The organism is Clostridium aromativorans (genome assembly GCF_020908015.1).
In the GTDB taxonomy this organism is placed as follows: Bacteria; Bacillota; Clostridia; order Clostridiales; family Clostridiaceae; genus Clostridium_B; species Clostridium_B aromativorans.
In genome coordinates, this window is sequence record NZ_JAJJPB010000019.1 from 1 (window position 1) to 57,671 (window position 57,671).

Sequence of the window (57,671 nt, forward strand, 5' to 3'; positions counted from 1 at the left end):
CAAAGTCAGAACCACCCTTAGCTCCACCTATTGGAAGGCCTGTAAGTGAATTTTTGAGTATTTGTTCGAATCCTAAAAATTTAATAATGCCTATATAAACAGATGAGTGAAATCTAAGTCCTCCTTTATATGGTCCTATGCAGCCATTAAATTGGACTCTAAATCCCCTGTTGACCTGTACCTTGCCATCGTCATCTACCCAGGGAACTCTAAAAACTATCTGTCTTTCAGGTTCACAGAATCTTTCCAAAAGATTTTGTTCCATATATTCAGGATGCTTCTCAAATACTGGTCCTATAGATCCTAAAACTTCTTCTACTGTTTGTAGGAATTCAGGCTCGTTTGAATTTCTTGCCTTTACTTTTTCAATTACTCCATTGACATAATTTTGTACTTTCTCATCAGTCATAAGTGGTAACACCCTCCTTGTGTGATTATTAATCACTTATTTATTAAATTACAGAATTAAGACATTTTTAATTTATCTTATATAAAAGTATTCTATATAAAATTCAAAATTCCTTCTTAAAATTACATAAAATCTTTTAATAATTTAATAAATTATTGCATATTATTCAATTTTCCTAATTTTAGCTAATTTTGATCTTTAAATGAGTAAACCTGGTATTCTTTCCAGATATCTTCCAAATCTGAAAATGTAGAGGATATTTTTTCTTTTTCTCGTAATCCTACAGCAATAATCAATGCGTTGATTACGCTTAAAGGTGCTACCAATGAATCTACAAACGAAGCCATATTGCTTTGAGCAATTAATGTATAATCAGATCTAGCTGCAAGAGGTGACAATAAGCTGTCAGTAATAGCTATTATTTTAGCATTTCTACTCTTAGCAAAGGCCAGTGCTTCAATAGTTCTCACCGCATATCTAGGAAATCCTATTCCTATGACTAAATCTCCTTCCTTTAAATTTATCATCTGCTCAAAGATATCACTTATTCCATATCCAACCACCTTCACATTATCTAATATTAAATTCAAATAAAAGCCTAAAAAATCTGCAATTGCAGTAGAACTTCTAAGGCCCAATATATATATTTTTTGAGCTTCAAATATACTGTCCACTACATCATCAAAAGTTTTATGATTTATTTTTTCCAGGGTAGCTCTTATATTTTCCATATCAGATTTTAAAACACTTTTTAAAGGGCTCTCCTGACTTACAAAATCATTTGACAATTCTATTCTCTGTACAGTGGTAAGTTTATTTTTTATAAGCTCCTGAAGGGATTTCTGCAATTTGGGATATCCTGAGAATCCCAGTTCATTTGCAAATCTAACTACCGTTGATTCACTTACACCTACATTTAAACCCAATTTTGCAGCAGTCATAAATGCTGCTTTGTCATAATGCTTTAAGATATACTCGGCTATTAATTTTTGACCTTTACTCAATCTTGGGAATTTAATTTGAATTGTCCTTATTAAATCTTGATTATTAACCTGTTCCATTTTCATTCATTCCTTTCTATCCACACTCAATCTATTTTGCAATATTTGTTTCATTTTACCATCTATTGATTAGATTATCAAGACATCTTTCAATTGTTTATCTATTTTATTTATAAGTATTTGTCATATTTGCATTTTTATTTTTTTATATAATTTATTTCTTCTTTATTCAAATATCTCCAACTTCCTTCTTTTAAATCTCCCAACTGTATATCTCCTATGGCTATTCTAGTTAATTTTAGTACAGGACAACCTATCTTGTCACACATCTTTCTTATCTGTCTGTTTTTACCTTCATGTATCTCTATTTTAACTTTCGACTCGTTTTTATTTTTATTTGCATTAATTACTTTAAAATTTGCGGCAGCAGTTATATATCCACCTATGTCCAATCCATTTTTAAATTTTTCTATGGCATCATTAGATGGTATGCCTCTTAATGTAGCAATGTATACCTTATTTCGTTCTCTCTTAGGGTGAGCTATATTATTATACACTTCTCCGTCATTAGTTAATATTATGAGCCCCGAGGTATTATAATCCAATCTGCCTATTGGATAAATCCTCTCTTTTACCTTTACAATATCCAGCAGCGTATTTCTTCCCCTATCGTCTTTAACTGTAGAAACATATCCTATTGGCTTATTTAACAATATATAAATTTTTTTCTCCCTCTTTTTTATTATCACATTATCTACAGAAATTACATCCATTTTATCATCAATCTTCACACCTAATTTATTTACAGTAATGCCGTTCACTTTTACTCTTCCCTGTAATATTATATTTTCACACTTCCTTCTTGAAGCTACACCACAATAGGACATGTATTTTTGTAATCTTTCTATCATAATTCATCACCCTTATTCTTAATCAATGCACAATTCACAGCTTTTAAATTTTTATTTAAATTAAAAAACAATCCTCAATGATATATCACCGAGGATTTTCTTCCTATTCCATTTCCTGTATGCTTATCTGTCTTATATGTTTAGTATGATCCCATTCCTTATTATTCTTGTCCAATATTCCCTGTATTGTTATCGGTATCCATGTTAAAGTGTATATTCCATAGAGCAAATACCATATAAACATCTTAAGAGGCTCTTTACCCCAGTTAAAAGATATAAAGGATACGAATATCAGCAGGTATACTATATTTCCAAGCAGCATTTCTAAAAAAGTAGGAGAACCAAAGATGTACGAAAGTACTATTATGTTTAGAGAATATAATGCAAATACAGAAAACATTTTCTTAGAAAGTTTACATTCTAAGGTCATTATAAAAGGTGTAATCAAAAATTGAAATATACTGAATATCTTCCATAAAGCCGGCAGAAACAGTGAATTTATGACAAATATATTTAAGCCACGTTCATTATTGTTCTGTAAAATAGTTATTAAAGCTGATAAACCAATCAACAATGTTATAAAAGGTTGTATAGTATATATCGCACAATCAAGAGATGTAAAACTTCTATCTCTTATAGATTTTTTTATAAGCTTAAAGAAAAATCTAGAGGAAACATCAGTGAAACCCTTCATCCATCTTTTTCTTTGATTCCAGGACTGTTTTAATGTCAAAGGCTTTTCATCATATACCACTGCATTATGAGCCCAGCCAACTTTGTGTCCATTTAAAACCAATTTACAGGTAAATTCCAAATCTTCAGTCAGGCAGGTTGCGCCCCATCCCAGTTCCCTGAGAATGTCTGTATCCATACAAAAACCAGTTCCACAAATCTGAGTTGACAATCCAAGATTTGATCTAGACAACTGGAAGAGCCTATTTGTAGTCCAAAATGAAATTGAATAAGAACCTGTTATCCATGAATCGTTTGGATTTTTACTGTCAACATAGCCCTGAACAACCTTGTATCCCTTGTTCAGTTTATAATTCATTTCCATTAGAAAATTTTTTGAAACCAAGTTATCAGCATCAAAAATAGCTATAGAATCATATTTTCTATCCATTTTAAATATCTTATTGAACATCCATTCAAGGGCATATCCCTTCCCCCTTTTATCGGGAACTTTTCTTTCATATACATTTACACCATATTTTCTTGCTATATCAGCAGTACTATCATCGCAATTATCCGCAATTACAAAAATATCATACATATCTTTAGGATAATCTATCTCCTTTAAGCTCTCTATTATCTTTGCAATAACCATCTCTTCATTATGAGCTGCCACTAACAATGCAAAAGTATGATTGGGCGCACAATTTTTGGCACCATCATCTCTTTTTTTATAGAGTCCAAATAAAGAAAGTACTAAATAGTATATTGTGATTGTAAAAACTGATATTTGAAAAATAAATGTAAAATTAAAAATAAACTCTTTCATCACAAAAATCCTTCCTCGATATATTATTCTATTGTCCTCTAACAAATATACATAAATATCGTATATCATGATAACACAAATTTTAAATTGTACTGTATAAGTTGAAATATTCTGAATAGTATGAATTAACATAAATATAATATTTTTTTATAGTTGTACAATTTAATATTGATAAAAAATATAATATATGTATTTACCCTATGCTATAATTTATTTGAGCAAATTTTAATTTCTAATAATATAAATTCTGAAAGGTGGTACGTTAATGGAACATATAATAGACTGCAAGGGTTTACAGTGTCCTCAACCGGTGATAAACACCAAAAAGTATTTTGATTCAATAAAAGAAGGAACTGCTACTGTCATTGTAGACAACGACGTTTCTAAAAGTAATCTGTTAAAATTCGCAAAGAGTAATGGTTTTGTCAGCGAGGCAAAACAAAAAGACAATCTATATTATATAACTATTACAAAGAATGCAGATAGCTGTCAACCAATGAATTTCGATGATAGAAAGCTAACTATAGTCATATCCAATGATAAACTGGGGCTTGGCGATGACAAACTTGGAGCAATTTTAATAAAGAGCTATTTGTATGCATTGACTGAAAGCAACAATTTACCAACTGATTTAATATTTTTAAATGGAGGAGTCAAATTGACCACAGAAGGTTCTGATTCCATAGATAATTTAAAAGTATTAGAAGAAAAAGGAGTACATATTTATAGTTGCGGAACTTGTCTTGACTTCTATGGCTTAAAGGAAAAACTTGTTGTAGGTGAAATAACTAATATGTACAGCATAGTTGAAAAAATGAATTCCTCGGACAACACCATAAAATTGTAATAACGCATCTTTATTTTAATATTTGATTGTAACGTCTTGATAAACTTTTCTGAGGTTCAGATGGATGAAATCATTTTTCATAATCAGACTCCATCTGAACCTAAAAATTTACAACAATACATTTCTGTATATATCTTTCCTTACATTTTTTAAAATAGGCAGAGAACTTCTAACCTTCTCTATATAATCTAAATTCAATTCTGATATTAGTATTCCCTCTTTTTCATCTAATATATTTATTATTTTTCCCCAGGGATCTGCTACAAGAGATTTTCCATAAGCAACATAGGAATAATTCATGTTTCTTGCTGGAGATATACCCACCATATAAAGTTGGTTGTCCATAGCTCTGCTTCTAAATAAAGTCTCCCAGTGATCAGGGCCTGTAGTCATATTAAAAACTGCAGGAACAAATATAATTTTTGCACCCTTAAGTGCCATAATCCTTACAAGTTCTGAAAATCTTATATCAAAGCAAATAATTACACCTATTTTCCCCCACCTTGTATCTATCACCGGCATTCTATTTCCTGGAGTTAAAATATCGGATTCCTTAAAATTTATCTTGCCCTGTATATTCACATCAAACAAGTGTATTTTTCTATACTTTTCAGCTAATTTCCCACTTTCATCGAAAATAAAGGAGGTATTATATAGATTATCTTTTTCATCAATTTCAGGTATAGATCCTCCTATTAAATATATTCCAAGTTCCCTTGCTGTAGAAGATAACATATTTAAAGTCTCACCATAATTACTGGAACTTTCTGCATATTCTCTAAAATATTTGAGATTATAATAGCAGTTAAAAATTTCGGGCAGAGCTACTATCTCAGCCCCTCTGTGCACTGCTTCATGAATCATATATTGAGCTCTTTTTAAATTATCCTTTTTACTTGACTTTGAAACCATCATCTGGCACAAGCCTATTTTCATTATCAAAGCACCTCCAATATTCCTGGGCTGTATTCAATTACATATAATTATAATTTATTGTCCTAAACTATTCAATGTTTGGTAAAAAATTAATAGTTAATACATAATTTTAGATTAAGTTCAATGTATATAATATAAAATCTATTGCTTAAAAGAATTTAAAACTATATAATTTTATATGGTATTAATCATCAACATTTTATAGTTAAGAGGAGATCTTTTAATGAAACAACATGCATTTTCAAGAACTGAACTGTTAATTGGTACAAAGGCTTTGCAAAAATTAAGAGAAAGTACCGTAGTAATATTTGGATTAGGTGGCGTAGGTGGGTTTACTCTTGAATCACTTGCCAGAAGTGGTATAGGTCACCTAGTACTCGTAGACGATGACACTGTCTGCCTAACCAATATAAACAGACAAATACAAGCCAACTTTCATACAATAGGTAAATATAAAGTAGATGTCTTAAAAGACAGAGTTTTAGACATAAATCCAAATTGCAGAGTAGAAACTTATCGTACATTTGTAAAAGATGACAATATAAATGAGATTATACCAGATAATACAGACTATGTAGTGGATACAGTTGATACAGTATCTTCTAAGATATCTTTAGTACTCTGGTGCAAGTCTCACAATATAAATGTAATAAGTTGTATGGGAGCTGGAAATAAAATGGATCCGACTCAATTTAAAATATCAGATATATACGATACAAAAATATGTCCTTTAGCCAAGGTAATGCGGCGTGAATTGAAAAAAAGAGGGGTAAGGGAATTAAAGGTCTTATATTCCGAGGAAGTTCCTCAAAAACCTAAAATTGATGAAGTGGTAACCTGCAAAGAAGGCTGTGTCTGTATAGGGGGCTCTAGAAAATGTCTTGCCAAGCGTCAAATACCTGCAAGCAATTCTTTCGTGCCTCCTGTAGCAGGAATGATAATAGGTGGAGAAGTAATTAAAGATATAATATATGGATACAATAATCATCAGTAAAAATAGAACTATTTATTAAATGTTATCTTGATCCTCTGAAGTAAAAGCATTTGTAGAAAAACATTTTTCTACCTCCTTTATTTCAGAAGGAAGTACCTTCCAATCCTTTGTTTTTATCTTATTTTTTCTTTTTAATTTAAATATCAATATGTTTTTTCTATTCTCCATCCATTTCCATTGAATAATATTTTCCCAGTAAGTAAAATTATAATATGCATTACTATAAAAACTCTTTTCACCTATTCCCTTCGAAGTGATTATTTTTATCTTGCTGAAATCATAAACACTAACCAATATATAGGCAACAATCAATACAGAAAGCATTGAAAAATAACCTGTCACCAATATGTAAATTATATATATCACAAGTCCTATAAAAATCAAAGATAGGGCTTTTCTTTTTTCAGAACTCCATTCCAGTATTACAATATTTTTTCCATAATCTTTTTTAAAGGATCTTCCTTTCACAAAAGATAAAAAAAACTGTGCTATTAAAGCCATAGATAACATTATTTTTAATACATTATCAAAATACAAACATTTCACCTAATTTCTTAAAATTTGATTATACCACTTTAGAATACAGGAAATTTGAAAAGCTTGCAATATCATTATTATTTAAAAATATTCCCTGTGCCTGGTAAGCATTTCCGCCGCCCTTTCCATTAAAACTTTTTATATTATCTTTAAACAGCTTTCCGCAGTTGATTTCATTTTTCAAATTATTTATAAACAATATTCTCTTATCTATATTTGAATACAAAATCAATATATATTTCTCCGACTCCTCATCTAAAATAACAGAAGCTATAAGTTTAATTTCCTCAAATTTCTTATCATCATATCCCTTTAAAATTATATTCGAAGTTTTATCTTTAATAATATTCTTTACCTCATACCTAGCTAGGGTTTTTTTCATATCCTTGTTTTCTGTTAGAAGTTCTTTAATTTCATTTTTTTCAAAATTCACCCTGTCTTCTATGTGAAAAATCTCTGTTGAAAAATCTTTGCTTAAATCCATAATTATTTTATGTTCTTTCTGAAAATCCGCTAATGCTCTATTGCCGCACTTAAAATATATTCTAGTCATCTTTTTATACTTTTCTGCCTTCAGTATTTTGAATATACCTATTTCACCAGTTCTTAATACATGAGTACCACAGCAAGCACAGCAATCCATATTGAGTGCTTGAACTATCCTCACATTTTCTACACCTTCCTTAACTTGCTTTCTTAAAGGAAATTTCAAACTTTCTTTCCTTGAAACCACATAAGTTTTTATAGTTCGATTTTTATAAATACATTCATTTACTAAATTCTCTATTCTGTTTATCATGTTCTCATCCATAGGTTCTATATCAATATCTACCGTTACATGATCTTCCCCCAGATGAAATCCTCTGTTGTTTCCATTGAATAAAGTAAATATAACTCCAGATAATAGGTGTTCTCCAGAATGCTGCTGCATATAATCAAATCTCTTTTTAAAATCAATTTTACAGGTTACACATTTATTTTTGGGTTTACCTTCAATACAGTGATATATAACTCCATTGTCCTCATATACATAATTTACCTTTAAGCCATCAATAGTACCTGTATCAGAAGGCTGTCCCCCACCTTCTGGATAAAATATGGTCTTATCTAAAACCACTTTTATTTTATCATCTTCTTCTAATATCCGTACTATTTTTGATCTACATTCTTTTAAATATGCGTCTTTATAAAATAATTTTTCGGTCAATTTTATCAGCTCCTTTTATGTTCTATTTTTATTATATACTTTATTTGGTTTACATTGTTTTTAATTTACATAATATTTATAATGTGAATTAAGCAGCTGTCATAATATTTTCATTGGTAAATATCTTATGTAAAATAAAAAATTTATCTCTGAACTTTTAAAAAAGCACAGATTTTGACTTGAAATCAAAACCTGTGCTTTTTAGATAATTTTAATTTAGTAAACTTTTATTTTATACTAGCTTTTATTTTTAAGAGTACGTTTTTCATCATTTAATATACTGTGCCTCATACCGTAGATGAAATACACCAATAATCCTGCTCCCGTCCATATTGCAAATCTAACCCAAGTAACACCTGGAAGACTTAGCATGAGATACAGACAAAATATTATTGTCAAAATTGGCGTAAATGGGACTGCTGGACATCTAAACTTTCTTTCCACATCAGGCATGGTTTTTCTCAGTATAATAACTCCTATAGACACAAATAAAAAAGCTGACAGTGTTCCAATATTACATAGGTCTATAATTACAGTTAAAGGGAAAAATCCACATATTATAGCAGTTATTATTCCAGTTATTATAGTACACGTACCCGGAGTCCTGTGTTTGTCATTCACTTTAGAAAATACTTCAGGAAGTAGTCCATCTCTTGCCATAACCATAAATATTCTAATTTGCCCATATAATATTACAAGAATAGTTGAAATCATTCCAACAACAGCTCCAACACCAACTAATGCAGATCCCCAGTTAATGCCCACTCTAGCAAGAGCTCCTGGAAGAGCATTATTTAAGTCAATGGATTTAAAAGGTACCATTCCTGTAAGTATAGTTGAAACAGCTATATACAATACTATGACCAATCCCAGACAAATAGCAAGCCCAATAGGGACATCTCTTTTGGGATTAGCCGTTTCTTCCGCTGCAGTAGATACTGAATCAAAACCTATAAAAGCAAAAAATATAATGGCGGCTCCAGACATTATACCCTTGAATCCATAAGGTGCAAAAGGATGATAATTTGCAGGGTTTATATGTGTTACACCGATAAATATGAATATAAATATCACTAACACTTTTATAACAACTATAATATTATTTACTTTAGAGCTCTGAGTGACTCCAATGTACAATACCCAAGTTATAATTGCCACAATTATAATAGAAGGCAAATCCACTATACCTCCTGCCAACGGAGAATTAGTCAGCTGATAGGGTAAATTAATACCACAGGCTTTCAGTACTCCAACAAAAGTTCCTGACCAACCAGAAGCGACTGCTGCTCCAGAAACAAGATATTCCAGCATTAGATTCCATCCGATAATCCATGCCACAATCTCACCAAAAGCTACATAACAATAAGAATAAGTGCTCCCTGCTACTGGAAACATTGTAGCAAGTTCTGAATAGGTAAGTGCACAAAGTGCACTTGTAATAGCTGCTATGGCAAATGAAATTGTAATAGCAGGACCTGCCAACTGTGCTCCTTGCCCCGTAGATACAAATATACCAGTTCCAACCACAGAACCAATTCCCAAAGCTGCAAGATCAAAATAATTCAATTTTTTTCTGAGCCCGCTTTTTTTCACGGAAACCCTAAAATCCTCCACAGTTTTTTTCCTCAATAGATTCACATACAATCCCCCTTATTTCTTAATATTATATTTCTACTTTTATTTTCTTTTCCACCAATTTTAAAAGCTCTCCACTGGTTATAAGCTCTTCACATTTATCCAGATCCTTATACATGATCTCATCCTTTTCTATGAAATTCACCCTATTTCTAACAGCTTTATATGCTTCTCGAGTACCCTTTCCCAATTTAAGTCCGTCTCTAAAATCTATGGCCTGACATGCAGCCATCAATTCCGTTGCCAATACTCTGGCTGTATTATTTACGATTTCCAGGCTTTTCCTTGCAGCAATAGTACCCATACTCACGTGATCTTCCTGATTTGCAGAAGAAGGTATAGAATCTACTGATGCCGGGTGGGCAAGTATCTTGTTCTCCGATACCAAAGCTGCTGCTGCATATTGCGTAATCATAAATCCAGAATTAAGTCCTCCGTTCTTCGAGAGAAAAGGCGGCAGATCATTAAGCTGATAATTTACCAGTCTCTCCAGCCTTCTTTCAGATATATTAGCTATTTCAGCCACTGCAATTCCAAGAAAATCAAAGCTCAAGGCCATAGGTTCGCCGTGGAAATTTCCTCCAGAAATCACATCTGAATTTTCAAATATAATAGGATTATCCGTAACAGAATTTATTTCTATTTCCACTTTTTCTTTAACATAATTTACAGCATCCTTGCTGGCTCCATGAACCTGTGGTACACATCTTAACGCGTAGGCATCTTGTGTTCTGAGCTCCCCCTGATTAGTTATGAAAGAACTATCCTGTATCAAAGCAAGTATATTTTTAGCCGTCTGTACCTGACCTTTATGAGGCCTCAATTTATGTGTCCTCAAGTCAAACGCATCTCTTATTCCTCTTAAAGCTTCCATGGTAAGAGCTGCTGTAATATCACTTACTTTCAAAAGGTTTATGGCCTTGTATAATGCCAGGGAGCCAACCGCAGTCATCACCTGAGTTCCATTTATAAGGGCCAATCCCTCTTTGGCTACTAATTCAACTATAGGTATGTCTGCTTTTTCCATAGCCTTTTTTCCCGGTAAAATTTCTCCATGAAATTCAGCTTCTCCCTCACCAATCATAGGCAATACCATATGTGCAAGAGGTGCTAAATCACCAGAAGACCCTAAAGAACCCTTCTCAGGAATAGATGGATGTACTCCCCTATTTAGCATATCAAGAAGTGTTTCAAAAACATTTAACCTTATTCCGGAATATCCCTTTGCCAGATTATTCGCCCTCAACAGCATTATCGTCCTTACTATCTCTTTGGGAAATTTTCGACCAAAGCCGCATGAATGGGACATTATTAAGTTCTTCTGAAGTGTTTTGCACTCTTCTCCCGTTATGATCACGTCAGAAAATTTGCCAAATCCCGTAGTAATTCCATATTTTATATCATTTCTGCTGACTATTCCGTCGATTACTCTTCTCGACCTGTTGATTTTTTCTTTAACTTCTTCAGTCACATCAACTTTATAATCATAATATGCAACATTTATAACCTCTTCCAGTGTAAGATTTTCACCCTTCAAAGTAACAATTTTCATATCTTTATTTCCCCCTTATGATCTCTGCCATTTGCCAATTGAGTGTTATTCTAATTTACTCTCTATAATTCTCATTATCTTTTCTTTTTCATCTCTGCTTTTTTTCAGTAAATTATCACACTTGTTTTTCAAATCCACTTTATGATCTTTATCCTCAATATTTTGAATATTTATTTTTATATTAAGAACAGCACCTTCTACTGCAGTTTCTACCAAAGAAGCTGCCACTCCAGCATCTGAAATTGCATTTTTGTTTCCATAATTTACAGCAATAAATATATATGGATACAGCCTATAGGCACTTTCAGCCACCTGAAGAGGAATTTCAAGAGAACTATCATTACCTTTCTTTATAGCATTTTTCCTTAATTCTATCTCCATATCCGTATTTTTTGGCATTTTATAAGCCTTCATCAATGACAGAAAAGCTTCTGTATCTTTCTCCACAAGATTTAAAAATTTTTTACTATATAAATTCACTTGATACAGCGAAGAGTCAATAGCATTCTTTACTGTATCCTCATATTTCAAGTAGTCCTTTTTCCCAATTGTCAAGTTAAATACCATACTAGCTAATGCACTGGCCAGAGAGGCCGAAAGGGCTGCAATACTTCCTCCTCCTGGAGCCGGCGAGCTTGATCCCAATTCCTCTACAAATTCTTTTAATCTAAGATCCTGTAACATCGATTACCTCTCCAATCAAAATCGGTTATATTATACTATATTAGTGTACACTAATTTTCCATTTTTTACTACAATTTCTCCGTTCTTAACTACAGTGTCAACCGCATTTACTCCAAAATGATATATAAGATAGTCTAGACTTTTAGCATTAAATACAGTTATATCCGCTTTTTTCCCAGCTTCAATACTGCCTATTTGACTTTCTCTTGAAATTGCAGCTGCTCCATTTATAGTCATGGCATTTATTATTTCTTCCGGAAGCATTTTAAGTCCAAAGCAGGCAAAAGTCATGGTTGCCTGAAGAGACTCCGTAGGCGAAGTACCTGGATTACAGTCTGTAGCCAGGGCTACTATAACCCCTTCTTCTATCATCTTTTTCGCTGGTGCAAACTTATTTAACATCAGATAAAATGATGTAGTAGGTAAAAGTACTGCAACTACCTTATTATCAGCCAGTGACTTGATACCTTCATCAGAAGCAGATACTAAATGTTCTGCAGATACTGCCCTTATTTCACCTGCTAATTCCGCTGCTGACGCAGATTCAACTTCATCCGCATGAATTTTAGCTTTAAGTCCAGCTTTTTTTCCTGCTTCTAAAATTTTTCTCGCCTCTCTTGCAGTGTATACACCTTTTTCACAAAAACAGTCGATAAATTCTGCCATATTATGTTCCCTTACATATGGTATCACCGAATTTATCATAAAATCTATATAGCCTTCTCTATTATCTTTAAATTCCTCCGGAATAGCATGGGCTCCCAAATAAGTGGAAACTATATCCATAGGGTGCTTTTTATTTAAATTTTTATTTACTTGAAGCATTTTCATTTCATTTTCAAAATCCAGTCCATAACCTGATTTACTTTCCACAGTAGTAGTTCCATGAAGAAGCATCCGATCCAATCTATCCTTTGTCTCATTTTCAATTTTTTCTATAGGGGTCTTTCTCACACTATTTACAGTGCTCAGTATTCCCCCTCCAGCTTTAAGTATATCAATATATTTTACATTTTTGAGCTTCAGGGAAAGCTCCTTTTCTCTTGAACCTACATATACAACATGTGTATGGCTGTCCACCAGACCAGGAGTCACTGTTTTGCCCCTGCCATCTATTACAAGCCTATTGCAATCTAGGTATTTTTTGTATCCATCCCCACTGCCAACTTCAACTATCTTATCCTTGTCTACAATTACATACCCATCATCAACTATACCTGCATCCTTTAAATTTTCTTTTATTTTCGGACAATTTCCTGCGCAAGTGACAAGACAGCTTATATTTTTAATTATCATAATAATTACCTCCATTTTTCAAGCTAATAGCAAGTATATATTTATTTAAAATATTTACCCACTGCTTTTTTTACAGCTTCTTCATCTGCCAGATATGGAAGAGTCACATGATCTGTTCCGACATTGTTTTCGTTAAACTCCATTACAGTTTTAATAGCATGCTCATTTCTGGCCCAGGAACGCCTTGAAACTCCACTCATAACATCCCAGTTCAATGCCGACTTAATAATTCCGTCTACCCTGAAGCTTCCATCAAGCACCAGTCCAAAGCCTCCATTTACAGCTTTTCCTATGCCTACTCCACCTCCATTATGCAGAGCTACAAGGCTCATTCCTCTGGCAGCATTCCCTGCATAACATTGAACTGCCATATCTGCCATCACATTGCTTCCATCTTTGATATTAGAAGTTTCCCTGAAAGGAGAATCCGTACCACTCACGTCATGATGATCCCTGCCCATCATGACAGGTCCTATTTCGCCCTTTCTAACCATCTCGTTAAATCTTAAAGCTATATCTATTCTTCCCTTTGCATCCTGATACAATATTCTGGCCTGAGTGCCAACCACCAGCTTATTTTTTTCAGCATCCCTTATCCAGTTGTAATTATCTCTGTCCTGATATCTTCTATCTGGATCTATACATTCCATAGCAGCTCTATCCGTTTTAACCAAATCTTCTTTCTTCCCACTTAGACAAACCCATCTGAAAGGTCCATAACCATAGTCAAAGAGCTGAGGTCCCATTATATCTTCTACATAGGACGGGAATATAAATCCATCTTTTTCATCTGTTCCATTTTTGGATATTTCTTTAACACCTGCATCGTATACAGCTTTCATAAAGGAATTTCCATAATCAAAGAAATAAGTTCCCCCGTCTACTAGAGATTTTATCAATTCAAAATGACGTCTTAAACTTTTATTTACCAAAGCATGAAATTTTTCTCTATCTTCTGCTAGAAGTCTTGTCCTTTCTTCAAAGCTAATTCCCTGGGGACAGTATCCACCTTCGTAGGCAGCATGGCAAGAAGTTTGATCCGACAGCAGATCAATTTTTATATTGTTTTTAACTGCATACTCCAGTAGATCTACTATATTTCCATAATAGGCAATGGATATGCTTTCTTTTCTCTTCAAGTAATCCTTTACAATTTTAAATATTTCACTTAAATCTGAAGAGCACCTTTTAATCCATCCCTGCTTAATCCTTGTATCTATTCTTGATTTATCCACTTCAGCTATTATTCCAACACCTTTTGCTATTTCTATAGCCTTAGGCTGGGCACCGCTCATCCCTCCAAGTCCAGAGCTCACAAATAAATGACCTCTTAAATCGCCATCATTTGGAATACCAAGTTTAAGTCTTCCCGCATTTAGTAGGGTATTAAAAGTACCATGCACTATTCCCTGAGGTCCTATATACATCCAACCTCCAGCAGTCATCTGTCCATAATTGGCAACTCCCATTTCCTCTGCAACTTCCCAATCCTTTTCATTATCAAACATGCCTACCATAAGTGCATTAGTTATTGTAACCCTAGGTGCCTCCGGCTTTGATTTAAATAGTCCAAGAGGATGACCTGACTCTACTACAAGTGTTTGATCTCGAGTCATAACTTCCAGATATTTTTTTATAAGTCTATACTGCATCCAGTTTTGACATACACTTCCTGTTTCGCCATAGGTAACAAGCTCATAAGGGTACAATCCAACTTCAAAATCCAAATTATTGTCTATCATAACTTGAAAAGCCTTGCCCTCCATGCAATTTCCCTTATACTCTTCAATTGGTTTCCCATAAATTCTTCCTTCAGGTCTAAATCTGTATCCATAAATTCTTCCTCTTGTAGTCAGCTCCTCCAAAAATTCAGGTATCAACTTATCATGATATTCAGGTGGTATATACCTTAAAGCATTTTTCAATGCAATTTCAGTCTGGGATTTTGTCAAATTAAATCCCCTGTCCGGAGCTCTTCTTATCCCCTCTACAAATTTAGGCATTTCAGGCAGTTCATCGTCTAGCTTTATAGTCATGGCCTTACTAACATCAACATTGTCGATCATAATATCTCCTCCCCGTAAGATTAAATTGTTTATATATGAAATTGATATTCAATTATTTAAATATTAGGTTAATTGAGTATCATCAAAAAATAATCTTATCAATTATATATTACATTCCGGACATCTCTAAAAAGTCAATTTTAGTTTAAAATCAATTTTAAAAAATTTTATATTTTTTATATATTGAAGACGCTCTAAAATTAAATTCATTTAAATACTATGTTATAATATATTTAAGATATTTCGGTAGGGTATTTCAGAAAGGATATGTATCTATAAAACGGCCTGTTTAATGAAGGAAGGGATATATAGTGAACTTTATAAATGTAAAAATGTTTGGCAATTTTGAAGTAACTTTGAACCATAAGAAGATCCTATTCCCCTATAATAAAGCACAGGCTCTTTTTTGCTATTTACTTGTAAACAAAGAATGTACACGGGAAAAATTGGCTGGATTATTGTGGCCTGAAGAAGAAGAAAGCATTGCAAAGAAAAATCTGAGAAATGCCTTATACAAAATAAAAAAGACATTTAATTTAGAAGTATTGATATCTCCGAGAAAATCAACAGTTATGGTAAATAACAATATAAATATAAAATCTGATGTAATTGACTTCCTGAAAAATGAAGACGAAATTAAATTGTATAGTGATCCTTTTCTATCTGGATTTTATGTAAAAAATGCAGAAAGTTTTCAAAACTGGCTATTACAATACAGGGATTATCTTCAGCAGATATACATACATAGACTCAAGGCAAAAGTATACCTAGAAAATAAAAACAGGAACTATGACAAGATGGAAGATTATTGTAGGCTGTTGATAAAAACCGATGAATATGATGAAGAATCCTATAGAAAATTAATGTATAGTTTAATGAATAACAACAAGCCAAATAAAGCCATTGAAACATACCATAAACTTTCAGAAATTTTAAATAAGGAGCTAAATGTAGAACCCTCCAAGGAGACAAAAAAATTATTTAATGAAATTTTAAATAAAACGGGACATATAAACAATAACTCAAAAGCCCAAAAATTCTTCTTTGGCAGATACAACGAATTAAAATCCTTAAGAACCAATTATTTTAAATTCGTCAATAATATACAGTCCAAATCCATTTTAATACTAGGAGAAGCTGGTATTGGAAAAACAAAGCTCAAAGAAAAGTTTTTGGAAAATGTATCAGAAAATAACGTATATATTTTCGAAACCTGCTGCTATCAATTTGAAAAAGAATATATACTAAAACCCTGGAATCCAATAATGTCAAATTTGGCTGAAATAATTAAGTTGGATAGGATAAATCTACCACAGGGATGTGAAAACATAATAGGTAGTTTTTTCCCTCAATTTGATAAAAATTATTCCATGGACTTAAAACTTATAGAAAACAATAATAACTTAAAATATGAAGTCATTATAAATGCAATAGAAAATGTCTTTAAGAAACTCGGTGCCATGAAAAAAATTCTACTGGTATTTGAAGATATTCAATGGATTGACTCAATGAGCTTATCCCTATTAGGCAGCATAATCTTAAGTGAAAATAAAAATATAATTTTACTTGCCACCTGCAGGAAAGAAAGAAATGAAGAATTAGATAAATTTGTTACATCCATGAAAATGCACAACAAACTCAATATAATTGAATTGTACAGGCTTGATTACAGGGAAACAGAAGACTTTATAAAACAGGCCCTCCCTAACTACAATTTAAGTAAAAAAATGATAAAGAAAATCTACAGTGAAACAGAGGGCAATTTATTTTTTCTAACTGAATACATGAATATAATAAAATCTAATGGAAATATAAATATAATGTCCTCCAAAATGCAGGATATACTAAAAAGTAGATACCTTGACATATCCGAAAATGGAAGAAAAATTTTAAATATATGCTCTATGTTTTTTGACGAAACACCTCTTTATATATTAGTGAGACTAATGCACAAAGATGAATTAGAAATAATGGACATGCTTGAGGAACTGGAAGCTAAATTCATACTCACAGAAACTTTAAATGAAGATAATATAAATTTAAAATTCACTCACCAAAAGCTGCGGGAATTTATATATTCAAATCAATCTCTTGCTAGAAGAAAAATACTGCACAATAAAATAGGTACTATTTTTGAAGAAAACTTGAGCAGAAATAAAGAGGATTTGAATACCTATTATAAATTAATATATCATTTTTCAAATGCCAGTAATTATATAAAAGAACTTAAATACAGCATGAAAAGTCTGAATGTGTATTTAAGCTTCAGCCATGAACTTTTTCCGGTACTTTATTACAGCAACACCAAATACAGTAATTTATACTTCAGTGATGAAAAAGCCCTAAATAGCCTGAGCAAAATAGAGAAACTTTTGAATAAAATCGAAAATCAAGCTTATTCCAAAGAAATTACCCTTCTGGAAATCACATTTCTTCACATGAAGGGACGATATTTAATTCGAATAGGCAAATACAAAGAAGGTACTTCTATAATAAAAGTTATGATAGATAAGTCAGTTAACATAAAAAATGCCAGCTATGCCCTTGAAGGCTATAAACAAATGATCTATTATTGTATCCAGGCCTATAACGTAAAAGATATGATTACATACGTGAACCTAGCACTTAACATTGCGATATCTGAAGGTCATGAAAATGAAAAAGCCGTACTATTTAGGTTAAAAGCCCTTTACAACAATATGTGCGGAAATTATACAGAAGCGGAAAAACTCTTAAATAAATCCATAAATATACTTGAAAGAAACACTACCATATCAGATAAATATGCACTAAATATAGCAGCTGCTTACAATTATATAGGTGAAATAAGAAGATATTCCATGAAATTCTCCCAGGCCATTGAATACTACAATAAGGCTATTAAAATATGTGAGAGAAAAAAGGTAGTTTCAACCAGTGCAATATTCAATATAAACGCAGGTGAAGCAGCTTTTGACATGGGGGATTACGCTCTTGCAAAAAAGTATTTTAGCAGCTCACTTAAAATATACAACCATTTTGATTTAGTTTGGGGGCGTTCTGTAGCAGAAGCATTTATGTCTCTACTTAAAATAGACGAAAATGAATTCGATACAGCTTTAAGTTATTTAAAAGCTGCTCATACTCATTCAGAAATGCTAAAAAGCCCACATGAAATAGGACTCGTATACAGTATTAAAGCTGCGATACGAGCAAAAATGCTTAAAGATGAAAATTTAAATTGTATTTTTCAAAAATACCTCTGTGAAGATATAAATTACTACTGCGACATTGGAATTAACTATTTAAAAAAATCCCTGGATGATTATGAGATCAATGTACTTTTAAAATTAAAGTACAAAGTTCAAAATAGAGATATCAAATAGGTAGGAAGGATTTTCGGCAGCAGTCGAAAATTTTCCAAAAAAGGTTCAGGTGGAGAAAAACATTCCTTATTAGAAAACTCCATCTGAACCTAAGAATCACTTTATCCGCTTATTCTGGATTCCAACACCTGGCTCATATTAAAATTTTCTATTTGAAGATAATATTCTGCACAATCTATCAGAGCTTTCATTGGAACTAGACCTATAACTTCACTTCCTACTACAGGTACGCCGTATCTTTTTGCCTCCATTTTGACCATTTCCTGGGCAGCATAAATAGGTGTCTTTTCATAATTTACTAGATTCATAGATACCTGTACTATATTTCTCTCCGTTACCTTTACACCTACAGCTTTAACATACCTGAGTCCTCCTCCTATGTATCTTATTTTTCGAGCTATGGCGTTGGCAACTTCCACATCATCAGTACCCAAATTTATATTATATGCTACAAGTGGAAATCTGGCACCTATAACAGTTGCACCGCTCTTCACGTTTATCTCATCCGGTCCAAAATCCGGTTTCCATTCAGGCTGTTTTATTTTTTCAAAAAATCCTTCATACTGGCCTTTTCTTATATTTGCTAAATTTTTCCTTTCTGCACAGCTAGCAGCATCTTCATATAAATAAACAGGTATCCTCAATTCATCCCCCACTTTTTTGCCCAATCTTTGTGAAATTTCTACACATTCTTCTGTTGTGACATCCTTAATCGGTATAAATGGCACTACATCCGTGGCACCCATCCTAGGATGTGCACCTCTATGCTTTCTCATATCTATAAGTTCAGCTGCCCTTCTTATGAGATTAAAAGCAGCTTTTTCCACTTCATCTGGAACCCCTAAAAAAGTCACTACAGATCTATTGTGATCTTTATCTGAAGAATAGTCCAGGAGTTTTACACCTTCAACTTTTCTAACTTCATCTACAATGCTTTCAATTATTTCCACATTCCTGCCTTCGCTAAAATTTGGGACACATTCTACCAATTTTGACATCTTAACTTCCCCCTAAACCCTCGTTTAATGTTAAATCTACGATAATTATAAATTAATTACATCTTTAAAACGTCTAAAAAACTTATAAAAGACATATATGCATATAAAATTTTTAGACGTCACTCCTTGTTCCAAAATAAACATGAAGCAAACATGCCCACGATAGTCACCCCAAATACAGTTTCTAACATAACTAAAATACGTACTATAGTTGAGTTAGGTACAATATCTCCATATCCCAGTGTAGTCATAGTCACTGCACTGAAATACATAAAATTCCACAGTGGGTATTTAAGATTTTCATCTACTATTGATTTAAGTACTAGAGGACTGCCATCTAAAAAAGATATAGAGTTTTTTACAAGCTCTGGAAAATAAAAATTTAACGGATAATAAAAATAACCCTTTCCAGGAAACTCATTGTACAGTAATGGATATTCATTCACCCACATATACTTGGTAAATATTTTTTTAAAATCATCATCATAGCTTTCCGGATAACCCTTAAAATCTTTTAAATCTTCAGTCATCTTATAAAAATCCACCTTTATTTTATAGCTGTCAAATCCCCCACTTATTTTATCTTGGCCTAAATTTTTTACGGCAATATGGGTGATCCCTGCATTTTTAAACAGCAAGTAATAATAATCAGCCCACTCCCAACCTAAAACTTTTTCAAAAGAAAACACGTTGACAGAGATGACCGAATCATCTACTGTTTCCACTTTTGCAACAGGCCTTTTATATTCACTGGACAATAATAAGCTTTTTATGCTGTTTTTTAATTCATTACTACATACTTCAATATTCAAATTCCTTTTAAAAATCTCTATTTTTCTATCTATATTTATATCATTCTGAAATATAAAAAATTCTCCATTGGAGTCATTTGCAATATCCCAATAGATAATTCCAAAGCAAATTAATACAGTTATATAAAGTAAAGCCAGAAGTAGTAAAATAGTCCTTTTTTTAATTTTATGTATATTAATAAACCATTTCATATTATAACCTCTGTATTAGTATACTTATTTATACTTATATGAAAAGTTCATTATCACATTTTATTATTAATTTTTTATAAATATATTTTAGACTAGAAATTGACACTTAAAAACACTGCTGCAGTATAATACAAATTATCTGAACAGTGTTTTTACTATGTTTAAAATTATCTATTGTAAAATGTAATTTTATATAAAATTAATATTTATCTTCTTACTTTCCACGTGGTTCCATTTTTTGAATCCAGTATCTCTATGCCCAAATCCTTAAGTTTATTTCTAATTTCATCAGCTTTAGACCAATTTTTGTTATTTCTCGCTTCTTCTCTCTCAGCTATTAATTTGTTTACTAAATTTTCATCTATATTCTCTAATTTGCTATTATCGGTCTTTAACAAATCCAGCGAAAGGACAGTGTCAAAACTTTTTATCAATATCTCTTTCTCTCTATTTGTAAGTCCATCGTCCTTTATAACTTCAAACAGCACTGTAAATGCATTTGGCATATTTAAATCGTCAAATATCTGTTCTTTGAATTTTAATTTATAGCTGTCTATTAATTTTTCATCAGCTCTTTCATTTTCTTTTACGCATGAAATTATGGAAGCTATTCTTTCTCTCAATTTATTATAAGAAGATCGTGCCTGCTTAAGAGCACTGTAACTAAATATCAACTGCTTTCTATATCTTGATTGAAGGCAAAAATATCTGTAGTCCAGTGGAGAAAATCCATGTTCTTCAATTTTTGATAATGTTAGAAATTCTCCACTCGATTTAGACATCTTTCCCCCACTTGTAACCAAAAATTCTCCGTGCATCCAATAATTTACACATGTATGGCCTACTGCTGCATCTGATTGAGCTATTTCATTAGTATGATGTACCGGAATATGATCCACTCCTCCGCAGTGTATATCTATTCTTTCACCAAGATATTTCATTGACATAGCAGAACACTCTATATGCCATCCTGGAAATCCCCTTCCCCATGGCGAATCCCACTGCATTATCTGATTTTTAAATTTAGAATTCGTGAACCACAGTACAAAATCCAATGGATTCTTTTTATTTTCATCCACTTCTACTCTGCTCCCTGCTTCCAACTCTTCCATACTCAGATGCGCAAGCTTATTGTAATCTTTAAACTTGTCAATGGAGTAATAAACATTTCCATTGGATATATAAGTATACCCCCTTTCCTCTAGTCTTTTGATTAAATTTATCATATCCTGGATATGTTCCGTTGCTTTGCAGACCACATCAGGTTTTTTTATATTGAGTTTCCTGCAGTCTTCAAAAAAAGCATCTTCGTAAAATTTTGCAATTTCCCATACGGTTTTATTTTCACGCTCTGCCCCTATCTGCATCTTATCTTCACCTGTATCCGCATCGGATTGTAAATGTCCTACATCTGTTACATTCATAACATGTTTTGCTTTATAGGAATCATATTCAAGAGATTTTTTTAATACATCTTCAAATATATAAGTCCTTAAATTTCCTATATGAGCATAATTATAAACTGTAGGACCACAAGTATAAATTCCAACTTTTCCCTTATGCACAGGAATAAATTTCTCTTTTTTTCTACTCATAGTATTATAAATATAAAAATTCATACTTATCTCCCCTTATTACTGTAACCTTTTAGCATTACATGTATAGATATTACCACATTATATATAAATATTACCACAATGACAATATAATTCAACAATTTATTTCTCAACTACATACTCCCTTATATAATTGTCAAAATCCCAGAGGTGCAAAAAACGCTGAGCGCTTTTATAGCCTGATTCAAACAATTTCAACCTCATATCCCTGGATATGTTGAATTCTGTGGTTTTAACACCCAGTGTGGGAATAAACACCGTTCTCACTGCATACTTATCTTTTACATAAACTTCTTCGTTTTTATCAAATATAGTCCCAATTATATCAAACAGATATGAAATAAAATCCATCTTTTTGGACTCATTATGGTTGACATTCTTTTCTGTCAATTTAAAACCTATAGTAGGCCAAGCCGGAATATCTTTTGTGTCGAATATCCATATTGGAAAATTGCTGAGTAATCCACCATCTACTATATAGCTGTATTTATTTCCATAATAGAGCTTCACCGGTTTAAAATATAGTGGAATACTTATACTCATCCTCACTGCCTCAGCTATTTTAAATTTCATAGGATTTATTCCATAATTTACTAAGTCATCCGGCAGTATGAGCATGGATTTTTTCGTCACATCAGATGCTATTATTTTAAGGGGTGACTTATTGTCAGTACTTATATCTCCAAAAGTCACTTTGCCTTTTTTCAACAAAAGTTCCTCTATATACTTTTCTATGGCTCCCGTAGAATATATGCCCTTATCCTTAAAAAGTGAAATGGTCTTTTTAATCATGGATATTTTCCATATGTCCTTTTTTTTTAAAAACATCTTTTCATCTAAATTCATCATTATATTCTTAAGCTCCTCGCCTGTATATCCAACAGCAAGAAGAGAAGCTATAATTGCTCCTGCAGAAGTTCCTGCAAATCTATTCCACCTATATCCCATTTTTTCAAAATAACATACAGCACCTATAAGTCCTATTCCCTTTATTCCTCCACCTTCAAATACAGCATCCGCTTTCAATAAAATCACCTCAATATATAAATATGTAACTATATAAAATAGGACACTTAAAATAAAGGCATTGAATAATTTTCATATAAGTGGAAAAAATAATTCTAAACTTAAAATTTTACTTTTATAGGGAGTGATTTTAAAATGAGAATTGAAATCTATTACAACGGTATAAAAAATGCAAATGATGCAGTTAAAAAATTAAAAAATGCAGGTTTCCAAAATGCAATCGTAGATTTAAATGATAACTACATAGATCTATACAATGCAAATTCAGACTTAGAACCTGATATAAATTTTTCAAATGTAATAAATTCCGATAGATTTTCACGTAACTCGTCTCAGAAAGTACGTACTTCGGGAAGCCCCTTACTGGGAGGTTATGGGAATTCAAGAGAAATTGAAAACACAAATTATAAAGTGGTAATAAATTCTGATTCCTTTGATTCCCAAAAATTAAAAGAAATCCTAAGAGAAACCGGTGGGCAAATTAAAAATTCTACTTCAGCTGCAACAGATAGTCTACAATAACATTTTTTTCATAGTAAAAGTAAAATTTTCTTGATCTTGTCAAGCTTTTTACTTATAAAATGGTATTTTTGCACTTATAAAATATTTTCTATACTTTTTTAGATTCCAAAATCGCCAATGCAGCTGCACCTATAACACCTGCATTGGTTCCCAATTCGGCCTTACATATTTTAGTGTTTTCACTTATAATTTTAAAGCATCTTTTCTTCACCACTCTTTTCACCTCATCAATAACCATACTATCTCCTTCTGAAACACCACCTCCTATTATCAATACTTCCGGATCAAAACAATTCATTACATTGGCTACACATATTCCCAAATAATTCAAAGCCCTATTCAATATCTCTTTAGCTCTATGGTCACCAAGCTTTGCCTCTTTAAAAACTTCTTTTGCAGTTATATTTTTATACTTACAAAGGGATGTAACTGTTCCCTCTTTTACAACCCTTTTTGCTTCTCTTGCAATAGCAGTGCCTGATGCCAGAACTTCTGCACAACCCCTGTTGCCGCAATTGCACAGAGGTCCGTCTTCTTTCAGAGTCATATGCCCCACTTCCAGTGCATTTTGAGTATTCCCTCTGTATATATCACCGTTAAGCACCGCTCCTGCCCCTATTCCTGTAGAAACTGTTATAAATATCATATTTCTGCTGCCTCTTCCTGCTCCAAACATGTATTCTCCTATGGCCGCAGCATTTGCATCATTGTCCAGATAGACGGGAACATTAAATTTACTTCTCAATGGATTCACAATATTGAAGTTTTTAAAAGGTAAATTAGGAGTACATATTATTTCACCATTAACTAAATTAAGAGGTCCTGGTGCGCCAATTCCAATACCCTTTATTTCATTCATACTTAATTCACATTTTTTTATTATGCCCTCTATAAGAGCTGCCATATTACTCAATATAGCCGCGTCGCCTTCCTGCACATTAGTTGGAATTGTCTTCTCATATATAATACTGCCCTTTAAACTCACCAAGGCAGCACAAATTTTTGTGCCGCCCAGATCCACTCCAATTACAAACTTATCTTTCAAATCAATTCCCCCTATGATTCAAAGTTTAAATATAGTGCTATGAAGTATACAATTCCTTAAAATCCTTTGCTGCCTTTACCATGGTCTGTATGTTTATAAGTGGTGTTTTAGGACCTATTCCACAAGCAGGTGCCAGTATATCCACTCCCGATTCAATACAGTTGAAACACATCTTTCTAATATACTCCGGTTTAGAATTTTCAAGAGAAAATGTACTCATATTCCCCATTATGGCTTTGTTTTTAACATTGCTGCATATCTGCTTTACACTGGTGATGGAATCAAAACTTATGGCATCACTGTGGAGCTCATTTAATTCAGGGTATATACTTCTCAGCCTCCCGCATATATGTACTATAATTCCATACTCAGTATACTCCTTCAGGGAATCCACAATTTTATTCAAATAGGGAAGTGTAAAGTTCCTAAAGTTCCTGGGACCCATTATTTCCCCCGTACCGCTGGGATCCGATATAGTAAGCAGATCAGCACCAGCCTTCAGCTGTGCCTTACCAAATTCTATAAGATTATCGGTAACAAATTCTAGAAACTCCCGGGTTTCTTCACTTTTTCTTATAATTTCCTTGTAGAATATCTCCGGTTCCATTAGAGAAGATGCAACGCTTATAGGTCCCGTCAAATTTGCCATGATAGGCACAGGTAATTTTTTCTCTCTTAAAATTCTTATAGCTTCTAAAACCACCTTGGCCCTTCCGCTGTTCATATCCATATTTTTCAATTCTTTCCAGCTGCTTACGGAATTTATGGGATATTCAATAACTCTGGGTTCATTTATCTTGCTGCCAAGAGAAATTTCTGCACCCATAGCTTCCGCTTCCACAGTCATGCAAAACGGGACTCCAACATTTTCAAATCCTCCATATTCATAAATTCCCGCAGCAAGCTCCGCCATAAATTTCTCATCAACGTGAGCTCTTGGCCAGCTGTATCCTGTTAGATCCATGATCTCACTTATTGCCATGTTCATCATTCCGCCGGGACATATACAAGGCGGTCTGTCAACCTTAGATTTTTTCAAAACCAACTTCAATCGTTCTTTTGGAGTCAACATGTAAAACCACCTACTTTACCTTCATCTTTTCCAGTTTCTCTACATTCACTGGATAGCCTATTTCTCTTACAGTATCCATCATGGTCTGTATATTTTCAAAAGGTGTCTCCACTGGAAGGCTGCACCCTGACATAACCACGTAACCTTTAGGAGTATTATACCCTTCCTCTACAGCTTCTACAACTGCATTTCTTATATCATTTCTGGTACCTGCATACATTATGCCGGAAGGATCTACATTTCCAAGTATTTTCATCTTATCTCCAATAGTCCTGCTGCACTCCGCAAGGCTTACTACATTGTCCATACTAAAACCTGTAACTCCATCTTCTGCCATACTGCCAACATCATTCCATATTTTTTTCGTATTTCCGCATATATGAAGCGTACAGCCTGAGCCCTTTGATTTTATAAATCTAACAAGCTCCTTCAGGTATGGAGCACAAAATTCTCTGAAATGTTTTGGATTTACTACCGTACAGGAAGCCAGAGGTTCCGATATAGTCGGCGTAAGGCCATTTTCTATAATAACTTTTGTATACTCTATACAATTTTCAAGAGATATTTTACACAATTTATGAACTGCCTCAGGATTTTTCAATAAAAGCCTCGTCATCTTGTCCACTCCTATTAAAAAGAAAGCATTTGAAAATGGTCCCACTATACCCCCTGAACAGGGTACTTCTTTTCCAATAGCATCCACCAAATATTTCATGGCCTCTATAAAAACAGGCAGTCTGCCGTCTTTGTACGGATTTGCCACTTTAAGCTTGTCTATATCTTTAACATCCTCTAAAGCCGGCTTTAACAAATCTGCCGTATTGTCTTCCGGAAGCACTAATTCTGCTCCCATAGCCTCAGCCCAAACATACAGATCGGTAAATACCCTCACACCATCCATGCCAAACCTTCTATAAGCCGCTATCTGGGATTCAGCTATAGCTTTCCCGCCGGTATTAAAGTCAGATATTTTACAACCGTAAATACGGGCAACTCCATTTGCTATATTGGGATTACAGGATAGCCTGTCAACATCTTTTCCCTTTGCCAGGGCTGATGCTCTCTCCATGGGCGTCATCTTATCTCTCACTCATCACACCACCTTTTGCAAACATTTTTCTTGCGGTTTTAGCAGCTTTAGATGCATCTGTAGTGTATATATCAGCTCCTATTTTATCTGCAAAGCTTTGAGAAATAGGCCCACCGCCTATCATTACCTTTACTCTATCTCTTATCCCCTCTTTTTTCAGCAACTTTATAACCTGATCCATTCCATCCATAGTAGTAGTCATAAGAGTAGATAGTGCTATTATATCAGCTCCAACTTCTTTTGTTTTGTTTACAAAATCTATAGGTGGTACATCTCTTCCCAAATCTATAACCTCAAACCCTTCAGTTTCCATCATTATCTTCACCAGGTTTTTGCCTATATCGTGGGTATCCCCCTCTACAACTCCTATTACCACTTTATGTTTATCACCCTCCTCACTCTTATTGAGATGTGGCTTTAACACATCCAGACCTGCATACATGGCGTCTGAACACATCAGAAGTTCTGGTATATAGTATTCCTCCTGCTCATATAAGACCCCCGCTCTATTCATGCCGTCAGACAATCCCTTATCTATGGCATCATAGGCCTTTAATCCACTTTTTACCCATTTGTTAGCTGCTTTTACTGTCTTCTCTTCCTCCATGTCCACTACGGAATCCGACAATTCTTTTATCAAGTCCTCTTTAATACTCATTCATATCCTCTCCCTTTAATTTATAAATTTATCTTCCAAACTACAGACGTTTTCATCTTAGCTGGAGTTTTCCTCATACAGTTATGGCCTACTATTTTTACATCCTTTCTATTTTCCATTATGTAATTCAGCGCTTCTCCATAGGTAAATCCCTTTTCCACTTCAATGGGCTCAGAAGTTACAAAGCCGCCTTTATCCATGGAACTCGAAGTTATTCCACAAAAATGTACAATGGCATCCTGCAATCTGGGATATAATTTTTTCAAGACTTCATAACTATATCTTCCGCTGTAATTTTTATATATTCTGGGCCCAAGTATATCCAAAGTTCCTGCCGAATCTCCAAAAGAAATTATCTTTGCCCCATTTTCAATTCCAGCTTCTGCAAAAGATACTATGCTGTCTATAATCACTTCCATAAAATCATCTACGCTGGCTTTGTCCTTTCTAATGGCTTTATAAAACGTCCTTGGATCCATCAGCGAACTCATTACAGTAAATGGTCCCTGGACAGCTAATGCAGTTTGCTCTCCACTGCTGCTTAAAATATTTACAGCTTTTAATACCTGATTAATTCTGCCTTTGCTCAAATCAATTGGTTTTATCTTCTTAAAATCTTCCATATTTTTAAACACATAATTTGAAACTCTAGGTCCCCTTTTCCTATCCCCCATTTTTATATGTGCTCCAAGGGCTTCTGCTTCCACAGTCATACAAAAGGGTACCATGGATACAGTATCTTTATTATATATTCTTATGGCCTGCGCAAGCCTTGCCATACTTTCTCCATCATAATGTACCTGTGGAAAATTGGCACCGGTATCCAGCACTACCTCTTCAGGTATTTCCTCATCATTGTCAGTTACACATTTAAAATCAATAACATATTCCATTTATTCACCTCCTTTAAAAATTCAGCGCCTTTATAAAATAATCCTGAAAATCATCCTTTACAGAAAGCTCTACTATCCTTATATTTTTTCTTATTTCCTCCATTTCTTTAAGCTTATCCACGTTTACAAGAACCATCCTGGCTCCTTCTACAGAAGAATTTCCCACAAAGCTGACACTGCCTCTGAAACCTTTTGGTATAAGCCCTATCTTTTTTATACTCTCTGCATTGATATGATATCCAAAGGCACCTGCTATAACTATTTCTTCTATATCCTTTATATCTATATTTATTTCTTTTAAAAGCATTTCCATACCTGAGCATATAGCTCCTTTGGCCAATTGAATCTGCCTTATATCTCTCTGTGATATAAATACTTTATCTGTTATGTAGAACCTTTTCTCTACTAATCTGCCGCTGATTTTATCCGGGAGTGTTTTATTAAACCTGCCGGTTTTAGTTATTATACCTCTTTCTAAAAAAGCCGCCCCAATATCCAATAATGCACTGCCGCAGATTCCAACTGCTTCCCTGTTCCCTATAGTAGTATAATTTAGTTCAAAATTTTCACTTATATCAAAACTATCTACAGCCCCCTCTTCTGCTCTCATTCCACAGTCAATATTCATTCCCTCAAGTGCCGGACCTGCCGCTGTAGAACAAGCTACCATTTTCCCACTGCATATGGCAACTATTTCTCCATTAGTCCCTATGTCTATAAATAAAGACGGCCTAGTTTTTCTGTGAAAATCTATAGCTGTAATTCCTGAAATTATATCTGCCCCTATATAAGGTGAAGCTGAAGGAAGTACTGTTACAATTCCCTGTTCATTTATATGTATATCAAGCTCTTCTGCTCTCAAATTCAGCGTATTTAAAAATACAGCCTCATAGGGAAATACAGCTATGGAATCCGCTTTTACTCCCAGAAACAAATGAAGCATGGTGGTATTCGCAGCTATTGAAATTCTATAGATATTATTTCTCTGATAATCTTTTTGTGTTAGCTCTCCAATCATATAATCTATTTTTTCCCTTATGCAGCTGCTTAAAATTTCACTTCCATCTTTATTTTCCATAGAATAATTTATTCTTGAAATTACGTCTCCACCATATTTTGTCTGGGGATTTAAACCGGAAACCCTTTTTAGCACTTGACCATTTTCTAAATTTACAAGGTAGGCAGATATACCGGTAGTCCCTATATCCACCGCGACCCCCAGAATATTTTTTATGTACTCATCAACATCCAAAAGAGTTTTTTCAAATAGAATTCCTTGAACTGCTTTCGGCTTTTCTTTCTTCAGCAGGCCCATTTTTTTTAGAACATTTAAATTTACCACCTTATAGTCTGCATTGGAATCTACTGAAATCTTCTTAAATAGCTCCAGTTTTTCAAAACCGCTCCTTATTTCCACATCCTTACAATGACCTCTATTTATAGTTTTCAAGTTCCCCTCTTTTTCAATGAGTTCTACACTCACATCACCTTCAACTTTAGCCATACAGGATAACCTGATATTTTCTTTTTCTGCCAAATTGTATTCATCTGCAGTTTTAGAACTTAATTCTCCATAGGCTATAACTTTACATTTCCCACATTTTCCAGAACCTCCGCAGAAAGTTTCTACATCAAAACCCGCTTCTCTTATACAGTCTAAAAGTTTTGTACCTTTTTCCACATGAATTTTTATATTTTTATCCCAAAAAGTAACACAGCACATTTTCTACCCCTCTAAATGTTATAAATTAATATTCAAACTATTCTTAACTTTATTTTCAATCTTATACTGTTATTTTATCATAGATACATCTAGCTAATTAATTCATATAATTTATCTTTAAAAGTTCATGTATAACAAAAAGATATAAAGGTGAGAATTTAATATTTCTTATATTCTCACCTTTATATCTTTTAGACCGTTATATTGCTGTCCACCTTATCCGTATTTTTAATAATGCTTTCATAATATTTATTTCCTTTTTCTCTATCATATTTATGCTCCCAGGTAGAAACAAATACACTGGCAAGGGAATTTCCCACAACATTAACTGCTGTTCTTGCCATATCTAAAATACGATCTATTCCGGCTATAAAAGCAAGCCCCTCTACTGGAAGCCCTACAGTGCCTACTGTAGCAAGTAATACTACAAAAGAGGCTCCAGGAACACCTGCCATGCCCTTTGAAGTTATCATCAACACCACTATCAGACTTATCTGAGCTCCAATAGAAAGATGTATACCATAAAGCTGCGCTATGAATATAGCCGCAATTGATTGATAAAGAGTGGATCCATCAAGATTAAAAGTATAACCTGTAGGAACTACAAAGGACACAACAGCATTTGGGCATCCGTATTTTTCCATTTTCTCTATTATTTTTGGAAGTACTGTTTCCGAACTGGCAGTACTGAAGGCAAGTAGAATTTCATCTTTTAGTATTCTCATTATTTTAAATATACTGTTCCCTACAATTTTTGCCGCTATTCCCATAAATACCAATATGAATAAAATCATAGCTGAATAAACCACTATAGTTAATTTACCAAGAGGTATAAGAGACTTGAGCCCAAAATTACATACAGTAACTCCTATAAGTGCAAATACTCCAATAGGTGCAGTTTTCATAATCATATTCGTTACCCAAAACATTGTGTCTGCTGTACCCTGAAAGAATTTTAATAGAATTTTTCCCCTTTCTCCAATAGCAGAGATGCCAAGTCCGAACATAACTGAGAAAAATATAATAGGAAGCATATCTCCTTTACTCAAAGATTCCGCAATATTACTTGGAACTATATTGATTACAGTATCTATGAATCCCTTATTACTAGCTTCCTTAGCAGTGCTCATATAACTGGCAATGCTTGTTTTTGAAAGTGAACTCATATCAATCCCCGTACCTGGATGAAATACATTTGCAACTACAACTCCTATAATCAAAGCAATAGTGGTCATCACTTCAAAATACACTATTGCTTTCAGCGCCAAAATGCCTATCTTTTTTAGATCCCCCACTCCAGCAACACCTACTATAAGACATGACACTACAATCGGAATAACTATCATTTTAATCAGCCTTATAAAAATAGTTCCAAAAGGCTGTAGAATTTTACTAACATTTGGATTCCCGTAGAACACAGCCCCTACTATTACTCCAAGTATAAGACCTATGAGGATCTGAGTGGCTAGTCCACATTTAATCTTTCTCTTCATTTTAAATCACTCCCTGTATAATAAATCATATAATATCTTTGAAAACATTTTCTTATTACATATTACATGCCAATATATAAAAAACTACTATATTATACTTCAATATACACAAAAATTTTTATAATTTTATAATTAATGAATATATAAGACTATATTATTTCATACACTTCAAATATTAATTGCAATTTTATGGTATAATGTTTTATGTCTTAAAACTGTGCTAAAGAGGTGAGTGTCTACTTGAAAACTAATGAAAACATAAAAGACGATCTATATATTTTAATTCTAATGACATTTTCACTACCCATAATAAGTCAATTAAAATTCTACCCATTTCACAACACCTTTCGTGTAAGCTTCAGTTCTGCAGTATTTCTATTTTTTTTATTGTGGGTAAAAAAAATACCTTTGGTATCATATGGAATTGCAATTGGAACATCTACCGTTGTATTTAGAATCACACTTGATTATATTTTTAAAAGTGGATTTCAATTTTACAATGATTTTCTACTACATTTTCCAGCTTTTTTTTATTATCTGGTATTTTCGTATTTACTGTATATTATAAAAATAAATAACTTTCATAATAGACCTCTTTTAATAGGAATAATAGCTACTTTTGTAGATATAACTTCCTCTACCACAGAGCTATTAATACGATTTCTAGTACTTAAAAATTCAATTTCAGCATATACCCTAGGACTAATTTTTATCATTGCCATCACAAGAAGTTTTTTTGTACTTGGATTTTTTAATATAATAAAATTAAATGAAGCCAGGACTATAGTAAAAGAAAAAGAAGAGAAAAACAGATACATGTTTTTACTCATTTCAAACTTATACGCTGAATCCATACAATTAAAAAAATCTCTTTCCTATGCTGAAAATATTACAAGAAATTGCTATAATTTATATGAAAGGCTTCAGAATAACCATTCTGACTTTAATTCAAAAAAATTATCTCAAGAGTTGTTAAATATTGCTGGACAAGTACATGAAATAAAAAAAGACAATCAGAGAATATATGCAGGTCTCTCAAAAATCATTTTATCTGAGGATTCTAAAGATTACATGAATATAATTGAAATTGCCAGCATAATGATTAAAACTAATAGAAAATACGCTGCATCCCTTGGAAAGAAGATTGAATTTTTAACAGATATATCTTCAAATATACCGGAACTTCACAGCTATACAGTAATGTCAATTATAAATAATTTGGTGTCAAATTCCGTAGAATCCATAGAAAGGAACGGTATTATAAAAATTTACATCCACAAAACATATAGTTCAATTGTGTTTAAAGTAGAGGACAACGGAAGTGGAATACCCGAAAGAAAAAGAGAGCTTATTTTTAAACCAGGTTATACTACAAAATACAACGAACTCGGAGAACCTTCTACAGGCATAGGTCTTTCTTATGTAAAAGAAATAGTTACAAACCTAAAAGGTAAAATTTTTTTAAATAATGAAGCTAAAAATAAACAAACCATTTTTACTATTGAAATTCCCATTAAAAGTTTAGTAAGGAGGATGACATAATGAACTTTTTTATCGCCGATGACGATGACGCCATTCGTTCAATGCTGGAGGAAATTATCGAGAATAATAATTTGGGAAATGTAGTAGGTGAAGCAGTAAATGGTTCTTTAATATGCAGTGATTTTCTACACAATAAAAATGTAGACATATTGATAATTGATCTTTTAATGCCTATTAAAGACGGCCTTCAAACTATAAGCGAGCTAAATTCATCTTTTAAGGGTAAATCAATAATGATCTCTCAAGTAGAAAATAAAGAAATGATAGGCAAAGCCTATTTATTAGGAGTTCAATATTATATTACAAAACCACTAAATAAGATTGAGGTTATTGAAGTGATAAAAAGGGTCATCTCTAACATAAAACTTGAAAAATCCATAAATCATATTCAGGATACTATAAGCTCTTTAAAAACAGACAATTCAGAAAATAATATATCAACAAATAAAAACATTTTGGAATACAGTGAATTACTCCTAAGTGATTTAGGAGTAATTGGTGAAAGCGGAAGCAAGGATTTGCTTTCTATTATAAAATATTTATATACCCATAAGAACGATAACAAAACCAGTACAGTTCCAACTTTTCCTCCTCTTAAAGAACTATTTACTCACATTGCAGAGGAAAAATTAAGTGAAAATAGTAGTTTGATCAATGTACGGAAGGAAGTTAAGGCTTCCGAGCAGAGAATCAGAAGAGCTGTCATGCAGTCATTAAATTATATAGCTTCCCTTGGTCTCACTGATTATTCCAATCCTAAATTTGAAAAATATGCTGCTGAATTTTTTGATTTCATTGAAGTTAGAAAAAGAATGCTCCAGCTTCAAAATGACATTTCTTCAAATACCCCCATTCATATAAACGTTAAAAAGTTTATAAAAGTCCTGTATTTAGAATCCAAAAAACATCTTGAAAATAATTTATAGTAAAAAAGACATCGAACTAATTCAATGTCTTTTTTATAAATTAATTTATTTTTGAATGGATTTACTGCAGCCCGAGCAGCCGCAGCTGCAGCCACCGCCCCTTTTGTGAGACTTATAAGTTTTGTATGCAGAAAATCCAATTATGCCAAACAATACTACTGAAACTATAACTGTTGCCATATTATACCACCTCTTTTTCTCTTATAGGCTCTCCAACACCCTCGGCACCATGTCTCTCACTGTAAGGTCTTCTAAACATCAGATAAAGTAATCCTATAATCAAAAGAATAGCTACAGCTGTACCGATTCCAAATCCCTTCCCTGTAACAAATGAACCAATCTGGAATATAATCAGGGATACAACATATGCAAATACGCATTGATATCCAATGGAAAACATCGTCCATTTTCTTGAATTCATCTCTGTACGAACTGCACCCATAGCTGCAAAACAAGGAGCACACAGCAAGTTGAAAACTAAAAGTGAATATCCGCCAAGCAGCGAAAATGATGCTTGAAGGTTCCCCCACATCTGTGCACCATCTTCAGCAACTTCAGAGAATCCATAAAGTATTCCAAAAGTTCCAACCACATTTTCCTTGGCCATCAATCCGGTTATGGAAGCTACTGCTGCCTTCCAATTTCCCCAGCCCAACGGATCAAATATAGGTGCAATTGCATTTCCTATACTAGCAAGAATGGACTGTTCCATATCAACTGTCTGCATTCTCCAGTTAAAGGAACTAAGGAACCAAACAAGCACCGTGGCAAGAAGTATTACTGTCCCCGCCTTTTTCATAAAAGCTTTGCAGCGCTCCCACATATGGATTAAAACACCTTTTGCTCCCGGCACATGATATGGTGGAAGTTCCATTATAAAAGGAGCTGGATCACCCGAAAAAATCTTCGTCTTTTTAAGAATAATACCTGAAATAATAATTGCCGCAATTCCTAAAAAATATGCAGATGTTGCAACCCAAGCGGCTCCATGGAAAAGCGCACCTGCAATAAGTGCAATAATGGGAATCTTTGCGCTGCATGGAATAAATGTAGTTACAATGACCGTCATTCTTCTATCACTTTCATTTTCGATGGTTCTGGTGGACATAATTCCAGGTACACCACAACCTGTCCCAATAAGAATCGGAATAAAGGATTTACCTGAGAGCCCAAACCTTCTAAACAGTCTGTCCATTATAAATGCAATACGTGCCATATAACCGCAGTCTTCCAGTATAGCAAGACATAAAAACAGCATTGCCATCTGAGGTACAAACCCAAGCACAGCGCCTACTCCTGCAATAATACCATCCAGGATAAAGGAATTCAGCCAGCCGGCCGTCCCAATACTGTTTAAAATCCATTCTACATTGTTAGGTACAAAATCTCCAAATAAATTGTCATTTACCCAATCAGTCATGGCACCGCCTACCGTTGAAATGGAAAAATAATAAACTAAAAACATAATTGCCACAAAAATAGGCAGGGCCAAAATTCGATTGGTTATGATCTTATCAATTTTATCGGACATTGTAACTTTGACTTTATTTTTTCTGTACAGTACCTGTTTTGTAAGATTGCTTATATAGGAATAACGTTCATTGGTAATAATGCTTTCACTGTCATCATCAAATTTCTTTTCACAGCTTAAAATTATCTCTTCAATACGTTCTTTTAAATTCCCGCTGAGACTTACCTGTTCTAGAACCTTCTCATCCCGTTCAAATAATTTTATGGAAATCCATCGGGCGTTCACTTCATTTATATTATCTCTGACAATGCTTTCAATCTGTGCTAAAGCTTTTTCCAGAGGCTCTGAAAAAATATGAGGTGCAGAATAAGCTGTTTTGGATTTAGCAAGTTCTATAGCCCTTTCAGCTACTTCCTTTGAACCAATACCTTTTAACGCTGATGTTTCTATTACCTCACAGCCAAGAGCATCTCCCAGTTTTTTTATATTTATTGTATCTCCATTTTTTCTTACAACATCGATCATATTCAAGGCCATTACAACAGGTACACCAATTTCTATAAGCTGTGTAGTAAGGTAGAGATTTCTTTCAATATTACTGCCATCAACAATATCTATAATGGAATCCGGCTTTTCATTTATAAGATAATTTCTGGAAACCACTTCTTCCAACGTATAAGGTGAAAGAGAATAAATACCAGGCAAATCCTGAATAATAACATCTTTACGGCCCTTAAGTTTTCCCTCTTTTTTCTCCACTGTAACACCCGGCCAGTTACCAACATACTGAGAGCTGCCGGTTAAATCGTTAAACATTGTAGTCTTACCGCTGTTTGGATTACCGGCAAGAGCAATTTTAATTGACATTTACATCCCTCCTAATCGGCGTCAATTACCTAAAATACTCAACTAACTGATCTCTACTATCTCCGCTTCTTCTTTCCTCAGGCTGAGCTCATAACCTCTTACCTTAATCTCAACAGGATCTCCCAGTGGAGCTACCTTACGTATATAGATCTCTGTCCCCTTTGTAAGTCCCATATCCATAAATCTACGTTTAACGGCACCCTTTCCGTGAACCTTAACTACAGTGACATTTTCACCGCATTTTGTATCTCTCAATGTTTTCATGTTTCTAACTCCCTCCCTAAATATAAATGAAAAATCATACTACACAATAATTTTATTTGCCATTGCTTTATTTAATGCAATTCGAGCATCTTTGATATTGACTATCATATTTCCGGCAATTTCAGCTACTACAGTTACATTTTCCCCCTGGACAAATCCCAGGTTCTCCAAATGTCGACGGGTATTATCATTGCCTGTGATATTTTTAATGCTGCCTGATTCTCCAACTCTTATCATGGTAATTGGCATTTATACTCCCCTCCCACTTTATTTTCTCCTCCTAAACTAATGAGCTGTTGATTATGTATAGCTAAATGAAGATCATTAACATAAGATATCGAATTTCATTAACAAAGGATAATGATATTCAATATCATTTATGTATTTATTATAATATACTTACTTTCTTTTGTAAATATGTTTGTTAAAATTAATAATACTCAATTGACTTTACATTTTTACATAAAATAAAATCAGGGTCTGAAATTATCAAACCCTGATTTTTACTCTACTCTATTTAAAAAGTACTACTTTTTGGGAGCTAGAATCATAAACATGTTGTTTCCCTCCAATTTAGGTGCTCTTTCCACCGACGCACTTTCTTCTACCTTATCCAAAAACACATCCATTACTTTTCTTCCTAAATTGGTGTAGTTGTTTTGCCTTCCCCTAAATCTTATAGAAACTTTTACTTTATTGCCCTTATTTAAAAATTTTTTTGCATTATTGGCTTTAATTTCTATATCATTCAATTCAATAGTAGCACTTAACCTAATCTCCTTCATTTCAACAATTTTTTGATTTTTTCTGGCCACTTTGGCCTTCTTAGATTGTTCATAGAGAAATTTGCTGTAATTCATGATTTTACACACCGGCGGTTTTGCCTGAGGTGAAACCATCACTAAATCCATGCCTCTTTCCCTAGCCATTTCCAGAGCCTCTCTGGTTTTTAAAATTGTACTCTCTTTTTCCCCAACCAATCTAATTTTGTCCACCCTAATTTGTTCATTTAAATTATTATTTTTATTAATAATATACACCTCCACAATTATACTCATCTATTTATTATTATATCCAAGGATTTCCCCTTCTGCAACTGAAAAATATAACTGTTTGTTAAACTCACCTCATATTTTATAAAATTTTAATAATGCAAAGTATATTAAATCCTATTATAATAGTATTTAGCAAATCTTAAAAATTACCTTTAGCTTTGAGGGGGCATACTTATGAGAGAAAATAACAATTTAATTGAAATTCCAAAGGGAAAAAGCTTTTATAAAAAATTAATGGCCTTTATAGGCCCTGCATACCTGGTAAGCGTCGGCTACATGGATCCGGGCAATTGGGCTACAGATATTGCAGGTGGAAGTAAATTTGGCTACAATCTCATATGGGTAATATTAATATCCAACATAATGGCAATTTTTTTTCAAACCCTATGTGCAAGATTGGGTATTATAACCGGCAAGGATTTAGCTCAAGCATGCAGAAGCCACTACAACACAGCTGTAAATTATATATTATGGATTTTATGTGAAATCGCCATTGTTTCCACGGATATTGCAGAAGTCTTAGGGACAGCTATAGGTTTAAATTTAATATTTAACCTTCCACTAATATATGGCGTAATCATAACCGGATTTGACACACTACTTCTCCTATTTCTGGATAGATTCGGCATCAGAAAAATGGAAGCTTTTATCATAGGTTTAATTGCCATAATAGGTATAAGCTTCTTTATAGAAATTATCATATCAAAACCCGACTATCACGGAATAGCTTTAGGATTTATACCAAATCTTCCAAATAAAGATGCACTTTTTATAGCTATAGGTATAATAGGAGCCACTATAATGCCGCACAATCTTTATCTTCATTCTTCCATTGTACAGACAAGAAACATAGAGAGAACAGAAAGCGGTCTAAAACAGGCTGTTAAATTCAATAACATAGATTCACTGGTAGCATTAAATTTGGCTTTTCTCGTAAATGCAGCAATACTCATACTAGCTGCCTCGGTATTTCATAGAAGCGGCAACTACGGGGTAGATGATATTTTAAAAGCCCACAAACTTCTTGAGCCTGTTCTGGGAAGCACTTTAGCTCCTATTTTATTCGGCGTTGCTCTAATTGCCGCCGGACAATCTTCAACTATAACTGGCACTTACGCAGGTCAAATCGTAATGGAAGGCTTTATTCATCTTAGAGTTCAGCCCTGGGTAAGAAGACTTATCACAAGAATACTTGCAATAATACCCTCAATTTTAACTATAATCTATTTTGGCGATTCAGCTACAGGAGAACTACTTATAATAAGTCAGGTGATACTCAGTCTTCAGCTGGCCTTTGCCTTAATTCCTCTTATACATTTTGTCAGCAGTAAGAATTTAATGAAGGGATTTGCCATTTCCAAGAAGGCACAAATACTTGCATGGCTTTTATCTATTTTAATAATATACTTAAATGTGAGACTTGTTATCGAAACACTTATGGAATGGATGTCTAAAAGCAATTTAAAATCTTTCGAATATCTATCCATAACAATTTGCATAATGATGGGCATCTTGCTAGTTTATATAATATTTGAACCTATAATTTCCAAATCAGGAAACAGGGATGCAGTTGATATACACGGTGACGTACTCTTTCCTGAAATAAATAAAATTGAACCTTACAATAGTATTGCATTAGCTCTTGATTTCAGTAAAAATGACAGAGACGTATTATCTCAGGCTGTAAATTTTTGCAGCAAAGACAGTAATTTAATCCTAATTCACATAGTGGAAAGTGTAAGTGCCAGCATATACGGTAAAAAAGCAAATGATGTAGAAAGTAAAAGAGATATTGAGAGACTTAACATGTATGTGGAAAAATTAGAATCACTGGGTTTCCAAAGTGTTATCCCAGAAGTAGGTTATGGAAAGGCAGAAAAATCTCTTGTCAAAATTGTGGAAAAACATCATGCTGATCTGATCATATTCGGTACCCATGGTCATCATGGCATAGCCGATATACTATTTGGCACAATAACAGATAAGGTAAAACACAAACTTTCCATCCCAATTTTGATTGCAAAATAATGGTATTACAATACAAAAGAATGCACTATAAACAACAAAGCTGTCCCAATCAATAGAACTGCAACTATGCAGACCCTGATATTCACAAAAAAACTGTTTTTGTAGCTTCCCATTATCTCTTTTTTGTTCGTAAATATTACTAGAAAAATCAATATGGGGATTATCAAAATACCTCCTATAATCTGCGTTAAAAGTGCCATGCAATTCAAAGGAAGATTTGGTATTAGCATAATAAAAGCTGCTATTAGAGCACTTCCAATATATACAGCATAAAATTTAGGCGCTTCACTTATACTGTCGTTTAAACTGTGATTCCATTTAAAAGCTTCCGCAGTACACCAGGAAGAAGATAAGGCTATTGTTATAGATGCAATAAGCCCTGCGTTAAATAAGCCTGCTGCAAACAGTACTGCGGCTGTTTTTCCGGTATTAGCTCCAATGGCCTTTATTATTAGATTGGGCCCAGCGCTTTCCATATTCCCCATTTGACCAAATAATGCGGTACCGGAAATAATTACGCAAAGAGCTATTATCACTTGAACTATACATCCTATACGGGTATCAACACGTCCAATACGTATGTGCTCTGCAACCGCTCCCCTATCTATACAGGCACTTCCCTGAAAAAATATCATCCAGGGCGCTACTGAATTTCCTATAATTGCAACAATATACCATAGTAGATCAGGGCTGTATACATTACAATTCCATTTTACAAAGGTATTTAATATAGACTGTAGATCAGGTTTAACCATAAATGCAATTATAACAAATACTATATTGACAATTCCCATAAAAAGTGCTATTTTCTCTTTTTTTAAATAGCCCTTGAAAGTTATAATTGATAACATGAATACCAGGCTAATAACAGTTCCCAGCCAGAGAGGTATACCAATCATTAAAAGGCCTGCCGTCATTCCCATGAATTCAGTAGTCAACATTAAAATATTTTCAATGAGTAAAGTATATAGGTGATATTTCATCCAAAACTTACCATAATATTTACCAATAAGGATCATAAATCCCTTCTGACTGACATTTCCAAGCCTCATGGACATTTCTTGAACTGTATACGTCAGCACACTAAGACAAATAGTAAGAGGTATAAATAAACTTATGCCAAATTTAGCACCGGTCATACAATAGGAAATAATTCCTCCTGCATCATTATCCCCCATTGCAGCCAAAACGCCGGGACCTATAAGGGCCAACACCGCCATATTTAATTTTAACTTATTATTTTTTTCCCTGACTGCTGTATTCTCAAATTTTAAGTTGCCTACATTAAGCCCATTTAAACTATTTTCATCTAATTGGTTCATTTATCTGCACCTCCATATATTGTCCTGATAATAGCTGATAATATATACTATACTTTTACCCTGAAATTGTTGCTTATATCTCAAATTATTGTTGAAATAATTTCAACAGTTTTTTTATATACTAATCGAAACTTTAGTGCATATAATCTACTATAGGTAATATAATTACAAGGCAATCGTCTAATAAATTAAGGAGTGAATAAAGTGTGTATGAGAGAAAATCTGAACTCGGCGCCCTCATCAGGGATTTATTGAAAAAAAACTCGCTTTCTATGCGTAAACTCAGTGCTTTAAGTGGAATAGACACTTCAACTATTTCAAGAATTGTGAATGGAAAACAACGTGCGAATATGAAACATATTCAAAGTTTTGCCAGATGCTTAAATGTATCCATAGAAAAACTACTGATAGCAGATGGATATGACATAGACATTTTAAACAATGAAAATTTTATAAACTCGCCTTCCTTTATAAAAAACATTCAGGAACTTTTAAAATTTTCAAATCTGCTTGATTACCACTATGATCTATGCAAAATAGAAGAGGAACTTGAAAAATACAAAAAATATGCTGCTACAAAAGAAGGTAAAAACATTGTATATAAGAATTTTAAAGAAAAGATAAATACCGTAAACGGAAGTGGACTGTTTGTAGATGAGCTAAAACAGATGTATGAAAAATTTTGTAATGACACTTCTCCTGAAGAAATTCGTATTCTACTTGGAAGCGGGCTTTTGTATTTCATACTTTCAATTGATATTATTCCCGACTATGTATTCCCTTTTGGATATCTGGATGACGTCATAGCTATAAAATTGGTACTTCACCATATTGCAGAAGTAAATGCCAGAAATGAAAAACTGCTTCAAAAATGATATTGACATATTATACAGTTAAATATGAGGTTTGTATTAAAAAGATAAATGACACCAAATCCACCTGTGATCTGGTGTCATTACTATATTATTTTAATTATTTCTTTAGTAAAATTTACAAATTTCTTACTGGCAGCAGCAGAAGTTTTTATAACTTCTTCATGGCTCAATCTATGATTCAATATACCTGCTGCCATATTTGTTATACAGGATATTCCCAAAACTTTCATACCGCTGTGATTGGCTGCAATTACCTCAGGAACTGTAGACATCCCCACTGCATCTCCACCAAGTATGCCCAACATATTTATTTCCGCTGGTGTTTCATAGCTGGGGCCGGTCATATATACATATACTCCCTCCTGAAGAGAAATTCCCAATTTAAATGCCGCCTTTTTTGCCATTTCTCTAAGTCCTTTATCATAGGCTTCAGACATATCCGGAAATCTAGAACCAAATTCATCCATATTCTGTCCTATAAGTGGATTTTGTCCTGATAGATTTATATGGTCTTTTATGAGCATCAAATCTCCACTGCTGTAATTTTTATTTATTCCACCTGAGGCATTGGTAACTATGATGGATTCAATGCCTATCATTTTCATGACCATAATAGGAAAAATTATATCTTTCATAGAATACCCTTCATAATAATGAAATCTTCCTTGCATGGCAAACACAGCTTTATTCTCAAGTTTTCCTATCACAAGGCGGTTCTTATGACCCTGTACTGTAGAAACAGGGAAATGAGGTATATCCCTATATCTATAGATTTCAGCACTTTCAATTTCATCCGCTATATTTCCCAAACCAGAACCAAGTATAATTCCTATTTTAGGTTTCAATTTCATATTTAAACTTATAAAACCTACTGCTTCTTTTACATTTTCATTTAAATTCATAATATACCGTTGATTCCATTTAACTACAACGATTTTTACCCTCCTCTAACTTATCTGATTCTATCCAATCTTTTTAAAGGTTCTATTTTATTTAAGTCATATGGAGTTTCTTGATAAACATAATAATTCAGCCAGTTTGAAAACAACAGATTGGAATGTCCCCGCCATCTTACTACTGGATCTTTCTCAGGATCATCCTGTGGAAAATAATTTCTTGGTATCTTTATATTACTTCCCTTGGCCTTGTCTCTTAAATACTCTGATTTTAAAGTAAGGGGATCATATTCAGAATGTCCCATAACAAAAATTTGCCTTGCATTTTTATCTAATACCAGGTATATTCCTGCTTCATCTGATTCTGCAACTATAGTCAACTCGTCTACTTTTTCGATATCCTCTCTTCTAACCTCTGTATATCTAGAGTGAGGGGCAAAAAATTCATCATCAAACCCTCTGACCAATTTAACATCCTTTTGTACCACCCTATGCTTAAATACTCCAAACATCTTCTCCTTTAAACTATATTTGGGAATACCATAATGATAATATAATCCCGCCTGGGCTCCCCAACATATATGCAAAGTGGAGTATACATTGTGTATACTCCATTCCATTATATCCTCAAGCTCTTCCCAATAATTCACCTGTTCAAATTTCAGATGTTCTATTGGAGCTCCGGTTATAATCAATCCATCAAACTTCTCATCTTTTACATCATCAAAAGTTTTATAGAAGTTAGTTAGGTACTCTTCCGAAGTATTTTTAGATATATGAGTTTTGGGATGGAGTAATTCGACTTCAATTTGCAGCGCAGTATTACCTATAAGTCTCAAAAGTTGTACTTCTGTGGTAATTTTAATTGGCATCAAATTTAAAATAGCTATCTTAAGAGGCCTGATATCTTGATGAAATGCTATATTTTCAGGCATGACAAATATATTTTCATTGTTCAAAATTTCAGCAGCTGGTAAATCATCTCTTATTTTTATTGGCATGTTATCACCTCTAAAGTATAAATTGTATTAAATTTTATTATAGCATAGTGTTATATATAAATACAACTCAACTAATTCAATCCAATCGATATAATTTTTTACAGTATCTAACAGTTTCTTGAATGGTTTTGCACAACATATCAGCTTTTACATACTTACGCACATATTCATCTAAAGGTCCTCCTCCAATTAAAATCTTTAAATCCTTTCTAAGCCCTTTATTTTGAATTGATTGTATACATTCCCTCAAATTATCAAAGCAGTTTGTAAGAAGACATGAAATTCCAACTACCTTGGGTTTATATTGTTTAATTGCTTCTATAAATTCTTCAGTAGCTACGTCCGTACCTAGATCTATTACACGAAAGCCATTACTTTTCATGACAGTAGCAACAATATTTTTGCCTACATCATGTATATCCCCATATATAGTTCCTATAATAAAATTTCCCTGTTCTGAAGTATTCAAAGGAAATTCCTTCCTAAGTATTTGTGAAGCTTCTTTAAATATCTCCCCAGATATAATGAGTTCAGACATGAAATACTTTTTTTCTTCAAAATTCTTTCCTACGATCTCTATTCCCCTCTGTAAATACTGAATAATTTCCAATACCGGAACATTGTTTTTTATAAGAGACTTTACCTCCTCAATAACTATATCTTCATTTAATTCTGCCATTGCTTTCACAAGTGTTCTGTTCATAAGATATCCCTACCCTCTAATCTATAAAAATGAACCCTTTGTATATAACCTATCATAAATACATCAATAAAACACCATACACAATGAACAAATTTCAATATAAAAATAAGCATTATGTGCATTTTATATGTATTTTCTCAATTTTATTTAAATTTAAAATTTATGCTTCTTATTTATAAATTATACCTTTAAATCCAATGCATAATAGTTTATTATTTCTATATGGGGAGTGTCCAACATGAATTTAACTATGCACAGTCTTTTAAATAAAATAAATAAATATAATCCCAAGTTATATATATGTCAAAAAGAAGACATATCAATTAAAGCCGTAAAATTTCTCAGTGAAAGTCAATCTTTTTTTAACCCAGATTATCTATATGTAGGAAAGGATTCAGATTTTCCAAAGGTTTTGCCTCAGAATAGTACTGTCAATATACTTTGTATTTCAAATAACCTTATGACTTTTAAATACGCAAAAAAACCTATGTTAAATCTAATAGTGTTAGACGATAAGATAAATATATTTAAAATTTTCAATGAAATACAGGAGATTATTATAGAATATCAGGAATCAGATATTAATTCATCCAAATTACTAAATGCACTGATCAGTGGAAAAGGTATTCAACATATTGTAAACGTTGGATATGAGATACTTGGAAATCCTATATGTATTCTAGATCTAAGTTTTAAACTAATTGCTTCTTCAAAGAATGCAAAAGTAGATGATCCAATATGGGTTGAACTTCTAACTAAAGGTTATTGTTCTTATAACTTTACATCCAAACACAATATCAAAAAATTTATAGAAATAATTCACAAAAATAATTCTCCTGTATTCATGAATAAGGATAAATTTAGAATTCCAAGAATAATATCAAATATAAAGATCAACAACACAGTGGTGGCTTATCTTACATCTTTGGAATATGAAAAGCCTTTTTCCAGAAACGACATGGACCTAATTATACTCTTATGCAGAATAATATCTTCCGAAATGCAAAAAAACAGGTTTTTTCAAAATGCAAAGGGGTTTAGATATGAAAATTTTATAATAGATCTGCTCGATGGCAGTGAAAACAATAAAAAAACAATAGAAGATAGATTAAATTTCTTAGATTTAAACTTCTATTATAACCTGTATGTACTTGTAATATTTGTTCCCCAGAATAAGTTTGTTCACACTTCACTACACCAGGTAATGGACACAATTGAATATATGCTCCCCGGATCTAAAATAATTATATATAATGATTTTATTGTTGCACTCATAAATCGTAAAGATAAAATCTTCAATATTGAACACACTTTTTCAAGATTAATAACTTTTTTTAAAAGCAATAATATCTATGGCGGACTAAGCCGCTGTTTCCATAACATAGCTGATATAAAAAATTACTATGAACAGTCAGTAAAGTCCATTGAACTTGGAATAAGGCTTATAAAAGATAAATTTCTCTTTTACTATGAAGATCTAGCAATATACCATCTATTAGAGATCTGTTCCCGGCAGGAGGATTTAAAAAAGTTCTGTCATGCCTCAATATTTGCACTGATAAAATACGACAAGATCAATAATACAAACTATCTTCACTGCCTTTACACATATCTATTAAATGAAAAAAACCAATTGAAAACAGCCAGTAATTTAAACATCTGCAGAAGTACTCTGTCTCATCGCTTGAAAAGAATTCAGCAGATAATGAAGATAGACCTAAATGACACTACTACAATTTTAGGTCTCACACTAACTTTTATGATTTTTAAATACATGGATATTTATGGAGGTGTTATTCATGAATAATTACGTAATTACTTTTAAACCTATAAATCAAAAAATCTCCATTCCTGAAGGAAGCACTCTTAAGGACGCAATTGTAAAATCAGGATTGGATTTTGATTTTCCCTGTGGCGGAATAGGAAAATGTGGTAAATGTGCTGTCAAAGTTCTAAGTCCCAAAATTGAAACACTTAAAAAAGAATTGGAACATCTCAGTAAAAATGAAATCTTAAAAAATATACATCTAGCTTGTCTAACAGAAATCCACGACAATATGATTGTAGAATTGAACATGAGAAAAAATACAGATTATAACATACTACAGTCATCTGTTGAAAAAAAATCCGACCTACTTCCTCTTTTAAAAAAAGATTTCATTCAGCTAGACGCTCCTTCTCTAGAAAACCAAAAATCCGACTTGAATCGTTTAAGAGAAAAACTCACTTTAAAAAATTCTGAATATAAGAATCTAAAAATTGGGATTTCAACTCTGCGCCAATTGCCTGACAAGCTCCGTGAGGCATGCAATAAAGTAACTGTGGTAATCGGTAAAGATGAAATCCTGGGAATAGAAGAGGGTGATACCTGCCATAAAATGTTTGGTATAGCCTTTGACATTGGAACTACAACCGTAGTTGGATATCTAATGGATTTATACAGTGGAAAGGAGCTCGCTGTTTCATCTTCACTCAACCCCCAAATTAAATTTGGCGCAGATGTAATTTCTCGTACAAACTATGCCAATCAAAATAACAACGGTTTAGAATCACTCCAGTCTACTATTGTAAAATTGCTAAATGAACTAATAGATAATGTATCACAAAAATCAAACGTAAAAAAAGATGATATATACGTCTCAACTGTAGTGGGAAATACCTGCATGCATCATCTTTTTCTGGGTTTAACTCCACGGTATATAGCAGCTGTTCCCTATGTTCCTGTAGTAAATGAAAGTGTAAAATTAAGTGCATTAGAATTAAAATTAAACATAAACCCTAATGGAAGAGTATTTGCACTGCCTACTATTGCCGGGTTTGTAGGAGCTGATACAGTAGCTGTAATTTTAGCTACAGATATGGATAAAAGCAAAGATATAAAATTAGCCGTTGACATAGGAACCAACGGTGAAATGGTACTAGGTTCTTCTAAAAAACTCGTGTCCTGTTCTACTGCAGCAGGTCCTGCTTTTGAGGGAGCCCAAATAAGCAGTGGAATGAGAGGAGCTAATGGAGCTATAGATCATGTATATTTTGGAAAAGAAATGACTTATACAGTTATTGGTAACGAAAAGCCCCGGGGAATATGCGGCTCTGGACTTTTAGATATCATTGCAGGATTTGTAAAAGTTGGCCTTATTAATAAAAGAGGTAAATTATTATCACCGGATAAATTCACCAATCCCGCGGCAAAAAAATACAGTGATCGCATAATAAGTTACAATAATGCAAATGCCTTTTTAATGGTGTCTGAATCCGAAACTGCCTATGACAATCCTATATTGGTAACGCAAAAAGACATCACTTCACTTCAGTTGGCAAAAGGAGCGATTTCAGCTGGTATTAAAATACTCATAAAAAATCTTGGAATAAATCTAGACGATATTAAAGAAGTTCTCCTGGCCGGTGCTTTTGGAAATTACATGAATCCGCACAGTGCCTGTACAATAGGCCTTATTCCCAAAGAACTGGAATCTAAAATCAAACTAGTGGGAAATGCCGCCGGCAGTGGTGCAAAACTTGCCCTCTTATCACAAAGTGAATTTGAACGGGCAGATAGAATTGCAAATAAAGTAACCTATATTGAACTGGGGGCACAAAAGCATTTCAATCTGGAATTTGCCCGTGGAATGCAGTTTTAAAAAAAGAATCAACAAAGTTCAAAGCCCAAACAATTCTAATTCCAGATAATTAGTTAAATATTACATTTGAGCTTTGAACTTCAATCAAGTGATTCTCAGGTTCAAATGGAGTTTGCTTATAAGAAATGCTTTCCCATGATCAATTTTTATATCGACTCAAGAATCCACTTACTTTCCAGTTGCTGCAGAAATCATGGCTTTTACATTTTCAGGCTTTGCATTAGGAGGTATAGAGCATCCACTAGATAATATAAACCCATCTCCCATGTCCTTGACAAGCCTGGAGGCATAATCGTATACTTCATCAGAAGTTCCAAGAACAAGTTTCCCTGCCGGCACATCTCCCTTGATGCACTCACGATTTCCCAATTTATCTTTTATCTTATAAATATCAGTTACACCATCTGTTTCAAATACAATTTTACCCTTGGGAAAATCCTTGAAATAATCCAAATCTCTTTCCCAGTTCCCATCGCAATGAATATCACACACTGCACCTTCTTCTATGATTATATCTGCTGCACCTTTAATATATTTCCATACAAAACGTTCCCATAATTTAGGTGAAAAGAATTCGCTGGCTCCTCTTGCAGGGGATAAAAACACCACAGTAGGCTTGACAGCTCTCATCTGTTTCCTCAATTCATCCATGTTTTCCTTCTGGATAACTTGTAAAACAGCTTCCACTTTATCCGGCATTCTATATAAATCCATCATGAATTTTGAAAGTGAACGTCCCCCACCCAGAGCTTCATTAGCAGTTAATGTTACAAAGGGACTGTATACTACATAACCGGAATCTTCAATATTTTTATCTGCCTGAGATGCATAAAGCAAATCACTTGTAATACCATCCACATCGACTTGTAATCTGTTTTTAAGATAATCTTGTTTGAAATCATTCCATCCTTTATTTAAAATAACATCATAATCTTTTACAGTCATCATTTCGGCTTCATCCAACTGCCACAGCATATCATCCGGCAGCTCACGGCCTGGAAGTCTTACTTTTGACATAAACACCAAAGGAAATATAGGACCTGCAGCATAAGAAGAGTTTACTCCATCTACCTCTCCAAAAGCTTTCAATGAATTCAATATCACTTTGTTGGATATTTTAATGCTCTTGCAAAACTCAGACATTTTAACTCCCATATGTTTGGCACAAAATCCATCCATCATTAATATAACGGGTGTTCTATCCGTTTTTTCAAGTGCTAATGCTTTTTTTAATCTATTCAGCCGTTCATTATATAATTCCTGGTTGCTTTTCATTTTGCTGCACCTCCCATAATTTCTTTACAAAAGTCTACAGTTTGCTGGGCATCCTTACATACCATATCTGCATTTGCATACTTACCTGTGGCTTCATCTACAGGCCCTCCACCTATCAATATTTTCAAGTCCTTTCGAAGTCCTGCATCTTCTATAGTTTTTATACACTCTCTTATATTGTTAAAACAGGTAGTTAAAAGACAGGATATTCCTATAACCTTAGGTTTATACTTTTTTATGGCTTCAATGTATTTTGAAGTAGGTACATCAACCCCCAGATCTATGACTTCAAACCCATTGCTTCTCATCACAGTAGATACAATATTTTTTCCTATGTCATGGATATCATCGTATATCGTTCCTATTACAAATTTGCCATATTTGGAATCAGTGGATTGATCCAACCCGCCGATTAGCTGTGAAGCTTCATTAAACACTTCTGCAGACATAATGAGCTCTGAAAGGAAATACTCCTTTTCCTCAAATTTCTTCCCCACAATTGACATACCTTCCTGTAAATAACCTATGATTTCAAGTGGAGCAGTTCCAACTTCCTTCAATCTTTTTACTTCCGAAAGCACCATGTCTTCATCTAGATTTGCCATTGCATCAACTAACTTTTTACTCATAACATATCCTCCCTTTAATAAACATAAAAATCTTGATGTTAACTTTTTTATCATAAATTAAATAATATAACTTAAAACATTAACCTTCATTGAAAAGTATTAACCCTGCATAAGAAATTGTATTCAACCCGTTATAATATGGAATCCCGCAGCTTTTTTCAAGAGCTATTACATCAATTCCATAGGCCTCCAAGGACGAAAGCGCCCTGTCTGGAAATCTGCACTCAGTTCCTTCAACATAGGTACATACCTTGCAGAGCCTGCAGCATCCAGCACTTAAAGGCAATATCTCTTTAAACTTGTATTTAGCCCTCACGTGAGAAAGAATTTTTCTAAATATTTCCTCATGAATTTGAGCTGAAGCCTTCATTCCCTTTAGGTCAAAGGTACCTGACAGTTGATGTACTGTCTGTATTAGAAGTCCCTCATTATATCCTTTAGCTTTAGCTATCAATTCATCAATTGGACCTACAGCTGGTGGTCCCATCCAGTTGGTGTTGTAATTGCCGCAGACATTTTTTTCACATGCCTTTCTGGCATCCTCATAAAATTTAATCTGTGATACATCTATCATCGCTGCATGATCAGCCTTTAATTCAATTGCTTCTTTTACCAAAGATTGAAATTTAGATCTCATACATTTCTCTCCTCTGAATCAATGGATAAACTTTTATTCAGATTTTTTAAGGCCTCTGACTTTAAACTTTCCTCATCAGTTCCAAAAACAATCAGTGTAATATTTAAGTCAATATGCTTAATATTGCTTTCATCTTGTCCTGATAATTCTTTTACATTAATTTTTTTACCAGTAGTCGCAATCCAGATATTAAAATTATTTTCACTCTTTGCAAAAACCTTCAAATGTCCTATAAAATATTTATTCTTCTGTACCCATTTTTTAACATTATTCATAAATTCTAAAATACTATCTCTGATTTCATCTCCTGTAAGTTCATTTTTGAACTCAAAAGAATTGGAATAGGAAAATACTGCAGGTGTCTCCTTAAACCTTCCATAAAAAATTCCATGGAAATGATCTCTATGGATATCATTCATATTTTCCAGTCACCTCTTTCCATATATCTTTATCTGTACTTGTATTTGCAGACAACATATGCAAACCAGCTGTTGGATTAAGCTTTTTCACATGATTTTTTATTTGTTCTAATTCTTTTTCTTTAACTAAATCCATTTTGTTTATAAGTATTATATCCCCATCTGCTATTTGATTAGTTATAAGTACAGGCGTTACAGCAATGAGCTCCTTAAAACGCTCTCCATCTACTACTGTTACAATTTTTATACTATCTATGTTTTTTCCATACTCCTTCAATGTACTCAATATTCTACCAGGATAAGCCAATCCCGTGGTTTCAATAATTACCCATTCAGGATCTATTTTTTCATGAATATCATTTAATGTAATTATAAGATCTGAAGAAAGCTGGCAGCATATACATCCTGAAAATAATTCTCTGACACTTAAGCCACTGTATTCAAGAACCTTATCATCAACTCCAATTTCTCCAATCTCATTCTCAATAATCACCACGTTTGATTTAACTGAATTTTTGTTTTCCAGCAGGAAATGTGACAGAGACAATATTAAACTTGTTTTTCCTGAACCGAGAAATCCTCCAAAAATAATTAAATTCACTTTATTTTGCCTCCTTTTTTCAGACTAAAAACACAAATCCAAATTTATTATTTATATATGCCATCGCGAAAACCTTTGATAAATTTCCTTGAAAACCTGTCCTGGCCCATCAATGTCTGAGATGCCATAAGCGAGGCTCTCATTTCATTATCTGTCGGATCCAAAATATAGGAATCCATTCCCCTTGCCATGGTCTGTATCATAAATGTCCTATTCAGTAATTTTCTTGCAGGAAGGCTGTAAGATATGTTTGTAAGCCCGCAGACAGTGTGTATTCCAGGGTATTTTGCCATAATTTCCTCTATGGCATCAAGTACTTCTACTCCATGCTTTTCTCCTGCACTTATAGGTTTTATAAGAGGATCTATATATATGTCATGAATGTCAATTCCCTCATCTGTAAGCCTGCTAACAAGGTATTCTGCAATTCTAAGTCTATCTTCTTGTGTTTTTGGCATTCCGGTATTATCAATACAAAGAGCTATGATTTTGGAATTGTATTTTTTTATCAGCGGAAGTACCGCACTCCATCTTTCATCCTCACCTGTTATAGAATTTATCATAGGCCTTCCATTTTGTGACTTTCCAAGTCCAGCATCTAAAGCAAGAGGGTTTGGACTATCTATACAAAGAGGCAAGCTGCACCCTTTAAGCACATTGTCTACTAGCCATTTCATAATTTCAACCTCAGCCTGCATAAACGTGCCGCAGTTCACGTCAATATATGTAGCTCCACTCTCCTGTTGAAGTTTTGCAATATACCTTATATACTGTCCATCTTTCTTTTTCACAGCTTCAGATATCAGTTTTCTGCTGGTATTTATTAATTCCCCTATAATTTCCATTTACTCTGCCTCCCTTTAATTAAACATTTACATTAACCATAGAATAGCACATGTATTCCGTAAATTCATCTTACATAGTGACTAATTCTACTATATTTATTTATACATATTGTATTCTTTTAAAAAATTACTTTTATACCTATAACTATTTAGTAAAAAAGAGTATTATTATTATAAAAACTCTATTAATCAGATAAATTATTTTCGAGGTGATTTTGTTGAGTATAAATGGTTTTTACTTGTCCCCCCACCCTCCCATAATAATTCCCGAAGTAGGCAGGGGTGAGGAAAATAAAATAGCTGATACCATAAACAGTTTAAACGAAGTATCAAAGGATATTGCAAAAAAATCTCCTGATACCATAATAGTAATTACACCACATGGCACCATGTTCAGGGATGCTGTAGCACTTACCTTTTGTGACAGTGTAAGCGGCAGTTTTAAAGACTTTGGTGCAGGTAGTGTATCCATGAAACTCTCTATCGATAAAGAACTCACAGATAAAATATATCAGACTTCAATATCACAAAAAATTCCCGTTGTAATGGCTGATAACTCATTGTTGTCTAGATACCACAGATCTACAGTCTTAGATCATGGAGCTATTGTTCCACTTTATTTTGTAAATAAAAACTATACAAATTATAGACTCGTTCATATAACTTATGCACCAATAGATGATATAGAGCTCTACAAATTTGGCATGATAATAAGCAAATCTGTAGATGAACTAGGTAGAAACGCAGTATTTATTGCAAGTGGAGATCTGTCTCACAGACTCAAAGAAGAAGGACCTTATAGTTATAGTCCAAATGGTGAAAAATTCGACAGAGAATTTTTAAATGACCTCAAAAAGGGAAGCGTAGAGGATACTTTCAGCATAGATAAAAGTGTAATACAGGATGCCGGAGAATGTGCAAGACGTTCTGTGCTCATTCTCCTTGGAGCCTTTGACGGTAAGAAATTCAAAGGCAATCTTTTAAGCTATGAAGGACCCTTCGGTGTAGGATACGGCGTTATGAAATTTGATGTTACTTCAAAGGGCACTTCCATACTTGAAATCTTAGAAAAAAACAGGAAACACAGATATGAAGAAAAATTAAACTCCATGGATCCATATGTCCGTCTGGCCAGAGAAAACTTGACAAATTACTTAACAACCGGGAAACCTATATCTAAACTTCCCGATTACGTAACTCACGAGATGAAAAACAGTAAAAGAGCCGTATTTGTCTCATTAAAAAAATACGGGGAGTTAAGGGGCTGCATAGGTACTTTACTCCCTACCGCCAATTCAGTGGCAGAGGAAATCATAAGAAATTCTATAGAAGCCGGTATCAACGATCCAAGATTCATTCAAGTAAATAAATCAGAGCTTACAGATATAATCTTTTCCGTAGATGTGCTCACAACACCTGAAATTTGTACTAAAAAAGACCTAAGCCCTAAAAAATACGGAGTTATCGTAGAAAGCAAGGGAAAGACTGGTGTTCTACTTCCAGACTTAGAAGGTGTAGATACTGTAGATAAACAATTGTCCATTGCTTTGAAAAAGGGAAATATAAATCCTCATGAAAAATATACTATAGAAAGATTTAAAGTGGTAAGACATATAGAATAGGGTGATATTTATGAAAATGGAAGCTAAATTTTATGAAAAATTAAACGACAATAGAATTCACTGCTGCCTATGTCCTCACAACTGCATTATAGGTGAAAACAATTTTGGAAGGTGTAAAGTAAGAACTAATGAGAAAGGAAAACTTTTCACTATCAACTATGGAGAAATAACTTCTATTGCTTTAGATCCTATAGAGAAAAAACCCCTATACTATTTCAAACCCTCAACTTGTATATTATCTGCAGGAAGCTTCGGATGCAATTTTACCTGCAGCTTCTGCCAGAATTATAGTATTTCCCAGTTCAAAGCAAAAAGCCATTTTCTTCCCCCGGAGCAATTGGTAAAAGCAATATTGACCACCAAAAATAATATAGGCATTGCTTTTACTTATAATGAACCCACCATATGGTATGAATATGTATATGAATGTGCAAAGCTTTTAAAAGAAGCAGATAAATCTTCTTCTGTAGTTCTCGTAACCAACGGGTATATAAATGAAAAACCTTTAAGTGAACTTATTCATTATGTAGACGCCATGAACATCGATTTAAAAAGTTACAGCAATAAATATTACAGCAATATCTGTGGTGGAAACCTAAAGCCAGTATTGGATACAATAAAAATTTCATCTAAAATCTGCCATGTGGAAATAACCAATCTATTAGTAACTGGTGAAAACGACAATATGGATGATGTAGAATCCATAGCAAAATTTCTAAGCAGTATAGATAAAAATATTCCTCTTCACCTAACCAGGTATTTTCCACGATATAAACTGAGTAATCCCCCTACGGATATAAAATTCATGTTAAAAGCAAAAGAAATTGCTAAAAAATATCTCAACAAAGTGTGCCTGGGAAACATATGAATATTAAATATGGATATTCTTCCTGTAACAAAAACTATAAATATGAATAGTATATATTAGAATCTGATACAGTCAACATTTACTAATCATATTTTCTTAGATAAAAAGGAGGATAACATTATTTATGAGTGATGTATATGAATCAGGTCAAAAAAATGAAGTTTATACAGACAATACCTCTAATAATTTAGCTTATAATCAAAACAATGATAAATCTTGTGCAATTGTTACGGCTAAAACTGAAGGTATGTGTGATCAAATTCGTGTAAAACCAGATGTGATTCCATATGGAGACACATTTGTTAAAATTCCAGTTATACTAGCAGAGACAAATATAACTATTCCAGTTGAAGCTACTATAACATTAGACAAAGAAGCAATAGAAATAAAACGTATTAAGAAGAATGTATATTTAACTCAATGCCGCCTTATTCCTTTCTCTCAAGATAAGAAATCCGATACCGGTATATTATATATATCAGGTTTCGTAAGAAAAAATATTGAGTATGCAACAGAAAAATGTATAAGCAGTGACAAAAAAAATATATGCGGCGATATAAGACACTGCACAGTTAAGGTACCTTTTAATTGTACTACTAGGGTTAAATTCATTAGAAAACCTTTCTTCCGCAGTAACCCTAATTCACAAGAGCTGCAATACTTTACAGATAGCCTCAAAAGCTGTGACGTTTGTGCAGATCCTATAATTGGACGTAATCCTTGTGATCAAAATTTCACTACTACGGAAATATTTAATGAAAAACCTTTCTGTGAATTAGTAAAATCATGTATTACTGAAGTTGACATTCATAAATGTCCAGTTCCAGTAAACGGTAAACTCTATGGAAGTCCTATGGAGCAGGAGTTCCGTACATTCACCGAAAAAATAGTGATAGATCTGACATTAAAAGTACTGCAAAAACAACAGGTAAGAATCGATTCACTGGGAGAACCTAAGAAGACTTTTGAAAATTCATCTCAAAAATATGATACTTCTGTCTCTGAATGCACTCCGTGTGATCCAGTTGACCCTCATGATCCATGGCCTAAAGAAAAAGATTGTTAGAAGTAGAAATTTAGTAATATTAATATCTTTCTAAATATTATATTGTCTAACTTATATACTGAAGATCCAAAGCTTATCTAAAAAAAGTTTTGGATCTATTTTTTAGAATATAAAAAACAGTGATAAAATGATCTAAAATAATTGTACCTTTCAAACACCTTAATTTACAATACTATTAAAAGGGGAATGAATTATGGAGATAAAATATTCTTCAACTGAATATGATAAAAATCATCCTGGAAAAAATTATTATGACAATGAGCTTAACAGGAAACATCATAAGAGACATCATAAAAGAAAAGACCATGACAGGCATCATAAAAAGCATCAGAATAAAGATTATGAAGTGATCTTAGATAATGAACATAATATAAAAAATGATAAAAAACACCGTGAGCACAATAGCCACAGATATAGAGAAAGACATGATAAAAAACATTATAGTGGAAAAAATTATTTGTGGAACCACTATTACAAAAAATTTTTAGTATTTGAGAATGATAAAATCGTAGAATACATTGAACCTAATAGAAATTATTACAACAATCAAAACAAAAAATATATAGAAGATAATTCTGTTCATACGCCAAATCTTCTTGAATCTGATTTAAATCATAATCAACAGTGCAATGAAAATCATATCTTATTAGAAAATGTTAATACTGAGCAAATTATACCCTCAAATAAAAATAAAATTGCTGTCGAAAATTGCGAAACGACCGTTACTTCAGAAATGCTACCTCTTTGCGAAAACATTCCTTATATTTCCAAGGCAATTAAAGGACCAGTGACGATAAAAGTTCCAGTAGTACTAGCAGAATGCAAAGTAATTATTACTGTTCAATCTTCCCTTAAGCTGCAAGATACTGTATCAGAAATTAAGGACATAGGAAAAAACGTATATTTAAATCAGTTTAAATTTACACCTAGCTTTGAAAGCCACAAATATAATACGGGAATAGTATTCATAGATGGTTTTATTAAAAAAAATATTGAATATATTTCGAAAGAACAGGTTAAAGGAGAAATTTTAAAAT

General features: G+C 33.3%; 52 protein-coding genes (1 of these 52 running past the window's edge). 14 read left to right on the top strand and 38 right to left on the bottom strand.

Translation table 11 applies throughout. The features are described from left to right. From LN736_RS13270 to LN736_RS13285, 4 genes are all read right to left on the bottom strand, one after another. Positions 1-409 (bottom strand): Glu/Leu/Phe/Val dehydrogenase dimerization domain-containing protein (locus tag LN736_RS13270; protein ID WP_326839088.1); only part of this gene is annotated, 409 nt, incomplete at its 3' end. Between the two features lie 185 nt (positions 410-594). Further along, on the bottom strand, positions 595-1,470 hold the full coding sequence (locus LN736_RS13275) for a MurR/RpiR family transcriptional regulator (RefSeq protein ID WP_150358990.1): 876 nt from the start codon (positions 1,468-1,470) through the stop codon (positions 595-597). A gap of 137 nt (positions 1,471-1,607) precedes the next feature. After that, positions 1,608-2,321 carry a pseudouridine synthase gene (locus LN736_RS13280; protein WP_150358991.1) on the bottom strand — a complete coding sequence of 238 codons (714 nt, stop codon included), beginning with the start codon at positions 2,319-2,321 and terminating at the stop codon, positions 1,608-1,610. Between the two features lie 103 nt (positions 2,322-2,424). Then, complete coding sequence (locus tag LN736_RS13285; protein WP_179977351.1) at positions 2,425-3,822, bottom strand: glycosyltransferase family 2 protein; 1,398 nt, start codon at positions 3,820-3,822, stop codon at positions 2,425-2,427. 265 nt (positions 3,823-4,087) lie between these two features. Between LN736_RS13285 and yedF the strand changes: the two genes are divergently transcribed. After that, positions 4,088-4,669: a sulfurtransferase-like selenium metabolism protein YedF gene (yedF, locus tag LN736_RS13290; RefSeq protein ID WP_150357178.1), complete on the top strand. Its 582-nt coding sequence runs from the start codon at positions 4,088-4,090 to the stop codon at positions 4,667-4,669. Positions 4,670-4,777: 108 nt separating this feature from the next. Here the strand turns inward: yedF and LN736_RS13295 are convergent, their stop codons facing one another. After that, the gene (locus LN736_RS13295; RefSeq protein WP_229981701.1) at positions 4,778-5,605 is read right to left on the bottom strand and encodes a carbon-nitrogen hydrolase family protein; all 828 of its coding nucleotides are present in this window, start codon (positions 5,603-5,605) and stop codon (positions 4,778-4,780) included. Positions 5,606-5,828: 223 nt separating this feature from the next. Here LN736_RS13295 and LN736_RS13300 point away from each other — a divergent pair, with 223 nt between their 5' ends. Beyond that, a complete protein-coding gene (locus tag LN736_RS13300) occupies positions 5,829-6,599 on the top strand; it encodes a tRNA threonylcarbamoyladenosine dehydratase (protein WP_150357180.1) in 771 nt (256 codons plus the stop codon). 15 nt (positions 6,600-6,614) lie between these two features. On the opposite strand, the gene LN736_RS13305 is transcribed toward LN736_RS13300, so the two are convergent. From LN736_RS13305 to LN736_RS13335, 7 genes are all read right to left on the bottom strand, one after another. Next, positions 6,615-7,136 carry a hypothetical protein gene (locus tag LN736_RS13305; RefSeq protein ID WP_229981702.1) on the bottom strand — a complete coding sequence of 174 codons (522 nt, stop codon included), beginning with the start codon at positions 7,134-7,136 and terminating at the stop codon, positions 6,615-6,617. A gap of 28 nt (positions 7,137-7,164) precedes the next feature. Continuing rightward, positions 7,165-8,343, bottom strand: coding sequence for an alanyl-tRNA editing protein (locus LN736_RS13310; protein ID WP_229981703.1), 1,179 nt, complete (start codon positions 8,341-8,343; stop codon positions 7,165-7,167). Positions 8,344-8,580: 237 nt separating this feature from the next. Further along, on the bottom strand, positions 8,581-9,981 hold the full coding sequence (locus LN736_RS13315) for an APC family permease (RefSeq protein ID WP_150357183.1): 1,401 nt from the start codon (positions 9,979-9,981) through the stop codon (positions 8,581-8,583). Positions 9,982-10,006: 25 nt separating this feature from the next. Further along, positions 10,007-11,530 (bottom strand): histidine ammonia-lyase, encoded by a 1,524-nt coding sequence (gene hutH, locus LN736_RS13320; protein ID WP_229981704.1) that lies wholly within the window; start codon positions 11,528-11,530, stop codon positions 10,007-10,009. Between the two features lie 45 nt (positions 11,531-11,575). Further along, complete coding sequence (locus tag LN736_RS13325) at positions 11,576-12,214, bottom strand: cyclodeaminase/cyclohydrolase family protein (protein ID WP_229981705.1); 639 nt, start codon at positions 12,212-12,214, stop codon at positions 11,576-11,578. A 30-nt stretch (positions 12,215-12,244) separates the two neighbouring features. Beyond that, positions 12,245-13,510 (bottom strand): imidazolonepropionase, encoded by a 1,266-nt coding sequence (gene hutI / locus LN736_RS13330; RefSeq protein WP_229981706.1) that lies wholly within the window; start codon positions 13,508-13,510, stop codon positions 12,245-12,247. Between the two features lie 41 nt (positions 13,511-13,551). Beyond that, positions 13,552-15,576, bottom strand: a complete 2,025-nt coding sequence (locus LN736_RS13335; protein ID WP_229981707.1) for a urocanate hydratase — start codon at positions 15,574-15,576, stop codon at positions 13,552-13,554. A gap of 311 nt (positions 15,577-15,887) precedes the next feature. Here LN736_RS13335 and LN736_RS13340 point away from each other — a divergent pair, with 311 nt between their 5' ends. Then, on the top strand, positions 15,888-18,941 hold the full coding sequence (locus tag LN736_RS13340; protein ID WP_229981708.1) for an AAA family ATPase: 3,054 nt from the start codon (positions 15,888-15,890) through the stop codon (positions 18,939-18,941). Between the two features lie 101 nt (positions 18,942-19,042). Here the strand turns inward: LN736_RS13340 and ftcD are convergent, their stop codons facing one another. From ftcD to LN736_RS13360, 4 genes are all read right to left on the bottom strand, one after another. Further along, on the bottom strand, positions 19,043-19,939 hold the full coding sequence (ftcD, locus tag LN736_RS13345; protein WP_229981709.1) for a glutamate formimidoyltransferase: 897 nt from the start codon (positions 19,937-19,939) through the stop codon (positions 19,043-19,045). A gap of 119 nt (positions 19,940-20,058) precedes the next feature. Then, entirely contained in the window at positions 20,059-20,943 is an 885-nt protein-coding gene (locus LN736_RS13350) for a potassium channel family protein (protein ID WP_150357190.1), read from the bottom strand. Positions 20,944-21,149: 206 nt separating this feature from the next. Then, positions 21,150-22,562: a cysteine--tRNA ligase gene (gene cysS, locus LN736_RS13355; protein WP_229981710.1), complete on the bottom strand. Its 1,413-nt coding sequence runs from the start codon at positions 22,560-22,562 to the stop codon at positions 21,150-21,152. Between the two features lie 99 nt (positions 22,563-22,661). Continuing rightward, a complete protein-coding gene (locus LN736_RS13360; RefSeq protein WP_150357192.1) occupies positions 22,662-23,585 on the bottom strand; it encodes a patatin-like phospholipase family protein in 924 nt (307 codons plus the stop codon). 135 nt (positions 23,586-23,720) lie between these two features. Here LN736_RS13360 and LN736_RS13365 point away from each other — a divergent pair, with 135 nt between their 5' ends. Next, positions 23,721-24,107, top strand: coding sequence for a hypothetical protein (locus tag LN736_RS13365; RefSeq protein WP_229981711.1), 387 nt, complete (start codon positions 23,721-23,723; stop codon positions 24,105-24,107). Positions 24,108-24,195: 88 nt separating this feature from the next. Here the strand turns inward: LN736_RS13365 and LN736_RS13370 are convergent, their stop codons facing one another. The 7 genes from LN736_RS13370 to LN736_RS13400 all read right to left on the bottom strand — a co-directional run bounded on the left by LN736_RS13370 (position 24,196) and on the right by LN736_RS13400 (position 32,081). Further along, complete coding sequence (locus tag LN736_RS13370) at positions 24,196-25,152, bottom strand: ROK family protein (protein ID WP_150357194.1); 957 nt, start codon at positions 25,150-25,152, stop codon at positions 24,196-24,198. Positions 25,153-25,189: 37 nt separating this feature from the next. Further along, the gene (locus tag LN736_RS13375; protein ID WP_229981712.1) at positions 25,190-26,224 is read right to left on the bottom strand and encodes a methylcobamide:CoM methyltransferase MtbA; all 1,035 of its coding nucleotides are present in this window, start codon (positions 26,222-26,224) and stop codon (positions 25,190-25,192) included. A gap of 10 nt (positions 26,225-26,234) precedes the next feature. Next, positions 26,235-27,314 carry a uroporphyrinogen decarboxylase family protein gene (locus LN736_RS13380; protein ID WP_229981713.1) on the bottom strand — a complete coding sequence of 360 codons (1,080 nt, stop codon included), beginning with the start codon at positions 27,312-27,314 and terminating at the stop codon, positions 26,235-26,237. Next, positions 27,304-27,972, bottom strand: a complete 669-nt coding sequence (locus LN736_RS13385) for a corrinoid protein (RefSeq protein WP_150357197.1) — start codon at positions 27,970-27,972, stop codon at positions 27,304-27,306. Before LN736_RS13385 ends, LN736_RS13380 begins: the two co-directional genes overlap by 11 nt. A gap of 20 nt (positions 27,973-27,992) precedes the next feature. Beyond that, complete coding sequence (locus LN736_RS13390; protein ID WP_150357198.1) at positions 27,993-28,865, bottom strand: uroporphyrinogen decarboxylase family protein; 873 nt, start codon at positions 28,863-28,865, stop codon at positions 27,993-27,995. 13 nt (positions 28,866-28,878) lie between these two features. Beyond that, entirely contained in the window at positions 28,879-30,588 is a 1,710-nt protein-coding gene (locus tag LN736_RS13395; protein WP_229981714.1) for an ASKHA domain-containing protein, read from the bottom strand. A 191-nt stretch (positions 30,589-30,779) separates the two neighbouring features. Beyond that, positions 30,780-32,081, bottom strand: coding sequence for a cation:dicarboxylate symporter family transporter (locus tag LN736_RS13400; protein ID WP_229981715.1), 1,302 nt, complete (start codon positions 32,079-32,081; stop codon positions 30,780-30,782). 240 nt (positions 32,082-32,321) lie between these two features. On the opposite strand from LN736_RS13400, the gene LN736_RS13405 reads away from it, so the two are divergent. Further along, the gene (locus tag LN736_RS13405; RefSeq protein ID WP_229981716.1) at positions 32,322-33,623 is read left to right on the top strand and encodes a sensor histidine kinase; all 1,302 of its coding nucleotides are present in this window, start codon (positions 32,322-32,324) and stop codon (positions 33,621-33,623) included. After that, positions 33,623-34,549: a response regulator gene (locus LN736_RS13410; RefSeq protein WP_150356717.1), complete on the top strand. Its 927-nt coding sequence runs from the start codon at positions 33,623-33,625 to the stop codon at positions 34,547-34,549. Before LN736_RS13405 ends, LN736_RS13410 begins: the two co-directional genes overlap by 1 nt. 45 nt (positions 34,550-34,594) lie before the next feature. Here the strand turns inward: LN736_RS13410 and LN736_RS13415 are convergent, their stop codons facing one another. The 5 genes from LN736_RS13415 to infC form a co-directional block, all read right to left on the bottom strand. Then, the gene (locus LN736_RS13415; RefSeq protein WP_150356716.1) at positions 34,595-34,729 is read right to left on the bottom strand and encodes a FeoB-associated Cys-rich membrane protein; all 135 of its coding nucleotides are present in this window, start codon (positions 34,727-34,729) and stop codon (positions 34,595-34,597) included. A gap of 1 nt (position 34,730) precedes the next feature. Beyond that, positions 34,731-36,887: a ferrous iron transport protein B gene (feoB, locus tag LN736_RS13420; protein WP_229981717.1), complete on the bottom strand. Its 2,157-nt coding sequence runs from the start codon at positions 36,885-36,887 to the stop codon at positions 34,731-34,733. A 42-nt stretch (positions 36,888-36,929) separates the two neighbouring features. Beyond that, on the bottom strand, positions 36,930-37,151 hold the full coding sequence (locus LN736_RS13425; protein ID WP_150356714.1) for a FeoA family protein: 222 nt from the start codon (positions 37,149-37,151) through the stop codon (positions 36,930-36,932). Positions 37,152-37,190: 39 nt separating this feature from the next. Then, complete coding sequence (locus tag LN736_RS13430; protein ID WP_106008614.1) at positions 37,191-37,400, bottom strand: FeoA family protein; 210 nt, start codon at positions 37,398-37,400, stop codon at positions 37,191-37,193. Between the two features lie 278 nt (positions 37,401-37,678). Continuing rightward, complete coding sequence (gene infC, locus LN736_RS13435; RefSeq protein ID WP_179977341.1) at positions 37,679-38,209, bottom strand: translation initiation factor IF-3; 531 nt, start codon at positions 38,207-38,209, stop codon at positions 37,679-37,681. Positions 38,210-38,380: 171 nt separating this feature from the next. On the opposite strand from infC, the gene LN736_RS13440 reads away from it, so the two are divergent. Then, entirely contained in the window at positions 38,381-40,234 is a 1,854-nt protein-coding gene (locus tag LN736_RS13440) for an Nramp family divalent metal transporter (RefSeq protein ID WP_179977340.1), read from the top strand. Between the two features lie 5 nt (positions 40,235-40,239). Here LN736_RS13440 and LN736_RS13445 read toward each other — a convergent pair whose 3' ends face one another. Continuing rightward, the gene (locus LN736_RS13445; RefSeq protein WP_229981718.1) at positions 40,240-41,556 is read right to left on the bottom strand and encodes an NRAMP family divalent metal transporter; all 1,317 of its coding nucleotides are present in this window, start codon (positions 41,554-41,556) and stop codon (positions 40,240-40,242) included. Between the two features lie 206 nt (positions 41,557-41,762). Between LN736_RS13445 and LN736_RS13450 the strand changes: the two genes are divergently transcribed. Next, positions 41,763-42,431, top strand: coding sequence for a helix-turn-helix domain-containing protein (locus LN736_RS13450; protein ID WP_150356711.1), 669 nt, complete (start codon positions 41,763-41,765; stop codon positions 42,429-42,431). Between the two features lie 83 nt (positions 42,432-42,514). Here the strand turns inward: LN736_RS13450 and LN736_RS13455 are convergent, their stop codons facing one another. The 3 genes from LN736_RS13455 to LN736_RS13465 all read right to left on the bottom strand — a co-directional run bounded on the left by LN736_RS13455 (position 42,515) and on the right by LN736_RS13465 (position 45,031). Then, complete coding sequence (locus LN736_RS13455; protein ID WP_229981719.1) at positions 42,515-43,333, bottom strand: purine-nucleoside phosphorylase; 819 nt, start codon at positions 43,331-43,333, stop codon at positions 42,515-42,517. Between the two features lie 50 nt (positions 43,334-43,383). Then, entirely contained in the window at positions 43,384-44,328 is a 945-nt protein-coding gene (metA, locus tag LN736_RS13460) for a homoserine O-acetyltransferase MetA (RefSeq protein WP_229981720.1), read from the bottom strand. A 76-nt stretch (positions 44,329-44,404) separates the two neighbouring features. Continuing rightward, positions 44,405-45,031: a cobalamin B12-binding domain-containing protein gene (locus tag LN736_RS13465; RefSeq protein WP_150356708.1), complete on the bottom strand. Its 627-nt coding sequence runs from the start codon at positions 45,029-45,031 to the stop codon at positions 44,405-44,407. Between the two features lie 238 nt (positions 45,032-45,269). Between LN736_RS13465 and LN736_RS13470 the strand changes: the two genes are divergently transcribed. Together LN736_RS13470 and LN736_RS13475 are read left to right on the top strand one after the other, a co-directional pair. After that, positions 45,270-46,838, top strand: a complete 1,569-nt coding sequence (locus LN736_RS13470) for a PucR family transcriptional regulator (protein ID WP_229981721.1) — start codon at positions 45,270-45,272, stop codon at positions 46,836-46,838. Beyond that, entirely contained in the window at positions 46,831-48,672 is a 1,842-nt protein-coding gene (locus LN736_RS13475; RefSeq protein ID WP_229981722.1) for an ASKHA domain-containing protein, read from the top strand. Before LN736_RS13470 ends, LN736_RS13475 begins: the two co-directional genes overlap by 8 nt. A 168-nt stretch (positions 48,673-48,840) precedes the next feature. Here LN736_RS13475 and LN736_RS13480 read toward each other — a convergent pair whose 3' ends face one another. The 6 genes from LN736_RS13480 to LN736_RS13505 form a co-directional block, all read right to left on the bottom strand. After that, complete coding sequence (locus LN736_RS13480) at positions 48,841-49,947, bottom strand: uroporphyrinogen decarboxylase family protein (protein WP_179977335.1); 1,107 nt, start codon at positions 49,945-49,947, stop codon at positions 48,841-48,843. Then, entirely contained in the window at positions 49,944-50,576 is a 633-nt protein-coding gene (locus LN736_RS13485; protein ID WP_150356704.1) for a cobalamin B12-binding domain-containing protein, read from the bottom strand. Before LN736_RS13485 ends, LN736_RS13480 begins: the two co-directional genes overlap by 4 nt. Positions 50,577-50,655: 79 nt before the next feature. After that, positions 50,656-51,213 (bottom strand): DUF2284 domain-containing protein, encoded by a 558-nt coding sequence (locus LN736_RS13490; RefSeq protein WP_150356703.1) that lies wholly within the window; start codon positions 51,211-51,213, stop codon positions 50,656-50,658. Beyond that, the gene (locus LN736_RS13495) at positions 51,210-51,632 is read right to left on the bottom strand and encodes a hypothetical protein (protein ID WP_150356702.1); all 423 of its coding nucleotides are present in this window, start codon (positions 51,630-51,632) and stop codon (positions 51,210-51,212) included. The genes LN736_RS13490 and LN736_RS13495 overlap by 4 nt, the downstream gene beginning before the upstream one ends. Next, a complete protein-coding gene (locus LN736_RS13500) occupies positions 51,625-52,233 on the bottom strand; it encodes a GTP-binding protein (protein WP_229981723.1) in 609 nt (202 codons plus the stop codon). Before LN736_RS13500 ends, LN736_RS13495 begins: the two co-directional genes overlap by 8 nt. A 47-nt stretch (positions 52,234-52,280) precedes the next feature. Beyond that, complete coding sequence (locus LN736_RS13505) at positions 52,281-53,078, bottom strand: methyltetrahydrofolate cobalamin methyltransferase (protein WP_150356700.1); 798 nt, start codon at positions 53,076-53,078, stop codon at positions 52,281-52,283. Positions 53,079-53,296: 218 nt separating this feature from the next. Between LN736_RS13505 and amrA the strand changes: the two genes are divergently transcribed. The 4 genes from amrA to LN736_RS13525 all read left to right on the top strand — a co-directional run. Continuing rightward, positions 53,297-54,700 carry an AmmeMemoRadiSam system protein A gene (amrA, locus tag LN736_RS13510; protein ID WP_179977331.1) on the top strand — a complete coding sequence of 468 codons (1,404 nt, stop codon included), beginning with the start codon at positions 53,297-53,299 and terminating at the stop codon, positions 54,698-54,700. 10 nt (positions 54,701-54,710) lie between these two features. Continuing rightward, the gene (gene amrS, locus LN736_RS13515; protein ID WP_150356698.1) at positions 54,711-55,568 is read left to right on the top strand and encodes an AmmeMemoRadiSam system radical SAM enzyme; all 858 of its coding nucleotides are present in this window, start codon (positions 54,711-54,713) and stop codon (positions 55,566-55,568) included. Positions 55,569-55,692: 124 nt separating this feature from the next. Further along, positions 55,693-56,634, top strand: a complete 942-nt coding sequence (locus LN736_RS13520) for a CsxC family protein (protein WP_229981724.1) — start codon at positions 55,693-55,695, stop codon at positions 56,632-56,634. A gap of 193 nt (positions 56,635-56,827) precedes the next feature. Continuing rightward, a protein-coding gene (locus tag LN736_RS13525) for a CsxC family protein (RefSeq protein ID WP_229981725.1) crosses the window boundary here: on the top strand, positions 56,828-57,671 show its 5' portion. The gene runs 374 nt beyond the window's last position; the window shows 844 of its 1,218 coding nt (coding positions 1-844); it begins with the start codon at positions 56,828-56,830; its stop codon lies beyond the right edge, outside the window.

What these genes read in the sequence shown, in the direction of transcription:
- LN736_RS13475 (WP_229981722.1), top strand. Translation starts at nt 46,831, where the DNA reads ATGAATAATTACGTAATTACTTTTAAACCTATAAATCAAAAAATCTCC.
- LN736_RS13480 (WP_179977335.1), bottom strand. Translation starts at nt 49,947, where the DNA reads ATGAAAAGCAACCAGGAATTATATAATGAACGGCTGAATAGATTAAAA.
- LN736_RS13495 (WP_150356702.1), bottom strand. Translation starts at nt 51,632, where the DNA reads ATGAATGATATCCATAGAGATCATTTCCATGGAATTTTTTATGGAAGG.
- LN736_RS13470 (WP_229981721.1), top strand. Translation starts at nt 45,270, where the DNA reads ATGAATTTAACTATGCACAGTCTTTTAAATAAAATAAATAAATATAAT.
- LN736_RS13425 (WP_150356714.1), bottom strand. Translation starts at nt 37,151, where the DNA reads ATGAAAACATTGAGAGATACAAAATGCGGTGAAAATGTCACTGTAGTT.
- ftcD (WP_229981709.1), bottom strand. Translation starts at nt 19,939, where the DNA reads ATGTCAAAATTGGTAGAATGTGTCCCAAATTTTAGCGAAGGCAGGAAT.
- LN736_RS13490 (WP_150356703.1), bottom strand. Translation starts at nt 51,213, where the DNA reads ATGAGATCTAAATTTCAATCTTTGGTAAAAGAAGCAATTGAATTAAAG.
- LN736_RS13505 (WP_150356700.1), bottom strand. Translation starts at nt 53,078, where the DNA reads ATGGAAATTATAGGGGAATTAATAAATACCAGCAGAAAACTGATATCT.
- LN736_RS13365 (WP_229981711.1), top strand. Translation starts at nt 23,721, where the DNA reads ATGAGAATTGAAATCTATTACAACGGTATAAAAAATGCAAATGATGCA.
- yedF (WP_150357178.1), top strand. Translation starts at nt 4,088, where the DNA reads ATGGAACATATAATAGACTGCAAGGGTTTACAGTGTCCTCAACCGGTG.
- feoB (WP_229981717.1), bottom strand. Translation starts at nt 36,887, where the DNA reads ATGTCAATTAAAATTGCTCTTGCCGGTAATCCAAACAGCGGTAAGACT.
- LN736_RS13410 (WP_150356717.1), top strand. Translation starts at nt 33,623, where the DNA reads ATGAACTTTTTTATCGCCGATGACGATGACGCCATTCGTTCAATGCTG.
- LN736_RS13415 (WP_150356716.1), bottom strand. Translation starts at nt 34,729, where the DNA reads ATGGCAACAGTTATAGTTTCAGTAGTATTGTTTGGCATAATTGGATTT.
- hutI (WP_229981706.1), bottom strand. Translation starts at nt 13,510, where the DNA reads ATGATAATTAAAAATATAAGCTGTCTTGTCACTTGCGCAGGAAATTGT.
- LN736_RS13445 (WP_229981718.1), bottom strand. Translation starts at nt 41,556, where the DNA reads ATGAACCAATTAGATGAAAATAGTTTAAATGGGCTTAATGTAGGCAAC.
- cysS (WP_229981710.1), bottom strand. Translation starts at nt 22,562, where the DNA reads ATGAATTTTTATATTTATAATACTATGAGTAGAAAAAAAGAGAAATTT.
- LN736_RS13285 (WP_179977351.1), bottom strand. Translation starts at nt 3,822, where the DNA reads ATGAAAGAGTTTATTTTTAATTTTACATTTATTTTTCAAATATCAGTT.
- LN736_RS13280 (WP_150358991.1), bottom strand. Translation starts at nt 2,321, where the DNA reads ATGATAGAAAGATTACAAAAATACATGTCCTATTGTGGTGTAGCTTCA.
- LN736_RS13375 (WP_229981712.1), bottom strand. Translation starts at nt 26,224, where the DNA reads ATGTTGACTCCAAAAGAACGATTGAAGTTGGTTTTGAAAAAATCTAAG.
- LN736_RS13295 (WP_229981701.1), bottom strand. Translation starts at nt 5,605, where the DNA reads ATGAAAATAGGCTTGTGCCAGATGATGGTTTCAAAGTCAAGTAAAAAG.
- LN736_RS13520 (WP_229981724.1), top strand. Translation starts at nt 55,693, where the DNA reads ATGAGTGATGTATATGAATCAGGTCAAAAAAATGAAGTTTATACAGAC.
- metA (WP_229981720.1), bottom strand. Translation starts at nt 44,328, where the DNA reads ATGCCAATAAAAATAAGAGATGATTTACCAGCTGCTGAAATTTTGAAC.
- LN736_RS13300 (WP_150357180.1), top strand. Translation starts at nt 5,829, where the DNA reads ATGAAACAACATGCATTTTCAAGAACTGAACTGTTAATTGGTACAAAG.
- LN736_RS13350 (WP_150357190.1), bottom strand. Translation starts at nt 20,943, where the DNA reads ATGAAATGGTTTATTAATATACATAAAATTAAAAAAAGGACTATTTTA.
- LN736_RS13275 (WP_150358990.1), bottom strand. Translation starts at nt 1,470, where the DNA reads ATGGAACAGGTTAATAATCAAGATTTAATAAGGACAATTCAAATTAAA.
- LN736_RS13400 (WP_229981715.1), bottom strand. Translation starts at nt 32,081, where the DNA reads ATGAAGAGAAAGATTAAATGTGGACTAGCCACTCAGATCCTCATAGGT.
- LN736_RS13430 (WP_106008614.1), bottom strand. Translation starts at nt 37,400, where the DNA reads ATGCCAATTACCATGATAAGAGTTGGAGAATCAGGCAGCATTAAAAAT.
- LN736_RS13465 (WP_150356708.1), bottom strand. Translation starts at nt 45,031, where the DNA reads ATGAACAGAACACTTGTGAAAGCAATGGCAGAATTAAATGAAGATATA.
- LN736_RS13485 (WP_150356704.1), bottom strand. Translation starts at nt 50,576, where the DNA reads ATGAGTAAAAAGTTAGTTGATGCAATGGCAAATCTAGATGAAGACATG.
- LN736_RS13335 (WP_229981707.1), bottom strand. Translation starts at nt 15,576, where the DNA reads ATGATCGACAATGTTGATGTTAGTAAGGCCATGACTATAAAGCTAGAC.
- infC (WP_179977341.1), bottom strand. Translation starts at nt 38,209, where the DNA reads ATGAGTATAATTGTGGAGGTGTATATTATTAATAAAAATAATAATTTA.
- LN736_RS13390 (WP_150357198.1), bottom strand. Translation starts at nt 28,865, where the DNA reads ATGGAATATGTTATTGATTTTAAATGTGTAACTGACAATGATGAGGAA.
- hutH (WP_229981704.1), bottom strand. Translation starts at nt 11,530, where the DNA reads ATGAAAATTGTTACTTTGAAGGGTGAAAATCTTACACTGGAAGAGGTT.
- LN736_RS13325 (WP_229981705.1), bottom strand. Translation starts at nt 12,214, where the DNA reads ATGTTACAGGATCTTAGATTAAAAGAATTTGTAGAGGAATTGGGATCA.
- amrS (WP_150356698.1), top strand. Translation starts at nt 54,711, where the DNA reads ATGAAAATGGAAGCTAAATTTTATGAAAAATTAAACGACAATAGAATT.
- LN736_RS13440 (WP_179977340.1), top strand. Translation starts at nt 38,381, where the DNA reads ATGAGAGAAAATAACAATTTAATTGAAATTCCAAAGGGAAAAAGCTTT.
- LN736_RS13395 (WP_229981714.1), bottom strand. Translation starts at nt 30,588, where the DNA reads ATGTGCTGTGTTACTTTTTGGGATAAAAATATAAAAATTCATGTGGAA.
- LN736_RS13385 (WP_150357197.1), bottom strand. Translation starts at nt 27,972, where the DNA reads ATGAGTATTAAAGAGGACTTGATAAAAGAATTGTCGGATTCCGTAGTG.
- LN736_RS13455 (WP_229981719.1), bottom strand. Translation starts at nt 43,333, where the DNA reads ATGAATTTAAATGAAAATGTAAAAGAAGCAGTAGGTTTTATAAGTTTA.